44 protein-coding genes and 8 pseudogenes are annotated in these 47,853 nt (G+C 70.0%); 23 read left to right on the plus strand and 29 right to left on the minus strand.

Going from position 1 to position 47,853, the window contains the following annotated elements:
- Positions 1-474 precede the first annotated feature (474 nt).
- The 4 genes from ACFYWQ_RS42470 to ACFYWQ_RS42485 all read left to right on the plus strand — a co-directional run bounded on the left by ACFYWQ_RS42470 (position 475) and on the right by ACFYWQ_RS42485 (position 2,928).
- Positions 475-1,305, plus strand: a complete 831-nt coding sequence (locus ACFYWQ_RS42470; RefSeq protein WP_389525894.1) for a tyrosine-type recombinase/integrase — start codon at positions 475-477, stop codon at positions 1,303-1,305.
- Positions 1,302-2,000: a hypothetical protein gene (locus ACFYWQ_RS42475; RefSeq protein ID WP_389525897.1), complete on the plus strand. Its 699-nt coding sequence runs from the start codon at positions 1,302-1,304 to the stop codon at positions 1,998-2,000. Before ACFYWQ_RS42470 ends, ACFYWQ_RS42475 begins: the two co-directional genes overlap by 4 nt.
- A gap of 134 nt (positions 2,001-2,134) precedes the next feature.
- The gene (locus ACFYWQ_RS42480) at positions 2,135-2,518 is read left to right on the plus strand and encodes a hypothetical protein (RefSeq protein WP_389525900.1); all 384 of its coding nucleotides are present in this window, start codon (positions 2,135-2,137) and stop codon (positions 2,516-2,518) included.
- 56 nt (positions 2,519-2,574) lie between these two features.
- On the plus strand, positions 2,575-2,928 hold the full coding sequence (locus ACFYWQ_RS42485; protein WP_389525902.1) for a DUF6233 domain-containing protein: 354 nt from the start codon (positions 2,575-2,577) through the stop codon (positions 2,926-2,928).
- A 356-nt stretch (positions 2,929-3,284) separates the two neighbouring features.
- On the opposite strand, the gene ACFYWQ_RS42490 is transcribed toward ACFYWQ_RS42485, so the two are convergent.
- Positions 3,285-4,304: an aldo/keto reductase gene (locus ACFYWQ_RS42490; protein WP_389526007.1), complete on the minus strand. Its 1,020-nt coding sequence runs from the start codon at positions 4,302-4,304 to the stop codon at positions 3,285-3,287.
- Positions 4,305-4,333: 29 nt separating this feature from the next.
- Positions 4,334-5,230 carry a helix-turn-helix transcriptional regulator gene (locus ACFYWQ_RS42495; protein ID WP_389525905.1) on the minus strand — a complete coding sequence of 299 codons (897 nt, stop codon included), beginning with the start codon at positions 5,228-5,230 and terminating at the stop codon, positions 4,334-4,336.
- Between the two features lie 282 nt (positions 5,231-5,512).
- On the opposite strand from ACFYWQ_RS42495, the gene ACFYWQ_RS42500 reads away from it, so the two are divergent.
- The 5 genes from ACFYWQ_RS42500 to ACFYWQ_RS42520 are packed head-to-tail and all read left to right on the plus strand — an operon-like array spanning position 5,513 to position 10,873.
- Positions 5,513-7,030: an MFS transporter gene (locus ACFYWQ_RS42500; protein ID WP_389525908.1), complete on the plus strand. Its 1,518-nt coding sequence runs from the start codon at positions 5,513-5,515 to the stop codon at positions 7,028-7,030.
- The gene (locus tag ACFYWQ_RS42505; protein WP_389525911.1) at positions 7,030-7,914 is read left to right on the plus strand and encodes an aldo/keto reductase; all 885 of its coding nucleotides are present in this window, start codon (positions 7,030-7,032) and stop codon (positions 7,912-7,914) included. The genes ACFYWQ_RS42500 and ACFYWQ_RS42505 overlap by 1 nt, the downstream gene beginning before the upstream one ends.
- Before the next feature lie 36 nt (positions 7,915-7,950).
- Positions 7,951-9,018: an NAD(P)-dependent alcohol dehydrogenase gene (locus tag ACFYWQ_RS42510; RefSeq protein ID WP_389525913.1), complete on the plus strand. Its 1,068-nt coding sequence runs from the start codon at positions 7,951-7,953 to the stop codon at positions 9,016-9,018.
- A complete protein-coding gene (locus ACFYWQ_RS42515) occupies positions 9,015-9,830 on the plus strand; it encodes an SDR family oxidoreductase (RefSeq protein ID WP_389525916.1) in 816 nt (271 codons plus the stop codon). Before ACFYWQ_RS42510 ends, ACFYWQ_RS42515 begins: the two co-directional genes overlap by 4 nt.
- Positions 9,827-10,873, plus strand: a complete 1,047-nt coding sequence (locus ACFYWQ_RS42520; RefSeq protein ID WP_389525919.1) for a zinc-binding dehydrogenase — start codon at positions 9,827-9,829, stop codon at positions 10,871-10,873. The genes ACFYWQ_RS42515 and ACFYWQ_RS42520 overlap by 4 nt, the downstream gene beginning before the upstream one ends.
- A 331-nt stretch (positions 10,874-11,204) precedes the next feature.
- Here ACFYWQ_RS42520 and ACFYWQ_RS42525 read toward each other — a convergent pair.
- A pseudogene (locus ACFYWQ_RS42525) lies at positions 11,205-11,321 on the minus strand (Ku protein); the annotation flags it as partial.
- Between the two features lie 276 nt (positions 11,322-11,597).
- Between ACFYWQ_RS42525 and ACFYWQ_RS42530 the strand changes: the two are divergent.
- A complete protein-coding gene (locus ACFYWQ_RS42530; RefSeq protein WP_389525922.1) occupies positions 11,598-11,783 on the plus strand; it encodes a hypothetical protein in 186 nt (61 codons plus the stop codon).
- A 46-nt stretch (positions 11,784-11,829) separates the two neighbouring features.
- Here the strand turns inward: ACFYWQ_RS42530 and ACFYWQ_RS42535 are convergent.
- Positions 11,830-12,282, minus strand: a pseudogene (locus ACFYWQ_RS42535) (HNH endonuclease family protein); the annotation flags it as partial.
- Positions 12,283-12,927: 645 nt separating this feature from the next.
- Between ACFYWQ_RS42535 and ACFYWQ_RS42540 the strand changes: the two are divergent.
- Both ACFYWQ_RS42540 and ACFYWQ_RS42545 read left to right on the plus strand, forming a co-directional pair.
- Positions 12,928-13,644: a helix-turn-helix transcriptional regulator gene (locus ACFYWQ_RS42540; RefSeq protein WP_389525925.1), complete on the plus strand. Its 717-nt coding sequence runs from the start codon at positions 12,928-12,930 to the stop codon at positions 13,642-13,644.
- Positions 13,645-13,723: 79 nt separating this feature from the next.
- Entirely contained in the window at positions 13,724-14,182 is a 459-nt protein-coding gene (locus tag ACFYWQ_RS42545; RefSeq protein ID WP_389525927.1) for a hypothetical protein, read from the plus strand.
- Positions 14,183-14,210: 28 nt separating this feature from the next.
- Here ACFYWQ_RS42545 and ACFYWQ_RS42550 read toward each other — a convergent pair whose 3' ends face one another.
- Complete coding sequence (locus ACFYWQ_RS42550) at positions 14,211-14,459, minus strand: hypothetical protein (RefSeq protein ID WP_389525930.1); 249 nt, start codon at positions 14,457-14,459, stop codon at positions 14,211-14,213.
- Positions 14,460-14,838: 379 nt separating this feature from the next.
- Positions 14,839-15,576 (minus strand): dienelactone hydrolase family protein, encoded by a 738-nt coding sequence (locus tag ACFYWQ_RS42555; protein ID WP_389525933.1) that lies wholly within the window; start codon positions 15,574-15,576, stop codon positions 14,839-14,841.
- A gap of 245 nt (positions 15,577-15,821) precedes the next feature.
- On the opposite strand from ACFYWQ_RS42555, the pseudogene ACFYWQ_RS42560 reads away from it, so the two are divergent.
- Both ACFYWQ_RS42560 and ACFYWQ_RS42565 read left to right on the plus strand, forming a co-directional pair.
- Positions 15,822-16,227 (plus strand): annotated as a pseudogene (locus ACFYWQ_RS42560) (IS701 family transposase); the annotation flags it as partial.
- A gap of 90 nt (positions 16,228-16,317) precedes the next feature.
- Positions 16,318-16,569, plus strand: a complete 252-nt coding sequence (locus ACFYWQ_RS42565) for a hypothetical protein (RefSeq protein WP_389525936.1) — start codon at positions 16,318-16,320, stop codon at positions 16,567-16,569.
- 1,053 nt (positions 16,570-17,622) lie between these two features.
- On the opposite strand, the gene ACFYWQ_RS42570 is transcribed toward ACFYWQ_RS42565, so the two are convergent.
- Positions 17,623-18,282 carry a formylglycine-generating enzyme family protein gene (locus ACFYWQ_RS42570; protein ID WP_389525939.1) on the minus strand — a complete coding sequence of 220 codons (660 nt, stop codon included), beginning with the start codon at positions 18,280-18,282 and terminating at the stop codon, positions 17,623-17,625.
- A 1,098-nt stretch (positions 18,283-19,380) separates the two neighbouring features.
- Between ACFYWQ_RS42570 and ACFYWQ_RS42575 the strand changes: the two are divergent.
- Positions 19,381-19,473: pseudogene (locus ACFYWQ_RS42575) on the plus strand (3'(2'),5'-bisphosphate nucleotidase CysQ); the annotation flags it as partial.
- A gap of 96 nt (positions 19,474-19,569) precedes the next feature.
- Here the strand turns inward: ACFYWQ_RS42575 and ACFYWQ_RS42580 are convergent.
- Positions 19,570-19,665, minus strand: a pseudogene (locus ACFYWQ_RS42580) (DNA-binding response regulator); the annotation flags it as partial.
- Positions 19,666-19,676: 11 nt separating this feature from the next.
- Here ACFYWQ_RS42580 and ACFYWQ_RS42585 point away from each other — a divergent pair.
- Positions 19,677-19,751: pseudogene (locus tag ACFYWQ_RS42585) on the plus strand (DNA-binding response regulator); the annotation flags it as partial.
- Between the two features lie 153 nt (positions 19,752-19,904).
- A pseudogene (locus ACFYWQ_RS42590) lies at positions 19,905-20,404 on the plus strand (NAD(P)-binding domain-containing protein).
- A gap of 401 nt (positions 20,405-20,805) precedes the next feature.
- Here ACFYWQ_RS42590 and ACFYWQ_RS42595 read toward each other — a convergent pair.
- The 13 genes from ACFYWQ_RS42595 to ACFYWQ_RS42655 form a co-directional block, all read right to left on the minus strand.
- The gene (locus ACFYWQ_RS42595; RefSeq protein ID WP_350854399.1) at positions 20,806-21,198 is read right to left on the minus strand and encodes a DUF2267 domain-containing protein; all 393 of its coding nucleotides are present in this window, start codon (positions 21,196-21,198) and stop codon (positions 20,806-20,808) included.
- A gap of 543 nt (positions 21,199-21,741) precedes the next feature.
- On the minus strand, positions 21,742-22,242 hold the full coding sequence (locus tag ACFYWQ_RS42600; protein ID WP_389525942.1) for an Hsp20/alpha crystallin family protein: 501 nt from the start codon (positions 22,240-22,242) through the stop codon (positions 21,742-21,744).
- A gap of 48 nt (positions 22,243-22,290) precedes the next feature.
- On the minus strand, positions 22,291-24,105 hold the full coding sequence (locus tag ACFYWQ_RS42605; RefSeq protein ID WP_389525944.1) for an FAD-dependent oxidoreductase: 1,815 nt from the start codon (positions 24,103-24,105) through the stop codon (positions 22,291-22,293).
- A complete protein-coding gene (locus ACFYWQ_RS42610) occupies positions 24,105-24,368 on the minus strand; it encodes a UBP-type zinc finger domain-containing protein (RefSeq protein WP_389525947.1) in 264 nt (87 codons plus the stop codon). Before ACFYWQ_RS42610 ends, ACFYWQ_RS42605 begins: the two co-directional genes overlap by 1 nt.
- 5 nt (positions 24,369-24,373) lie before the next feature.
- Positions 24,374-24,820, minus strand: a complete 447-nt coding sequence (gene trxA / locus ACFYWQ_RS42615; protein WP_389525950.1) for a thioredoxin — start codon at positions 24,818-24,820, stop codon at positions 24,374-24,376.
- Complete coding sequence (clpB, locus tag ACFYWQ_RS42620; protein WP_389525952.1) at positions 24,817-27,456, minus strand: ATP-dependent chaperone ClpB; 2,640 nt, start codon at positions 27,454-27,456, stop codon at positions 24,817-24,819. The genes trxA and clpB overlap by 4 nt, the downstream gene beginning before the upstream one ends.
- A complete protein-coding gene (locus ACFYWQ_RS42625; protein ID WP_389525954.1) occupies positions 27,447-27,821 on the minus strand; it encodes a chaperone modulator CbpM in 375 nt (124 codons plus the stop codon). Before ACFYWQ_RS42625 ends, clpB begins: the two co-directional genes overlap by 10 nt.
- A complete protein-coding gene (locus tag ACFYWQ_RS42630) occupies positions 27,818-28,756 on the minus strand; it encodes a DnaJ C-terminal domain-containing protein (protein ID WP_389525957.1) in 939 nt (312 codons plus the stop codon). Before ACFYWQ_RS42630 ends, ACFYWQ_RS42625 begins: the two co-directional genes overlap by 4 nt.
- 6 nt (positions 28,757-28,762) lie before the next feature.
- On the minus strand, positions 28,763-29,347 hold the full coding sequence (locus tag ACFYWQ_RS42635; RefSeq protein WP_389525960.1) for a nucleotide exchange factor GrpE: 585 nt from the start codon (positions 29,345-29,347) through the stop codon (positions 28,763-28,765).
- Between the two features lie 10 nt (positions 29,348-29,357).
- Complete coding sequence (gene dnaK, locus ACFYWQ_RS42640) at positions 29,358-31,262, minus strand: molecular chaperone DnaK (RefSeq protein ID WP_389525962.1); 1,905 nt, start codon at positions 31,260-31,262, stop codon at positions 29,358-29,360.
- An 81-nt stretch (positions 31,263-31,343) separates the two neighbouring features.
- Positions 31,344-31,871 carry a general stress protein gene (locus tag ACFYWQ_RS42645; protein WP_389525965.1) on the minus strand — a complete coding sequence of 176 codons (528 nt, stop codon included), beginning with the start codon at positions 31,869-31,871 and terminating at the stop codon, positions 31,344-31,346.
- Positions 31,872-32,346: 475 nt separating this feature from the next.
- The gene (locus ACFYWQ_RS42650) at positions 32,347-32,913 is read right to left on the minus strand and encodes a type 1 glutamine amidotransferase domain-containing protein (protein WP_389525967.1); all 567 of its coding nucleotides are present in this window, start codon (positions 32,911-32,913) and stop codon (positions 32,347-32,349) included.
- Positions 32,914-33,141: 228 nt separating this feature from the next.
- Positions 33,142-33,591, minus strand: coding sequence for a DUF1931 family protein (locus tag ACFYWQ_RS42655; protein ID WP_389525970.1), 450 nt, complete (start codon positions 33,589-33,591; stop codon positions 33,142-33,144).
- Positions 33,592-34,273: 682 nt separating this feature from the next.
- On the opposite strand from ACFYWQ_RS42655, the gene ACFYWQ_RS42660 reads away from it, so the two are divergent.
- Complete coding sequence (locus ACFYWQ_RS42660) at positions 34,274-34,651, plus strand: DUF2267 domain-containing protein (protein ID WP_389525973.1); 378 nt, start codon at positions 34,274-34,276, stop codon at positions 34,649-34,651.
- Here ACFYWQ_RS42660 and ACFYWQ_RS42665 read toward each other — a convergent pair.
- The 4 genes from ACFYWQ_RS42665 to ACFYWQ_RS42680 form a co-directional block, all read right to left on the minus strand.
- Positions 34,599-34,889, minus strand: coding sequence for a glycogen debranching N-terminal domain-containing protein (locus ACFYWQ_RS42665; RefSeq protein ID WP_389525976.1), 291 nt, complete (start codon positions 34,887-34,889; stop codon positions 34,599-34,601). The genes ACFYWQ_RS42660 and ACFYWQ_RS42665 overlap by 53 nt on opposite strands.
- A 1,261-nt stretch (positions 34,890-36,150) precedes the next feature.
- Positions 36,151-36,531, minus strand: a complete 381-nt coding sequence (locus ACFYWQ_RS42670) for a DUF2267 domain-containing protein (RefSeq protein ID WP_389525979.1) — start codon at positions 36,529-36,531, stop codon at positions 36,151-36,153.
- 558 nt (positions 36,532-37,089) lie between these two features.
- On the minus strand, positions 37,090-37,227 hold the full coding sequence (locus ACFYWQ_RS42675; RefSeq protein ID WP_389525982.1) for a hypothetical protein: 138 nt from the start codon (positions 37,225-37,227) through the stop codon (positions 37,090-37,092).
- 165 nt (positions 37,228-37,392) lie between these two features.
- A complete protein-coding gene (locus tag ACFYWQ_RS42680) occupies positions 37,393-37,713 on the minus strand; it encodes a DUF2795 domain-containing protein (RefSeq protein ID WP_389525984.1) in 321 nt (106 codons plus the stop codon).
- A 121-nt stretch (positions 37,714-37,834) separates the two neighbouring features.
- On the opposite strand from ACFYWQ_RS42680, the gene ACFYWQ_RS42685 reads away from it, so the two are divergent.
- Both ACFYWQ_RS42685 and ACFYWQ_RS42690 read left to right on the plus strand, forming a co-directional pair.
- Positions 37,835-38,221 (plus strand): DUF2267 domain-containing protein, encoded by a 387-nt coding sequence (locus ACFYWQ_RS42685; RefSeq protein ID WP_389525987.1) that lies wholly within the window; start codon positions 37,835-37,837, stop codon positions 38,219-38,221.
- A 904-nt stretch (positions 38,222-39,125) separates the two neighbouring features.
- Positions 39,126-39,347: pseudogene (locus ACFYWQ_RS42690) on the plus strand (IS5/IS1182 family transposase); the annotation flags it as partial.
- Between the two features lie 76 nt (positions 39,348-39,423).
- On the opposite strand, the gene ACFYWQ_RS42695 reads toward ACFYWQ_RS42690, so the two are convergent.
- Both ACFYWQ_RS42695 and ACFYWQ_RS42700 read right to left on the minus strand, forming a co-directional pair.
- Complete coding sequence (locus ACFYWQ_RS42695) at positions 39,424-41,205, minus strand: PucR family transcriptional regulator (protein ID WP_389525989.1); 1,782 nt, start codon at positions 41,203-41,205, stop codon at positions 39,424-39,426.
- A 506-nt stretch (positions 41,206-41,711) separates the two neighbouring features.
- Positions 41,712-41,912, minus strand: coding sequence for a hypothetical protein (locus ACFYWQ_RS42700; RefSeq protein WP_389525991.1), 201 nt, complete (start codon positions 41,910-41,912; stop codon positions 41,712-41,714).
- A gap of 248 nt (positions 41,913-42,160) precedes the next feature.
- On the opposite strand from ACFYWQ_RS42700, the gene ACFYWQ_RS42705 reads away from it, so the two are divergent.
- Positions 42,161-42,358, plus strand: a complete 198-nt coding sequence (locus ACFYWQ_RS42705) for a hypothetical protein (protein ID WP_389525993.1) — start codon at positions 42,161-42,163, stop codon at positions 42,356-42,358.
- A gap of 56 nt (positions 42,359-42,414) precedes the next feature.
- Here the strand turns inward: ACFYWQ_RS42705 and ACFYWQ_RS42710 are convergent, their stop codons facing one another.
- Positions 42,415-43,242, minus strand: a complete 828-nt coding sequence (locus tag ACFYWQ_RS42710; RefSeq protein ID WP_389525996.1) for a helix-turn-helix domain-containing protein — start codon at positions 43,240-43,242, stop codon at positions 42,415-42,417.
- Between the two features lie 111 nt (positions 43,243-43,353).
- On the opposite strand from ACFYWQ_RS42710, the gene ACFYWQ_RS42715 reads away from it, so the two are divergent.
- Positions 43,354-44,166: an alpha/beta fold hydrolase gene (locus ACFYWQ_RS42715; RefSeq protein ID WP_389525998.1), complete on the plus strand. Its 813-nt coding sequence runs from the start codon at positions 43,354-43,356 to the stop codon at positions 44,164-44,166.
- A gap of 310 nt (positions 44,167-44,476) precedes the next feature.
- Here the strand turns inward: ACFYWQ_RS42715 and ACFYWQ_RS42720 are convergent, their stop codons facing one another.
- On the minus strand, positions 44,477-46,150 hold the full coding sequence (locus ACFYWQ_RS42720) for a subtype B tannase (RefSeq protein ID WP_389526001.1): 1,674 nt from the start codon (positions 46,148-46,150) through the stop codon (positions 44,477-44,479).
- A 108-nt stretch (positions 46,151-46,258) separates the two neighbouring features.
- Between ACFYWQ_RS42720 and ACFYWQ_RS42725 the strand changes: the two genes are divergently transcribed.
- Positions 46,259-47,479 (plus strand): ROK family protein, encoded by a 1,221-nt coding sequence (locus tag ACFYWQ_RS42725; RefSeq protein WP_389526004.1) that lies wholly within the window; start codon positions 46,259-46,261, stop codon positions 47,477-47,479.
- Positions 47,480-47,853: the final 374 nt, after the last annotated feature.

Below are 47,853 nucleotides of genomic sequence, written 5' to 3' on the forward strand. Positions count from 1 at the left end.
CTACGTCTTCCACGGGACGGTCACCGTCGCCCCGATCAGGCTCTGGCGGCGCCGGTGAGATCACCCGCTCCTGCTCCGGCAGGCGTTCGGCGTTTTCCGGGACCCATGGGAAAAGTACGCCGGGCCCCTGCCGCCCGGCCTGGAGCACCTGCACACCCTAAAAGTTACGTGGAATCTGTCGGGGTGATCACGTCTCCTCGGTGCAACCACGGACTTGGGAGATCGCTTGAGCGCCACGACGGTGCTGACGGAGAAGTGGCCGGTGCTCGGCCGACACGAGCAGGCAGCGGCCTGGCTGTCGGTCTGGACGGATTTGGGACGTGCGCCGCGCACGATCGACGCCTACGGCCGTGGACTGGCCGAGTACCTATTGATGTGCGAGCGGGAAGGCATCGACCCGGTCGCTGGAGCCGGGCGCATATCGCCGTCTATGTGCGGGAGTTGGCCTCGCGGCCTCACTACCGCGGTGCGAACGTGGTCTCGATCGACTCGGGAGCTGGGCTGGCCAACGCCACGATCCGGCAGCGCCTGGTACCAGTCCGCCTGTTCTACGACTTCCTGCTGGAGGAGGGCCTGCGGGAGTCCAACCCCGTCGGTCGGGGCCGTTACACCCCCGGCCGACGGGCCGGCGGTCAGCAGCGCGGCCTGGTGCCGCGGCTGACGAAGCTGCCGTGGATCCCTGGCGAACACGAGTGGCTGCGCATCCTGGAGGTGGCCCGGCAAGAGTCGATCCGCAACCGTGTGATGCTCGCTCTGGCCTATGACGCCGCGCTACGGCGCGAAGAATTGTGCTCGCTCCGGACCGATGATGTGGATCCAGCCCACCGCACGCTGCGGATACGGGCGGAGACGACGAAGAACCGGCTTGAGCGGGTGGTTCCCTGCTCGGCGTCGACCAGCGTGCTGCTGTCGGCCTACCTCGCTCACCGGGCCACCGTCAGCCGGGCGCGAGGGCCGCTGTTCCTGTCGGAGTCGCGGCGCAACTACGCACAGCCGCTGAGCCTGTGGACGTGGTCGACGGTGGTACGCCAGATTGCCCTGGCTTCCGGTGTCCCGCGCTTCTCCACACACACCACCCGGCACCTGTGCCTGACCGATCTGGCCCGGATGGGCTGGGAGTTGCACGCGATTGCATCTTTCGCCGGCCACCGTCACACCGACTCCACCCTCCAGTACATCCACCTGTCCGGCCGTGACCTTGCCGAGAAGTTGAAGACCGGGATGGATCACATTCACTCCTGGCGGGTCCAGATGCTCGCTGAGGCGGACATATCGAAGGCCGCGGCGGGAGGAGCTTCGCGATGACGACCGCTTCCCTGCCTGAACAAGCGAACAGGCGCTGGCACTCCTCGATCGGCCCGCGCCGCGGTCACCACTCACCGGTGCTGTCGGAGGCAGAGCGGTGGGCCATCCGCGAGCTGGGCCTGCGGAACCTGCGTCGACTGCGCTATCACAATCCCGATGCACCTCAGTGGGCTGTCATCAGCCGTCTCATCCAGCCTATGCAGGACGTCGACGCCAGCTTCGACACGCCGCCCACCATGCACATGACGCGAGCCATGAACGACGCCGTCGCCGTCGTGATTCTGCGGTGCGCGGACGTTGGCCGCGCGTACTGGGACTGGACCGATCAGGAATGGCTGGACCTCCTCGGCCACAGCCACAAAGCTTTTCGGGACCAGGTGCCCGACTGGGCCGAGGGGGCCGTGCGGCCGTTCTTGTGCGGGCACGCCTACCATCTGGGCGGTTTCGCCGGCTTCCATCAGCTCGGGCGGTTCGACCGGCTGACGCTGGCCTGCCGCATCTTCGGACGTCAGCTGGTCGAGGAAGAGATCGGACGGGTTCGTGCTGTGCTGACCGGCTGGGGTTACCAATACGGCAAGGAGCACGACAAGGGCGTGCCTTCGGTCATGAGCCAGCTCTTCCTGCTCAACCGCAGCCCCACAGCAGCGACCTCACCACATCATTCTTCGACCGCGTCCGGCGAGAGGAGCTTCTGACCGACGACGGGACGAGGGTCTTGTTCGCAGTACAGCGGGCCATTGCCGAACTTGGCTTCTGCGAGTCACCGATCTTGCGCTCAGCGTCTGAGAGGGTCGGCGATGTCGGGGTTCCACCAGGGTGGGCTGAGTGGGTGGAGCGGTGGACGTCTACGACAACCCTGACGCGCCGGCACCGCCTGAATACCCGAGCCGCGCTGCTGAAGGCCGGCCGGTGGATCGCCTCGGAACAGCCGGGGGCTGAAGATCCCGCCGCCTGGACCCGGCAGACGTGCGTGGCCTGGATCGCGGCCGTCGACCGCATGAAGATCGGCGACTATGTGGTGCGCGCCAGCGGCTACCAAGACCGCGTCGGTCAGCCCCTCCGAGCCGGATCGAAGGCTGGCCTCGTCCGTGCCGTAAGGGTCTTTTTCCGGGACATCCAGGAATGGGAGTGGCTGCCCCGCAGGTTTGACCCGCTTCGGGCTCTTGCCGTGCCACGCACGATCAACGACTTGATCGCCCGAGTCCCCGGGTGATCGCTGACGACGTCTGGGCCAAACTGCTGTGGGCCGGACTCAACTGATTCCACAGAATGCGCGTATGGCACACGATGTGGCTGACCCGCATCGACACCAAGATCGCCGCCGTGCAGCAGCGCCAGGCCGAAACCGACCACGGCCGGCGCAGCCGGCCCGAACCCCCGCAGTGGCTCGTCGAACTCGGCATCAGCACCGGCCGCCCGCCCGTCCAGGTCCACGCCGGCGACTGCCGCATGACCGGCAGCCGACGCCGCCCGGTCAGCCATGACGAAGCCCGCCGCCTCCCGGCCGGCGGACTGCGCGCCTGCACCCACTGCCGGCCCGAGACCCTCCTCGACATCATCGACTTATCCGACGGAGGTATCCCGCCCCCACCCGCATACCGCCCGAAGGACCCCCGCCGATGACACCGACTCCCCCGCCCCCGGTCACCGAACCCGACCCGTCCGCGCTGACCTGCCTGGGCAGCCAGGCCGGCCCGGCCCCTGCACCACCTGCCAGCGCAAAACACACACATACGGCCGCCGGCACCGAGCGGGCGGCCCTACCAGTACTGGTGCCATCACAGCCGTGCGGACGGGAGCAGCACAGAGTGGCGCCGGATTGGTCGTTCGTTGGAGCGGGGTGCTGCGAGCGTCTTAGGCGGCGTTCCATGCGGCTTGCGTCTGCACCAGGTGGTCGGTGTGACTGAGTGACTTACCTGGCACCGCTCGCCACTACGGCGCTCAGCTTTGGAACCGGCCTCCGGTCACAGTGGGACGCATCAGCGTCGCCGCTGGTCGGCACGGAGTTCGAAGTCTCCGTAGCTGTTGTCGACCGGGTTGACCGTGACGCCCGGTGCGACGATCTCGTCGATGGCGTCGAGGATGTCAGAGGAGAGGGTGAGGTCGGCCGCGGGCAGGAACGCCTCCAGCTGTTCCATGGTGCGCGGTCCGATGATCGCCGACGTGACGCCGGGGTGGTTGATGACGAAGGCGACGGCGAGCTCGATCAGGGAGATGCCTGCCTTATCCGCCAGGATGGCGAGCTGTTCGACGGCGTCGAGTTTGCGCTGGTTGGCGGGGGTGTTCATGTCGAAGCGAGCCTGGGGGCGGGCGGCCGAGGCGGGGCCTTCGGTGACGTTCTTGCGGTAGCGGCCCGAGAGCCAGCCACCCGAGAGCGGGCTGTAGGTGAGGGCGCCCATGCCGTGGCGGCGCACGGTGGGCAGCACGTCTTCCTCGATGCCGCGGACCAGGATCGAGTAGGGCGGCTGCTCGGTGACGAAGCGCTCCAGGTTTCGCTCGCGCGAGGTCCACTGGGCCTCGACGATCTGCGAGCCGGAGTAGGACGAGGAGCCGATGTAGCGGACCTTGCCCTGGCGGACGAGGTCGGTGAGGGCGCCGAGGGTCTCGGAGACGTCGGTGTCGGGGCTGGGCCGGTGGACCTGGTAGAGGTCGATGTGGTCGGTGCCGAGCCGCCGCAGGGAGTTCTCGACCGCGCGGATGGTCCAGCGGCGCGAACCGCCGCGCTGGTTGGGGTCGTTCTGGTCCATGGGCATGAAGAACTTGGTGGCCAGGAAGACGTCCTCGCGTCGGCCCTTCAGCGCCTTGCCGACGATCTCCTCCGAGACGCCGGCGGAGTAGACGTCCGCGGTGTCGACGAAGTTGACGCCCGCGTCGAGGGCGCGGTGGATGATCCGGATGGAGTCGGTCTCGTCCTCGTTGCCCCAGGGGCCGAACATCATCGCGCCCAGGCACAGCGGGCTGACCTGGACGCCGGTACGGCCCAGCGGCCGGTACTGCATGGAGTGGTTCTCCTCTTTCATGTGGGGGGTCAGTCGTTTGCGGAGGGTACGACCGTGCCGGTGGTCGTCCAGCTCGCGAGCAGGTTCAGGGCCTGCTGTTCGGGGGAGTCCGGCTCGGGTGTGTAGAAGTTGAGGCGCAAGCCGGGGTCGGACGGCAGGTCCATCGCTTCGTAGGGCAGGGCGAGGGTGCCGACCAGCGGGTGACGGAACCTCTTCACTCCGGACCGGTGGAACTTCACATCGTGGCGGGCCCAGCGGCGGGCGAACTCGTCGCTCTTGGCCGTCAGCTCTCCGATCAGGTCCGTCAGCGCCTTGTCGTGCGGCGCGCGGCCGGTTTCGGTGCGCAGGAAGGCGACCGCGTCGTCGGCTCCCTTGTCCCAGTCGACCCAGAAGTCTTGGGCTGCGGGATCCAGGAACAGGAAGCGGGCGCTGTTGACCGGCCCGCGCTGCGCGAACAGCGGTGAGTCGAAGAGCGGCGCGTACAGCGCCCGGCCCAGGGCGTTGGCGGCCACGGTGTCGAAGCGGGCGTTGCGCACGAAGGCGGGGACGCCGGTCATCGAGTCGAGCAGCCGCAGGATCGTGGGCCGTACCCGGGATGACGTCGCGGTGGGCCGCCGCCCGGCCGGAGTCGACGCGCGGGCGAGGTCGTAGAGGTGGGTGCGTTCGGCCTCGTTGAGCTGCAGGGCGTGCGCGAGGGCTTCGAGGACCGACTCCGAGGCGCCGGCGAGGTTGCCGCGCTCCAGACGGACGTAATAGTCCACGCTCATGCCTGCCAGCAGGGCGACCTCTTCGCGCCGCAGCCCGGCGACACGGCGGTTCCCGCCGTAGACCGGCAGCCCGGCCTGCTCGGGGGTGATCCTGGCCCGCCGGGTGCTGAGGAACTCCCGCACCTCGGCGGCCACGTCCTTCTTGGTGTGGTCGGTCATGCTCATTTCCTGGTGTGGGGGCCCGGCTCTGACCGGGCTGGTCGCGTCGGCCGCCGGGCCGGACCTGACTACGGGCAGAGGGGCACGGCGCACTCCTCCCGGTCGGTCTGCTCGGTGTGCCGGCTCCTCCACGGTAGGTCGGCCCGGAGGGGCCTGCGAGGTACTGCCAGTACCTGGAAGAGCAGTGACTCCCACTGCCCCCTCAAGGTGCCGTTACCTGGAAGACGCCACAGACGGGCGGCCCGGGATCGGGCCGCACTCCCGATCGACGCGAGGAAGACCGTGCGCTCAGCAGCCACCCACGACACCGGCGCCGCCCCCGCCGGGCCAGTCCCCGACTCGAGCCGTCCGGGCGGGCCGAGCGGCGGCAGGACCATCGCCCCGCGCCGCCAGCTGCGGGGTTCCTCCGGGGGACCGGCCCGTTCGACGCTGATCCTGGCGGTCATCTGCATCAGCTACTTCATGGTCATCCTGGACAACTCGATCGTGTTCACCGGGCTGCCGCAGATCCGCTCCGACATGGGCTTTTCCGAGACGGGCCTGTCGTGGATCACCAACGCCTACGTGCTGGTCTTCGGCGGGCTGCTGCTCCTGGGAGCACGCGCCGGTGATCTCTTCGGCCACCGCAAGGTCTTCCTGTACTCGCTGGTGGTCTTCTCGCTGGCCTCGCTGCTCGTGGGCGCCGCCCAGAGCGCCTGGTGGCTGATCGCGGCCCGGGCGCTGCAGGGCGTCGGCGCCGCCGTTCTTGCCCCGTCCGCGCTCTCCCTGCTCACGCGCAGCTTCGCGGAGGGCCAGGCCCGCAACCGGGCCATGGCCGCCTACAGCGCAGTGGCCGGCCTCGGCGCGGCGTTCGGGCTGGTCGTCGGAGGTCTGGTCGCGGACCTGATCTCGTGGCGGGCCGGGTTCTTCCTGAACGTCCCCATCGGCATCGTGATGATGGTGCTGGCGGTCCGCTTCCTGCCCGAGACCGAGCGTCACGGCGGCCGGTTCGACGTGGCCGGGGCGCTGCTGGCAACCGTGGGATCGACCGCGCTCGTACTGGGCATCGTCGACGCGGCCGACCACGGCTGGACGGCACCGGCCACCTGGCTCCCCCTCGCAGCGGGCGCGGTGCTGCTGGCCCTGTTCGTCGGGGTGGAGCGGCGGGCCGCGCAGCCGATCGTGCCGCTGCGGCTGTTCGCGAGCCGGGAGCGGTCCGGCGCCTACGTCACCCGGATGCTCTACATGGGCGCGATGATCGGGTTCTTCTTCTTCACCGCGCAGTTCGTGCAGAGCGTCTACCACTGGACGCCGCTGCAGGCCGGCCTGGCCTTCCTGCCGATGACGCTGGTCAACTTCGTCTTCGCCATCCGCGTGCCCCGGCTGCTGGAGAGGTTCGGCAGGCCCCGGGTACTCGCCGCGGGGGTCGTGCTGACGACCGTGGGCATGGCCTGGCTCAGCCGCCTGGACCTGCACACCCCCTACCTGACCGGAGTGGCCCTGCCGATGGTGGTCATCGGCGCCGGCCAGGGCCTGGCACTGGCCCCGATGACCTCCAGCGGCGTCGACGGCGTCGCACCTGAGGACGCGGGGGCCGGCTCGGGCCTGGTCAACACGGTGCACCAGATCGGCAGCGCACTGGCCCTGAGCATCCTCACCGCCGTGGCCGCCACCGTCTCCACCCATCACGCGGCCGCCGACATCGCGGCCCGCTCCGGCACCGCGCTGACGGGCTCCGCCGTCCTGCTCGCCCTGGCCGCCGTCGCCGTCCTCACCCTGATCGTGCCCGCACGGGCGTCCCGCAAGCAAAGGACTACGTGATGCAGACCCTCACTCTCAACAACGGCGTCGAGATGCCCGCCCTCGGTCTCGGCGTCTTCCAGACCCCGCCCGACGAGACGACCGCTGCGGTCACGGCCGCGCTGGAGCTGGGCTACCGGCACATCGACACCGCCGCCGCCTACGGCAACGAACGCGAGGTCGGCCAGGCCATCCGCGACTCCGCAGTGCCCCGCGACGAGATCTTCGTCGAAACCAAGATCTGGATCAGCGACTACGGCTACGAGGAGACCCTGCACGGCTTCGACAAGAGCGCCGCAAAGCTCGGCGTCGACCAGATCGACCTGCTGATCCTGCACCAGGCGCTGCCGTCCGAGTTCGACAAGACCCTCGACGCCTACCGCGCCCTGGAGAAGCTCCTGGCCGACGGCAAGGTCCGCGCGATCGGCGTCAGCAACTTCATGGTCTACCACCTGACCACGCTGCTCGATGCGACGTCCGTCGTGCCGGCGGTCAACCAGCTGGAGATCCACCCCTACTTCCAGCAGCGCGAGGTGCTCGACTTCGACGACCGGCACCACATCCTCAACCAGGCGTGGTCCCCCATCGGGGGCATCACCTTCTACCCCGGCTACGGCGAGGACCGCCGCAGCGTCCTTCAGGACCCGGCCGTCACTGCCATCGCCGAGACGCACGGCAAGAGCCCCGCGCAGGTGCTGCTGCGCTGGGGCTTGCAGCAGGGCCGCTCGGTCATCCCCAAGTCCACCAAGCGCCACCGGATCGCCGAGAACATCGACGTCTTCGACTTCGACCTCTCGGCAGACGAGCTGGCTGCGCTGGACGCGCCGGAGACCGGCCGGCGCGGCGGTCCCGAGCCCGAGAACGTCACCCTCGCCGCCTACGGCCGCGCCATCCCCGAAGCCTGACCTTCACCCCTGTACGACCTGCAAGAAGGAACCACCGTGCCCACCACCGTCAGCGCGTTCGGCGCCCACGAGGCCGGCCGGCCACTCGCCCCCGTCACCATCGAGCGCCGTGACGTCGGCCCCCACGACGTCCAGATCGACACTCTGTACTGCGGGATCTGCCATTCCGACATGAACTTCGTCGACGGCTCCTTCGGCCCGCTCCCGATCAGCCCGCTCGTCCCCGGGCACGAGATCGTCGGCCGCGTCACCGAAACCGGCTCGGCCGTCACCCGCCACCAGGTCGGCGACCTGGTCGACATCGGCTGCATGGCCAACTCCTGCCGCGCGTGCGCCAACTGCCGGGCCGGACAGGAGCAGTACTGCCTGGGCGGGCACACCCTCGTCTTCGGCAGCCCAGACCCCGCCGAGCCCGGCGCCCACACCCAGGGCGGCTGCTCCGAGGCGGTCGTCGCCCCCGAGGACTTCGTCGTCCGCGTGCCCGAGAACCTCGACCCGGCCGCCGCCGCGCCGCTGCTGTGCGCGGGCATCACTGTCTACGCGCCGCTCAAGCGGTTCGCCGCCGGTCCCGGCACCAAGGTCGCGGTCGTCGGCCTCGGCGGACTGGGCCACCTCGGCGTGAAGATGGCCAAGGCCATGGGTGCCGAGGTCACCGTGCTGTCCCGGTCGGACAGCAAGCGTCAAGCCGCCGCGGCCCTCGGCGCCGACCACTACGCCGCGACCGGTGACGGCACCGCCTTCACCGAGCTGGCCAACACCTTCGACCTCATCCTCAACACCGTCAGCGCGCCGATCTCACTGGCGGACTACCTCGGCCTTCTGCCTCTGCACGGCACCATGATCAGCGTGGGTGTCACCACACAGCCGATGCCACTGGACGTCTTCCCCCTGCTGCAGAACGGGCGCTCCTACGCCGGCTCCCTGTTCGGGGGTATCGCCGAGACGCAAGAGATGCTCGACTTCGCCGCCGAGCACAAGGTCACCGCCGACATCGAGCTGATCGGCGCCAAGGACATCAACACCGCCTACGAGCGGATCAACGCCTCCGACATCCGCTACCGGTTCGTGATCGACGGATCGACCTTCAAGGGGCTGACGGCATGACACAAGCAGCCCCTTCGGACATGAACCGCGTCCTGATCGTCGGGGGCACGGGCAGTATCGGACGCCTCGTCGCTTCCCGCCTGCTCGAGCTGGGTCGCCTGCCGCGCGTGCTCACCCGCGACCCCGCCCGCGCCCGGCGGTCGCTGCCCGCTGGTGTCGAGGTGGTGGCAGGCGAGCTGGCCGACCCGACGGCCGTGCGCGCCGCCGTCGCGGGCGTCGACGCCGTCGTGATGACCCACGGTGCGCCCCACGGGTCCGGCGACCACGCCGCGGTCGACTACGGCGCCGTCCCCGCGGTGCTCGACGCCCTGGACGGACATCGGCTGCCCGTGGTGCTGATGAGTTCGATCGGGGTCACGGCCAGCGGCGGGCAGTCGCGGGAGCTGCTGGAGTGGAAGCGGCGCGGTGAGCGCCTCCTGCGGGTCAGCGGCCTGCCGTACACGATCGTCCGGCCCGGCTGGTTCGACGCCCGCAGCAGCTCTCACCAGCAGGTGGACCTGCGCCAGGGCGACCTGACCGAGTACGGGCCCGTGCGCCGCGACCACGTCGCCGAGACGATCGTCCAGGCCCTGCTGACCGAGTCGGCGAGGGGCAGGACCGTGGAGGTCTTCTCGGCCGACGGCCCGGCCCTCACCGACTGGCCGGGCGCGTTCCTCGCAGCCGAACCCGACCGGCCGGGCGACCTCGACGGCGCCCTCGACCGGCCCGGACCACAACCGCAGGCAGAACCCGAGCGTGTCCGCGCCGACCTGCGACGTCACACCCACACCCCCCTGACAGCCGAACTCCGACATCTGAGGAGACCGTCATGAAGGCAGCCATCTTCCGAGGCGAGAAGCACATCGAGCTCGGCCAGCGCCCTGACCCCACCATCCAGGAGCCGTCCGACGCCGTCGTCCGCGTCGTGCGCGGCTGCGTCTGCGGCTCCGACCTCTGGTACTACCGCGGCATCAACCCCCACAAGGTGGGCAGCATCGGCCACGAGTACATCGGCGTCGTCGAAGCGGTCGGCGAGGATGTGAAGAACCTTGCGGTCGGCGACTTCGTCATCGCCCCCTTCACCTACAACGACGGCACCTGCCCTGCCTGCCGGGCCGGGTTCGAATCCGACTGCGAGCACGGAGGGGCCTTCGGCGACGGCGACAGTGACGGCGGCCAGGGTGAGAAGGTCCGCGCGCCCTACGCCGACGCGACCCTCGTGAAGGTCCCCGCGTCGGCCGACGGGTTCACCGACGCCCAGCTCGCCTCTTTCACCGCACTTTCCGACGTCATGTGCACCGGCTACCACGCCGCCGTGAGCGCGGGCGTGAAGCAGGGCGACACCGTCGCCGTCGTCGGGGACGGCGCAGTCGGCCTCTCGGCCGTGCTGGCCGCCAAGCTCCTCGGCGCCGGCCGGATCATCGCGCTCAGCCGTCACGCCGACCGGCAGGCCCTCGCGAAGGAGTTCGGCGCCACCGACATCGTCGCCGAACGCGGGGACGACGCCGTCACGGCCGTCCTCGGCCTCACCGACGGCGCCGGCGTCGACGCCGCGCTCGAATGCGTCGGCACCGACCAGTCCATCGAAACGGCCGCCGGGATCGTCCGCGCCGGAGGCATGATCGGCGCCGTCGGCGTCCCGCTCTACGAGAAGTTCGAGTACAAGACCCTCTTCTGGAAGAACATCGGCATCAAGGGCGGTGTCGCCCCCGCCCACCACTACATCCCCGAGCTGCTGCAACACGTCCTGGATGGAACGATCAATCCCGGACTCGTCTTCGACTACTCCACCGACCTCGACCACATCGCCGACGCCTACGCCGCCATGGACGAGCGCCGCGCGATCAAATCACTCCTCACGATCAGCCAGCCGTAACCCCCGGACCCCCTACACCGGTCCGAGGGTGCGACAAGCACAGCCGGTTCCCCCAGTCGCCGGGACAGGTCCTCACCACGGGGTTCGCCATGAACGGGCCGTCGAGACCGGGTCAGACCCGAGCCGGCGGCCGAGTTCACCAGGTGGTGGCGACGGTCCGCTGGGAGACCCATACGTCGTCATGACGGGCGTGAAGACTTCTTCCCGGTCGGCGACTGACCCTCCACTCAGACGCACCCGGTACTGGTGTCTCATCCGAACCGGTGATGGTGCCACACCTGTTGCACCGACCACGGTGATCCAAACCGGCGATGAGCTCCACGGAAACCGTATCGTCCAGATGGTACTGGTAGAAGTGGATCGAGTGGCCCTCGGTGCCGGACTGGACGTGGATAGGTGCCGTGACCAGGCCGAAGCTGATGGCTCCTGACCATATGGTTCGGGGCATGGGGGACCTCCGCGACAGCCCCGAGAGGTCCAGGCTATGACCCGGCGGCCCGGGCTGCACCTGACGTCCCCGCAGGCAGCCGCATGGCCTCCCGCGGGGAGGGGTAGGGAGGCGCGGCGGGTCCTGCCGCCCGGGGGAAGACGGCAGGACCCGGCAAGGGGCGCCACCCCGGGGGAAGGGGGGCCCGTGCGCACCACCATGCACCACAAACCAGCCACAGGAAAAGATCACGGCCGGAATCATTCGCTGTCAGTGCCGGCCGGGATGATGTCCCCTATGACGATCACGATGCAGAACTACGGACTCACCTGGACCAGGCCCGACGGCATACCGCGGGCCTCCGCCGTCGCCCACGACGAGCCCACCGCCGCACGGCGGCGGGCCGAACTCGAGAACGCCCGTTGCACCGACGTGGAGATCGTGCCGGTCCGCCCCGGCGTACTCCCCCGGCCGAGAACCTGAACACGAGCGCTCACCCCCCAGTCTGCCGCCCTGCGGCCGGCACCGGTCAGCGGGCCAGGGTGACCTCGACGGGCGTGTTGGGGCAGCCGTCCAGGACGGCGGCGAGCGCGCTGCGCTCGGTGGAGTCGACCGTGAGCCCCCACCGGGTCTTCACCGCGATCCAGTCGGTGGCGTAGGTGCAGCGGTAGCCGGCGGCCGGAGGCTGCCAGGTGGCCGGGTCCTGGTCGGCCTTCGACCGGTTGGACGCCGCCGACACCGCGATCAGGGCCCGCGGGTCGCCGAGGTCGTTGGCGTAGGCCTCCCGCTCCGCCGGGCTCCAGGCGGAGGCTCCGGAGTCCCACGATTCGGCGAGGGGCACGAGGTGGTCGATGTCCAGGGCGCGCGCGACCTCGAAGTAGGTGTCGTCGTAGGCGGAGTACCAGACGCCTCCGGTCAGCCGGCAGCGGGCGCCCTGCTCGGGGGCGGTCACCGCCTCCTCCAGAAGGACCTCGTTACGCGTTATCTGGACTGCTTCAGGAGGGCTGAGTCACATGTGCCACAGGTGCTCCTGCCTGCCATGCTTCACAGAAAGTGATGATTCTGTGAGGTACAAGAACGACCCAGGAGTATTCGATGTTGTGCATGGAGAGGGCCATCTCGCCAAGTACGGGGGCTGTGACCATGGTCCTCGTGGAGGACCAGACTTTCGAGATGCACCCAGAAGCTCGCGACTTTTCACTTCACCTGCGTGCACGAGGAAGGTCACCGCACACGCAGCGTAACTACCTGTTGCGGCTTGGGCGTTTCCTGAACTGGTGTGCCAGCGGGGGGCGCCGGCGTCGGGAGGAAGCGGAGGAGACCATCGCGTCGCTCCGGCTTGCTCTGCGCAAGGCGATGCGGGCTGTCCCGTGAGGAACTGTGACTTCCTCGTCTGGGCAGCCCGTCGAGGACACTGCACCCCGCTGACGGTCTAGCTGCGGGAGTCCGGCTTCAGCGAAGCTTGGGGAAGTCATTACGCGCGCCATTCCATCGGGCGCCATCCCGGCGAGCGTCGTTTCCGTATCACCTCATAGGAGGCGACACCTCCTGCACAACAGCATCAGCGCGAAGTTTCGCCAACATCCATGGTCGATATACTGACCTGGTGGGACTGGATCACGCCTCGTTGACCAGCTTGGCCGCCCTCGGCGACCCCACGCGCCGCTGCATGTTCGAGCTCATCCGGCAGGAGCGGCGGCCGGTGACGCGCGAGGAAGCGGCCCACAGCCTCGGCATCTCCCACAGGCTGGCGGCCTTCCACCTGGACAAGCTGGTGGAGGCCAGCCTGCTCCAGGCCCGCTACGAATCGCCCGCGGGTATCCGCAAGGTCGGCCGTAGGCCCAAGGTGTACGAGCCGGTGGACGAGGCCATCGCGGTGCACATCCCGAGCGTCGCTACGGCATGCTGGCCGACGTCCTCACCGAGGCCGTACTCACCGAGACGGACGAGGAATCGGCCCGCGACGCCGCGCTCCGCGTGGCGTACGCGCGAGGGGAAAGCCTGGGCGGTGCCGAACGCGAGCGGGGTGCGTCCCGGGCGCCTCGGCGCCGAGCGCGGACTGAGCGTAGCGGCTGAGACGCTTGAGAAGTTCGGCTTCGAGCCGGAGCGCGCTGCGCCCACCCTGCTGCGGCTGCGTAATTGCCCCTTCCACCCCATGGCGGCCAAGGCCCCGGAATTGGTCTGCGCCGTCAATCAGGCCTTCCTGGCCGGCTACCTGCACGGCCTGGGAAGCGACAAGACCACAGCGGTGCTCGCCCCGCAGCCCGGCTCCTGCTGCGTCGAACTGCGCGGCGACGGCGCGACGGGCCGCAGCTCGCAGACGGACACCGCCTGCGAGGCGTGAGCCGAGGCCGTACTCTCCGCTTGCAGCCGCCGGTTTCCCCGGCCCGTCTGCTCCGTGTACATGAACGGCTGGAGTGACCATGAACTCCATCTCTGCCACCGAAGTCACCCTGAGAGGACTGGGAGCGGGCTGTGCCGTCGGCAATGCGGTGCTGCATGCTCTCCTCGTTCCCGATCACCTTGAGGAGAAGTTCTACATCGGCGTCCTGTTCGCCCTGGGTACTGCCGTCATGCTCGTCGTGGCTGTGGCACTGGTGACCTTGAAACGCCCCATGGTCGCATGGCTGACCGGGTCCCTCGTCAGCCTCGGCATGATCGTCGGTTTTCTGCTGTCGCGCACTGTCGGCTTGCCGGACGGCTACTACGAACCCGGCTGGGAGCTGCCATACGGCCCCCTTTCCTTGATCGTAGAGGGGCTGTTCGTTTTTGCCTTTCTTACCTGGCTGGCAGCCAGGCCGACGATCGCCGCCGCCTCGGGACCGCCGTACAAGGCGGACAGCGAGCCGATCGTGTCCGGGCGAGGCGGTTGGAGGAAGTGACAGGTGAAGCTGTTCCGTCTCGGGTCACTCACGCCTGGTCCGGTACTCCGGGCCGAAGAGTGCAGATAATGCGCGTGCTGCACCCGTCGCCGTCGGCGTCGATCCAGTGCCGGAACTGGTCGCGGGTGCAGCCGGTACGGTCCTCCGCCTGCACCGGCAGGGCCTCCAGGGCGTCCCGGACGGGCAGCACGACCGTCTCCCCCGGCGCGCGCCCGGGCGGAGCGGCGGTCACCTCGGCGGAGCGCTCTTGTGAAACGTACAGGATGTACAGAATCACGATACGCCATGGCCCTGAGATTTGAGTGACGCCAGCCCGGTCCGAGCTTGCGGAGTTGGTCAACCGCGTCGTCCAAGCGGGGAACAGGTCGTTCTGGCCCGCCACTCCAAGCCGCTCGTCGCCCTCGTTCAGGCCGCTGACCTGGAGCGACTCGAATCCGCGGGATGGGAGCCGGAGAAGGTGATCGGCACGGTGTCCGTCATCCTGGACGCCCTGTCCCCTCGCAGCGAGCCGAACCAGTTCGGCCTGGTCGCCGAACACGGAAGCCCGCGCGAGACTTACCGGCCTCACCGAATGTGGTTCTGCCGTGCGGACTTGAGGGGAGGGGACTGTCAGTGCCCGACGCGTACCAGGCCTGGCGCCAGGCTGTTTGCCTGGATCATGCCCCCAGGCCCTCCGTCACGGGCAGGCACTCGGCGAGCAGGTCGACGACGTCGCGCCAGGCTCGCTGCGCGTGCTGTGGGTGGTAGCCGACGCCGGGGACCGTGGGATGTTCGACCGGCGGGTGGTGGAAGGCGTGCAAGGCGCCGCCGTAGACCGCGAGGCGCCAGTCGACGCCCGCGGCCTGCATCTCGGCGGTGAACGCGTTCCGTTGCGCGGGCGGCATGATCGGGTCTTCCGACCCCACCCCGGCCCACACCGGGCAGCGAATGCGCGCTGCCTCGCCCGGTCGCCCCGTGGTAGTCGCGTTGACTGTCCCGATCGCGCGCAGGTTGACGCCGTCGCGCCCGAGTTCCAGCGCGATGGCGCCCCCGGTGCCGTAGCCGACGGCGGCGATCCGGTCGGGGTCGGTCCGCGATTCGGTGCGCAACACGTCGAGCGCCGCATGACCGATGCCCCGCATCCGGTCGGGATCAGCGAGCAGTGGCATGCAACGAGCCAGCATCTCCTCGGGGTCGCTCAAATAGCGCCCGCCGTGGAGGTCGAAGGCCAGCGCTACATATCCCAGCTCGGCGAGAGCATCGGCCCGGCGGCGCTCGACGTCGCTGAGCCCCATGCCCTCTGGTCCGAGCAACACTGCGGGCCGGCGGTCGCTACCGGCCGGGAGCGCGAGGTGCCCGATCATCGTCAAACCGTCCGCCGGGTACTCGACCGTACGCGTCGTAATCGCCGTCATGAGACTGGACTGTAGTGATCGTCGAGCCTGGCCCGGCCGGTGTTCTGCCGCTGGCAGAACAGCGCGCGTGTCCCTCTGAGATGCGGGGGCCGAGCCCTCAGGGGCTTCAGATCATCTTGTTGCCCCCCCTTCGGCGCGTACCTCGGTCACACCCCTAACCCGTCGGCTACTCCGCCAGCGGGCGCCACGTCCCCCTCCGGTTCCCCGCCATTCCACCCCGAGGATCCGCGAACCCGTCGGCTTGGGAACGGGCGGACGTCTTCCACGTCATGGCCATCGCCTGGCACGACACCGCCGTCACCCGCTGGGCGATCGGCCATTCCGTCCACGACCTGTTCAACGGCCTCGCCTGACAGAAAAGGAAGCGCCGTTTCTGCGGCACCGGGGCTCGCAGCCCGCGGATCTACGAATGGACACTCGTCGAAGTCCGGCCCTGGCACCGACCCGACCGCCGCCACTGGGTGATCGCCCGCCGCAGCATCAGTCGGCCCGAGGAGATCTCCTACGGCATCGCCTACTGCCCCGCCCAGACCACGCTGCATGACCTGATCCGCGCCGCCGGGCAGCCGATGGGTCGTCGCGGGGGCCCGACGCGTCGTCCTACCAGTGGTCCCGGGCCGCTGTGGAGGCGCTCTCCGACGTCATCCGGGCCGCGATGCCCTCCCCGCCGATCGACGGCGGCGCGGCGGACCGGATCGCCGGTGAGCTCGGCATCCGCACGTGATCGGCGAGAAGGGACACGTGACCGCGTTCGTGGCGCGGTGGTTCGTCGACCGTGGTCTGCTGGTCGACCTGAGCGCGAACCCGGACGGAACGTTGCAACCATCCCGTGCGGCGACAGCCACCGGCCGGGCCTCGAAGAGGTGCGTACCGGGCGTGGTGCGGGCCGGGGCGGGCTGCAGCGTGACGAGCGGGGACCGCTGGCCCTTCTCCACAGCGCGCAGGTACTCCCAGTCGGCCTCCGGGTACGCGTCGACGGACGCCGTGGTGTAGCGCGACGTCAACGGCCCCGGCCCGGCTTGTACCGGACCCCGATCGACTGCGGTAAGCGGATTCAGCCGAGTCTCACCATATTCGGCACGGCGCACCCGGAGCCTGGCGGCGGCCTGCTCGGTTCCCAGCGGGGTGTCGGCAGCGACCAGGTCCGCCAGGTTCTCACGCTGGCAGACCTCGCGACCTGGCCGTTCAGGCCCCGTCCCGGAAAGTGCCCCGGGACGGACTGGCGGGATCTCCGGCCGGGCTGGGCAGGCGAGCCGAGAGGGGACGGTTCCGGGCAGTGATCTCCGTCGAGACGGGTCAGGTCGCGCTGCGCTCCAGGTGCGGCACGAACTGAGGCTGGCGTTCCCACTGGCATCGCGCCCCTCCCGGCCTCTCCCCCGCCGCCCTCCCAGCCTCACGTCACTGCCTCGGTTAAGCGCCGACCAGGCCATCCACCTGCGCGAGGCAACGATTCGGCTTCCACCTTCGGGGGACAAAACGCCTACCTCGCTGCTTTCGTGGGCATCGCTGGCGCTGACCGCACAAGCACCCGGCAGAAAGAGATCCCAGTGCCTGTCCGCTCCCTCACCGCAGCGCTCGGTGCCGCCTGCAGTGCCTCCGCTCTGCTCCTCGCCGTACCTGGATCCGCCTCCGCCGCCACCGGACAGTTCCGCTACACGTACACCACCGTCGACGATCCACGGCTTGGCCGGATCGAAAACCGCGGCCCGGCGCACCGGTTTCTTCCGCGGCGGAACCGCAGACAGCAGGGCCTGCCTCACCGTCCGGCGGTGCACTCCATACTTTTCCGCCAGAGCCCGCTGCGACAGTTCCGGATCAAGACGCTTGTCCCTCCGGATCGCAGCGAACAACTCCGTCCGCGACAAACCCATCCCGGCCTCCCGGCACGACCGTGATCAAGCACCACGGCCTCCGACATGACCGTGATCGACGCACAAACCCTGCCGTCGCGGGTCGGACGGACCAGTGCATTCAATCCAGAGAGGGCACGTCGGCCGACCTCGGACGCAGCCGCCCCGCTCAACTGATCGATTCGGAATGAGGCTGTTACGGCTGAGGCAGTGGTGTGGAGCGCACGATGCGAAATCCCACGTCGTCGATCCGGAAGGTCGGGTGGCTGCGCCGCCGCACCGACGCCCGGCAGCTCCAGTGCTCGTCGGCCCATCCACCACCACGGAGCACCCGGTAGGCCCCGTACACCTCGGCGTCGTAGACGTCCCAGCACCAGTCCCACACGTTGCCCAGCATGTCGTACAGGCCCAATGCGTTGGGCTGCTTGCCGCCGACGGAATGGATCCGCCCATCGGAATTGCCCTGGTACCAGGCGACCTCGTCGAGCTGTCCGTACCGCGGGCCAGTAGTGCCCGCACGGCAGGCGTGCTCCCATTCGGCCTCGGTCGGCAACCGGTAGCCGTCTGCGGAGGTGCCCCACTCGGCCGTCTCGGCGTCGACGCACAGGCGATACGCGGGCGTCAGCCCCTCCCGTTGGGATAAGGCGTTACAGAACTGGACCGCGTCCCACCACGAAACACTCTCAACCGGCAGCTGCTCACCCTGGGCGCTACTCGGCCGTCGGCCCGTGACTCGTGCGTACCAGGCCTGCGTGACCGAGAACGCCGACATCTGAAACGGCGCGACCTCGACCGGCCAACTGCTCTGCGTCCGCCTGTCCGACAGCGTCACCTGTCCCGACGGGACCGCAACCATCTTGTTTCCTGCCCCCGCGTCCACAACAGGCCACCCTACCGGCGTCTGCCCACGGCTCTACCGATCTTTCCGGTCGGCGGTGGAGCCAGATCAACTTCGTACACCGTGGAGCCACTTCTGGTCCGTACCGTGGTGCCCAAAGAAGTGCTTACAAACAGTCATCGGATGCCGGTCGCGCTGGCTGGCTGAGCAGGCACGTGTTCGGGAAGCGGAAGCCACCACGCGGTCTCCGTCACCTGCCGGTTCGCGCACACGAGCCCCTGTCATGGGTATCGATGAGTGTGGTGGCTGACCGCACAACAAAGGCTGGCACAGGAGGGGGAAGCGTTGAGCGAAAGGCTTGAAGGAAGCTCGCGGGTCGCCTTGCTCACTGTCCCGAGCGCCATGGGCCCCGCGGTTGAGGCTGACGGTCAGGTACAGGGCTCGCCGGCCCGCTCGCCCGGCTCGGCACGCCTGCCCGTGCGGCAGGGACGGCGGGGACCGTGCCGGTAGACGCGCTGGGTATCCCCGTGCCGGACCGGATTCACCCACGAGCAGATCGGATCGGGCACGGGCTGGAAGCATGGGCTGCCAGAACCGGCCTGGCGTCAACGGCGGCGCAGTGTGCGCGCTTGCGGGCGGCAGGTTTCCACCGGATGGCGGCCCGAATGATCCCCGACGGCCCTGCGGCGGACGTGGAACGGCTGGCCCGGTGGATCACCGTGCTGTTCCACCTCGATGACGCACAGGACGAAGGCGCGATGAGCCACACTCGCCGGGGGCGGTGCTCGATACGTACGCGGCGCTCACCACCATCCTCAAGGGCCGCCACCTGCCCGGCCTCCCGCCATCCTCGTCACCCGTCATCGCTGCGGTGGCCGGGCTGTGGCCTGCGCGACGAGGCGTTCGACACCGTGCCCGCACCGGACGGCGCCACCGCCCTGCGGCTGGCCACCGCGGGCATCTCCGCCGCCGTACTCGAGCCGCCATGAGCGTGGCCAGGAGGCGGAACTCGGTCGGCGTCAGATCGACACAGGAGCACCACATCGGTGTAGGCCGGGCCGTCGACCGCCGAACCTTCGAGGGCGAGGATCATCCGCGGACCTCCTTCGCCTTCGCGCTCCGGCGCGAGCGGACCTGCTTCCCGGGGCGCTGCTGGTGGACGAGGCCGGCAGGCAGATATCCGACGTCGAGGGCCGCCCCTGGGTCCCGGCCGCCGGAAGGCGTCGATCCGGCCAGCGGCCAGGTAGGCGGTCACGGCCGGTTGTGACCGGTGGCGGAGACCGCTCATGTCAGGCGGTGGCCGATCCCTCCGGCCGAGAACCCGGACAGCCGGTCGGCCAGCCGGTGATGGGCGGTGAGGAAGATGACGGGGGAGAGGAATCCGTTCGCGCGCATCGCCGCCCTTCTCGTGCAGACGTGCCTGGCCCGAAGGCGCCCAGGTCCACGACAACACCCTCGACCAGTACCTCACCCGACTGCGCCGCAAGCCGCAGCGCTGCCAGGGCGCCCACCAGGACCCCTCGCCAGGGCCCCCACCGCCGCGGCGACCAGGAGCGCTCCGGCGGAATCGTGCGCCGCCGCGAACTGGTCCGGGCGGTGACTCCCACGAGAACCACAAGCACCGGAAGGACCACGTCAGCATGACCACGATCGCCGTTCTCGGAAACGGCCGCGTCGGCGGCTGCCTCGCCGTAGCCCTCACCCGGGCCGGGCACGAGGTGACCGTGGCGGACCGCTCACCAGGCTCTGCCGCCGACGCCACCCGGACAGCGACGTGGCGCGTTCGGCGTACTGGGCGTGGGTATGGTGCTGTTCGCCGAGACCGGTCTGTTGATCGGTTTCTTCCTCCCGGGCGACTTGCGCGGCCGGTGGGCGACGGACCACGAGAGAAGTGCTCTACTCGGTGATCACCGTGCCCGCCGCGCTCACCCGGACACCCACAGCCTTCCTCTCCGGCAAGGACCCGGAGGCCAAGCAGGTCGTACGCGAGCTTCTCGCCGACCTCAGCCGGCAGCAGGAGTGGATCACGGACCTCGACGGGATCGAGACCGCACGCGCCGCCGAGGCCGCGATCCTGTTCGTCCCGCACGTGATCCGATCCAGCGGATTCGCGCCCTCCGCAATCTCGATCACCCGCTGAAAGCCCGACGCAACACTCCCTGAGGATGACCGCAAGACGTGAAGAGCCGGAGTGCCCGAACGGCTGTCAGGGCGGTGGGTGTGTCAACCCAGCGGCCCCGTCTCACGGCTGATGCCGCCGCAGCTGATCGCCCCGCTGATCGCGGAGGGGGTGGCCAGGAGCGGCGGCCGTGACGTCACCCTCCTGCTCCAGGACTACGCGCAGGAGCTGCTGGTGCCATTGCCGGGCAGGAATCTGAGCGTCGGCCAGCCCGAGCCAGTGGCCAGCTCACCCGCTGGCCGTGCCTTCCTGAGCGCGGACGTGATCGAGGTGTCGCAAGCCCACGGCAGCAGAACCACGAAAATCCATCCCATAGAACTGTCAGACGATCATCACGCCAGCAACCACCGCGCCTCACGGGCTCAGTCCGCGAGGTCGGCCTTGCCGAACAGGACGGCGTAACTGGAGGGGAGCTGGCTGATGATCTGATTCAGCTCTCCGCCAGTGACAGCGTCGGCGACGGTGGTCAGGACCGCGCTGGCGTCCCACTGCGCCGTACGCGGCCGGGCATGGGTGCGCTCGGCGACCCGGCGGTAGAACTCTTCGATCCCAAAGCTTCGCGCCTGCTGCGGCGTGGCATGGTCCAGGACTTGTCCCAGCGGGCCGGGCAGCTGGGATGCGAGGTCCTTGACCTCTCCCGGGCTGATCCGTTGGGCCAGCACTTCCAGCACCGCGTTGGTGACGTCCGCGGCTTCGTCCTGGTCGTTGTACTCGCCTCGCTCGCGCACACGGGCGAGGAATCCGTCGTATTTCATCGCTGACTTCCTTCTGCCTTGGTCACCGCTGGTCATGGGGGTCGCCCGGTGCGCCGCCGGGTCGGCCGGGTCCGTCCGCCGGCGCGTAGCTGCCGTTCGCAAGGCCGTTGGCCCGAGACTCCCGCAGGGCACGGCGGAAGCGCCGGGGCCCCAGGAACGGCCGCCCACCGCCTGTTCGAGTCGGTCGCCGCTCGTCGGGTCGGCTTCTTGGAGCGCGTGGGTCATCTGTTCTCGTCGTCGAGGCGCTGTTCGGCCATGGCGGACGTAGGACCTGCCGTGCCCGCGGTGCCGGCCATCCTCGGCGAGTACAGGGTGCTGCCCGGTCCGGCGCCCGGGCGGTACGGCGGGCTCCGGCGCGCTCCTACTCCCGGCGGCGGGCGGTGCGGTCGGCGATTCTCAGGACCTCGCTCACCGTCAGACAGGCCGAGTTCGCTCCCGCGTACGCCACGAAGAAGGTCAGCGAGACCAGCAGGAAGAACCACCAAAGCCTCGCCGGCCCGGCCGCAGTGCCGGACAGGCGCCCGGAACCGCGGCGCTCGCGTCTCAGCCGCCGCTCTCGGTACGTTCACTCGTCTCGGTGATCTCGACGTGTCGCGGCTTTGCAACGTCGGCCTTGGGGACGGTGATGCTGAGCACTCCGTCCTGCATCTCAGCCTTGATCTTGTGGGTGTCCAGTTCTCCGGGCAGCCGCAAACGGTACTCGAAGGCTCCGACGCGGCGGGTGCTGCGGCGCAGGACACCCTTGCGCTCCCGCTCCTTGATCTCTCCGGTGACCACGAGTTCGGGACCGTTGGCCTCTACGTCGATGTCCTTGCTCTTCACTCCGGGGAGTTCGATCTCTATGTGGAACGCGTCCTCGGACTCCGACACGTCCGCGAGAGGCGTCCACGCAACCGCGGGTGCCGCGCCCACCGTCGACTCCAGCAGGCCGCTCATCTGGTTGAGCAGTTCGTCGAACTCGACCAGGGGATTGACAGGGGTGGGTGCCCAGACGGGCCTTTCCTGCAGGGCGCCACCGCGGTGGCGCCGGACGGGCGTGGCCATCGCAATCGCCTCCTTCTTCCTTCTCGTGATCTCATCGTCCGCCATTCGTCATGCGAGCCATGCGGACTCCTTGTGACGTATGCGTGGGGAGACGTCCGAGTGGCCCGCGACAGCTGACGTGCCCGTGGTGCCGGGTACGGCCGAGTGTCCCAGGTGCCGGTGCACGAAGTGGATGGCCATCGCGCCCTCACCGGCCGCGGAGGCCACGCGCTTCACCGAGCCGCTACGGACGTCCCCTACCGCGAAGACACCGGGCAGGCTGGCCTCCAGGGTCATGCACGAGCGCCCGCGGCCGTGCCACACCTCGGGGTAGGCGCAGGCTTCCTGGGCCTCCGGCCCGGTGAGGACGAAGCCGCGGGAGCCGAGGGCGATGACGCCGGCGAGCCACTCGGTGTGAGGTTCGGCGCCGGTGAAGACGAACAGGCTCCGTACCGCGAGCCGGCGGTGCCCACCCGTGCGGTTGTCGACCACGTCGAGCTCCTCCAGCACTTCCTGGCCGATGACCTCGGTGACCTCGGTGTGCAGCATGACCTCCACCCGCGGATGGCGCTCGACCTGGTCGACCAGGTAGCGGGACATGTTGGCCTCAAGGCCGGCTCCTCGGACCAGCAGGTGCACCTTCGGCACGTACCCGGCGAGGAACAGCACCGCTTGGCCCGCCGAGTTGCCTCCGCCGACGACGGCCACCGGGTCGGTGCGGCACTGCTGGGCCTCGTAGACGGTCGCCGAGTAGTGCACGCTCGTTCCCTCCAGGCGTTCGATGCCGGGCACCCGGAGCCGGCGGTAGCGGGCACCCATGGCCAGGACGACCGCGCGGGCGGTGATTTCGCTGCCGTCGGCGAACGCCACGACGTAGTGGTCGTCGTCCTTGGGATGGAGACCGGTCGCCTCCAGCGGAAGGCTGATCCTGGCGCCGAACTTGTCGGCCTGGAGTACGGCGCGTTCGGTGAGTTCGGCGCCGGAGATGCCGGATGGGAATCCGAGTAGATTCTCGATGCGGGACGACGTGCCGGCCTGGCCGCCGGTGGCCATCGCCTCCACCACTGTGGTGCTCAGACCCTCGGAGGCGGCGTAGACCGCGGCAGCGAGGCCGGCGGGTCCGGAGCCTACGATGAGGACGTCGCCGTGACGGTTTCCGGCGGGTAGGGACGGCAGGCCGATGAGCCGGGCCAGTTCCGCGTTGCTGGGGTTGCGCAACAGGGTGGTGTCCCGCCAGATGACGAGTGGTGTCTCCGCCGGGCCGACGCCGAAGCGGCGCAGCAGCTCCTCGGCCTCCTCGTCGGTCTCCAGGTCGATCCAGCGGTGCGGCAGCCGGTTGCGGACGGCGAACTCGCGCAGCCGTCTGGTGTCGGGCGAGTAGCGCGAGCCGATGATGCGGAAGCCGGCGCCCTGTCCGACGAGCAGCGCGCGACGGCACAGACAGGCGCGCAGCACGATGTCCCCGATGGTGGAATCCTGGGACACCAGGTGGCGCAACTGGTCCAAGGAGACGACAAGGACTTCGCCCGGCTCCCTGGCGACAGCGGTGTAGAAGGCCACTTGTCCGTACAGCAGGCCGAGTTCGCCGATGAAGCGACCTGGGCCGTGCACGCGCAGCACGTGCTCCTCAGGAGTGCCGTGGTCCTCGACGACGGCGACGGTACCGCTGAGGACGACGAAGAACGTCTCGCAGCGCTCGCCCTCCCGGATCAGAACGTCGTTCGGAGCCATGTTCCGGCGTTGCCCGTGCTCCGCCAGACGTGCTGTCTGGTCCTCCGTGAGACGCGGATACGCGCCGTAGATGTCCGGGGTCTCCCAGAAGGCGGCCTCGTCCGCTTTCTCCGGCACCGGTTCTTCGCCCGGCAGCGACTGGTCGCCGGACATCAGACGAACGCCTCGTGAACGTAGCACCAGCGCCATTCCTCGCCGGGCTGGAACGACTGCACGATCGGATGGTCGACGGCAGCTGCGTGCTTGCGCGCGTGCTTGTTCGGCGAGGAGTCGCAGCAGCCGACGTGGCCGCAGGTCAGGCAGAGCCTCAGGTGGACCCACGGGGAGCCGAGCATCAGACACTCCTGACACCCTCCTGGGGTCAGCGGCTGGACCGGCCGGACAAGCGCGAGGTGGGGGTCGGCATGCAGGGTCATCCGGATCACCCTTTCCTGGTGGTGATCGACTGTTCCACCCACTGGCGCAGAGCGGGGGCGGGCGCCGCCCCCGCCTGCCGGGCGACCGTCTCGCCCCGGTCGAGGACCAGCAGTGTCGGTACGGCCTGGACCTCGAAACGCTGCGACAGTCGCGGGTTCCTGTCGACGTCGACCTTGACGAGTTTGATTCGGCCGGCGAGATCGGTGGCGACTTTCTCCAGTGCGGGGCTGACCATGCGGCAGGGTCCGCACCAGGTGGCCCACAGGTCGACCACGACGGGGACGTCGGCCCGCTCGGCGACCTCGGTGAAGTCGTCGTCGCCCGCGTCCACCATCCACGGTAGGGGCTGCTTGCAGTGGCCACACCTGGGGCGGCCCTCCGCGGCCACGGGCACCCGGTTGGCGCGCCCGCAGTTGGGACATCTGACGGTCGTCGCCTGCATCGTGCTCATGCCGCCCGCGCTCCCTCCACGTCCTCGGGCCGGTCGTAGGTGACCACCAGTTCCCCCGCCTCGGCGTCGACGCGGACCGTCGCGCCGTCCTGGACGTCACCGCGCAGCAGGGCGCGCCCGACCATCGTCTCGACCTCATGGGAGATGTAACGCCGCAGCGGCCGGGCCCCGTACACCGGGTCGTAACCCTGGTGGGCGATCAACTCCCGTGCCGCGTCGGTGAGTTCGACGGTGATGCGGCGTTCGGCGAGGCGACGGCGCAGCTCGTCGAACTGCAGCTCCACGATCCGCTCGATCTGGCGCTCGCCGAGCGGCTTGAACAGCACGATGTCGTCGACGCGGTTGAGGAACTCCGGGCGGAAGTGCCCGCGCAGCTCGCCCATCACCAGGGCGCGGGCGTCCGGCTTGATCTCACCCTCGGCGGTGGCGCCGTCGAGGAGATGCTCGGAGCCGATGTTCGACGTCATGATGATCACAGTGTTGCGGAAGTCGACGGTGCGGCCCTGGGAGTCGGTGATGCGGCCGTCGTCGAGGACCTGCAGCAGGGTGTTGAAGACGTCGGTGTGCGCCTTCTCGATCTCGTCGAACAGCACGACCGAGTACGGCTTGCGGCGTACGGCCTCGGTGAGCTGGCCGCCTTCCTCGTAGCCGACGTATCCGGGTGGTGCGCCCATGAGCCGGCTGACGGTGTGCCGCTCCTGGTACTCACTCATGTCGAGGCGGACCATGTTCTCCTCGGAGTCGAACAGCGCCGCCGCGAGGGTCTTGGCCAGCTCGGTCTTCCCGACGCCGGTGGGGCCGAGGAAGATGAACGAGCCGATGGGGCGGCGCGGGTCGCGGATGCCGGAGCGGGCGCGGATGATGGCGTCGGCGACGAGTTTGACGGCCTCGTCCTGGCCGATGACGCGCTCGCGCAGGATCTCGTCGAGGCGCAGCAGCTTCTCGCGTTCGCCCTCCTGGAGGCGGGCGACGGGGATGCCGGTCCAGGCTGCGACGATCTCGGCGATCTCCTCCTCGGTGACGACCTCGCGCAGCAGCCGGTTCTGCCCTTGTTTGGCGGCCAGCTGCTCCTCCTCGGCCTTCAGCCGGCGCTCCAGGTCCTGGAGGCGGCCGTAGCGGAGTTCGGCGGCGCGGTTGAGGTCGTAGGCGCGTTCTGCCTCCTCCGCCTCGTGGCGGACCTGCTCCAGTTCCTGGCGCAGTTCCTGCACGCGGCGGATGGCCTGCCGCTCGGCCTCCCACTGGGCGCGTTTGGCGTCGGCCTCGGCGCGCAGGTCGGCCAGTTCTCTGCGCAGCTCCTCCAGGCGGGCCTTGCTGGCGGGGTCGGTCTCCTTGGACAGGGCGGCTTCCTCGATCTCCAGGCGGGTGACGCGGCGGGTGATCCCGTCGAGTTCGGCGGGCATCGAGTCGATCTCGGTGCGCAGCCGGGCGCACGCCTCGTCGACGAGGTCGATGGCCTTGTCGGGCAGGAACCGGTCGGTGATGTAGCGGTGGGAGAGCGTCGCCGCCGCGACCAGCGAGGTGTCCTGGATCTTCACGCCGTGGAAGACCTCCAGGCGTTCGCGCAGTCCGCGCAGGATGGAGATGGTGTCCTCCACGCTCGGTTCGTCGACCAGGACCTGCTGGAAGCGGCGTTCGAGGGCGGCGTCCTTCTCGATGTGCTTGCGGTACTCATCGAGGGTGGTGGCGCCGATCATGTGGAGTTCACCGCGGGCGAGCATCGGCTTGAGCATGTTGCCCGCGTCCATGGCCCCTTCGGCGGCGCCCGCTCCTACGACGGTGTGGAGTTCGTCGACGAAGAGCAGGATGCGCCCCTGGGCGGCCTTCACCTCGCTCAGCACGGCCTTGAGGCGTTCCTCGAACTCGCCGCGGTACTTGGCGCCCGCCACGAGCGAGCCCATGTCGAGGGCGAACACCGTCTTGTCCCGCAGTCCTTCGGGCACGTCACCGCGCACGATGCGCTGGGCCAGACCCTCCACGATGGCGGTCTTGCCGACGCCGGGGTCGCCGATCAGGACGGGGTTGTTCTTGGTTTTGCGGCTGAGGATCTGGGTGACGCGGCGGATCTCCGCGTCACGGCCGATGACGGGGTCCAGCCGCCCGGAGCGGGCCTCGAGGACCAGGTCGCGGCCGTACTTCTCCAGAGCCTCGTAGGCCACCTCGGGGTTGGCGGAGGTGACCCGCTGGTTGCCGCGGATCTGGGTGAGCGCGCCGAGGAACGACTCCCGGGTCACGCCGTGCTCCTTGAGCAGGCGCCCGGCGGCGGTCGCCGAGCCCTCCTCGGCCAGGGCCAGCAGCAGGTGCTCCACGGACACGTACTCGTCCTTGAGGCGTTTGGCCTCCCGCTCGGCCGCGTCGAGCAGGCGGGACAGGCGCTGGGTGACGAAGACCTGCCCCGGCGCCGCGCCCGGGCCGGTCACCTTCGGGCGGCGGGAGAGCTCCTCGCGCACGGCAGCGCGCAGCTCCTTCGGCTCGGTGCCGGCCTGCTGCAGCAACCGTGGGATCAGACCGTCCTCCTGATCGAGAAGCGCGAGCAGCAGGTGTTCCCCGTCGACCTCGGTCTGCCCCATGCCGACGGCCGTGCTCTGGGCCTCCTGGAGGGCTTCCTGGGACTTCTGGGTGAGACGGTTCATGTCCATGGGGGTGTTTCACTCCTCATACCGGCGCGACGCAGTGCGGTTTCGAGCAGGCTGATGCGGTCCAGCAGGTCGAGCACCAGACCGAGGGATGCGTAGTTGAGGCACAGCCCGGTGCGCAACCGCTGGACGCGGGCCAGGGCGGCCGGGGCCGTGGGGGCGAACACCAGCCCTCCGGAGGCGTCGCGCTCGGCCTCGACCAGGCCCAGAGCGACGAACCGGCGGACGAGGTCGGGGTGGACGCCGGAGCGGTGGGCCACGGCCTGCAGAGAGAGCCTGGGCACCGGCACGATGGCGTACCGGACTCGTGCCGGCGCGGGAGCTGTCAGCCGAGACGCCTGGCGCTCCCCGGCGCGTGGGTCACTCATCGTGTCCTCCTGGGGTCGAACGAGGAGACGGCGGCAAGCTCCTCGAAGAGTGCGCGCTCCCGGTCGCCGAGCCTGGACGGCACCATGATCCGGAGCTCGGCGTAGAGGTTGCCGTTCGTACCGCGCGGGTTCGGCATGCCCTCACCGCGCAGCCGCAGCCGTCGGCCGCTGGACGAGCCCGCGGGCACGCTCACCTTCGCCGCCGCCCCGCTCGGCGTGGGCACCGAAACTGTCGCGCCCAGCGCGGCCTCCCATGGTGTGACCGGAAGCTGCACGTACACGTCCCGGCCGTCGAGGCGGAACTGGGGGTGCGGCTGGATCCGCACCCGCAGGTACAGGTCCCCCGCGGGGGCGTCACCGTTGCCCCGGCCGCCCTCGCCCGCCAGCCGGATACGCTGCCCGTCGGTGACACCCGGTGGCACGTCGACCTCGTACCGCCGCGGCTGCCCTGTGGGACCGGCGAGCGTGACGGTGCGGCGGCCTCCCCGGTAGGCCTCCTCGACGGTGAGCGGCAGTTCGGCCTCCTGGTCGGCTCCGGGGACACGCACCCGTCCGGCGCCCCCGAAGAGGGAGCCGAACAGGTCGTCGACGTCGACGCCCTCCGCGCCGAAGCCGCTGGTGGCGTACCGGACCCGGGGGCCGTCCCCGGTGGACCAGCGGAAGCCGCCGCCGGGTCCCGCGCCGGCACCGACCCGCTCCTCCCAGTCCTCGGGAACCTTCCGGAAGTCCTCGCCGAAGCGGTCGTAACGGGCCCGCTGGTCGGGTTCGGACAGGACACTGAAGGCCTCATTGATCTCCTTGAACCGCTCCTCCGCCGCGGGGTCCTTGTTGACGTCCGGGTGGTACCTGCGGGCCAGCTTGCGATACGCCCGCTGGATCTCGTCCTTGTCGGCGTCTCGCGGGACCCCGAGAACCTCGTAGAAGTCGCGTGCCATGGCCGCTCACTCCCGCTTGGCGACGGTCACGGCGGCCGGCCTCAGCTGCCGCTCGGCCTCGCCGTAGCCGGGGCGCAGCACCTGCGCCACGGTGTTCGGTTCGGCGTCGGGGTCCTGGACCACGCCGACGACCTCGTGCCGGGAGGGGTCGAACGGGACGCCGGTCTCGGCGTGACGCTCGTAACCAAGGCGTTCAAGGATGGACACGGCCTGGTCGCGCACGGCGCGAACCCCCTCGACGATCGCCCCGGGGTCGGAGCCCGCGTGGTTCAGGGCCAGTTCGAGGTTGTCGATGACGGGAAGGAAGGCCGCGGCCGTGCGGGCGCGTTCGATCGCGCGCTCCCGGTCCAGTTCCCTGGCGTGTCGCTTGCGCAGGTTGTCCAGATCGGCGAGAGCACGCCGCCAGCGGTCCTCGACCTCTTTCAGCGCGGCCGTGTACTCGTCCTCGGCCCCGGCCGGACCGGTGGCCGCGTCGGGCCCCGGTTCGGCCTGCGTGGTCGGCGGCGCGGGCTCGGGCAGGTGGCCCTGCGGCGGTGGTGCGGCGCCTTCGGGCGGCAGGTCGGACGATCGGTCCTGGGGGGGTATCGGCATGGCGGGTACCTCAGCCCTTGTCGAACTCGGCGTCGATCACGTCTTCGTCGGCGCCGGCACCGCCCTGCCCGGAGCTGTCCGGCCCGGTGGTGTCCGACGGACCGCTCGCCGCCGCGGCTTCGGCCTGGTGGGCGGCGAGCCCGGCGTAGACCTGCTGGAGTTCGGAGCTCAGCGGCCTGACCTTGTTCACTCCGGCCTCGTTCTTGACCGCGTCGCGGGCCTCTGCCACCAGCATCTCGGCTCGCGCCTTTTCGTGCGCGGGCGCGGCGTCGGCCAGTTCGTTCAGACGCTTTTCGACCTGGTAGGCGATCGCGTCGAGTTCGTTGCGGGCGTCGACGGCCTCGCGGAGTGCCTGGTCCTGGCCCCGGTTGCTCTCGGCTTCCTGGACCATGCGTTCGACCTCGCTGCGGTCGAGGTTGGAGCTCTCGCTGATGGTGATGCCCTGTTCCTTGCCGGTGTCCTTGTCGCGTGCGCTGACGTTGAGGATGCCGTTGGCGTCGATGTCGAAGGTGACCTCGATCTGCGGTTCGCCCCGCGGCGCCGGCCGGATGTCGGTGAGCTGGAAGCGGCCGAGGACCCGGTTGTCGGCGGCCCGCTCGCGCTCGCCCTGGAGGACGACGATGTCGACGGCGGGCTGGTTGTCCTCGGCGGTGGAGAAGGTCTCGCTGCGGCGCACCGGGATGGTGGTGTTCCGCTCGATGATCTTCGTCATCACTCCGCCGCGCGTCTCCACGCCCAGCGACAGGGGGGTGACGTCGAGCAGCAGGACGTCCTTGACCTCGCCCTTGAGCACCCCGGCCTGGATCGCGGCGCCCAGGGCCACGACCTCGTCGGGGTTCACGCTCATGTTGGGTTCCTTGCCGCCGGTCAGCCGGCGCACCAGTGCCTGGACGGCGGGGATGCGGGTGGAACCGCCGACGAGGATGACCTCGTCGATGTCGCTCTCGCCGACCTTGGCGTCGGCCATGGCCTGCTGGACCGGACCGAGGCAACGCTCCACCAGGTCACCGGTGATCTGCTCGAACGTGGACCGCATGATCGAGTCGGTGAGATGCTTGGGCCCGGAGGCGTCGGCGGTGACGAACGGCAGGCTGACCTGGGTCTGGGTGACGGAGCTGAGCTCGGTCTTGGCCTTCTCCGCCGCCTCGAACAGGCGTTGCAGCGCCTGCGGGTCCTTGCGCAGGTCGATGCCGTTCTCCTTCTGGAAGTCGTCCGCGAGGTAGTCGACCAGACGCCGGTCGAAGTCGTCGCCGCCCAGATGGCTGTCACCCGCCGTGGAACGCACCTCGACCACGCCGTCGCCGACATCGAGGATGCTCACGTCGAAGGTGCCGCCGCCCAGGTCGAAGACGAGGACGGTCTCGTGCTGCTTCTTGTCCATGCCGTACGCGAGGGCGGCCGCCGTCGGCTCGTTGATGATCCGCAGCACTTCCAGTCCCGCGATCCGTCCGGCATCACGGGTCGCGGTGCGCTGGGCGTCGTTGAAGTAGGCGGGCACCGTGATGACCGCCTCCGTCACCCGCTCCCCCAGCTGCTTGGAGGCGTCGTCGGCGAGTTTGCGCAGCACCAGGGCGCTGATCTCCTCAGGCGCGTACAGCTTGTCACGCACCTTGAAGCGGGCCTCGCCGTTGTCTCCCGGCACGACGTCGTAGGCGACGGCCTTGGCCTCGTCGGGGATCTCGTCGAAGTGCCGGCCGATGAACCGCTTGGCCGAGTAGATGGTGCCCTTGGGGTTGAGGATCGCCTGGCGCCGGGCCAGCTGGCCCACCAGACGTTCCCCGGTGTCGGTGAAGGCCACCACGGACGGTGTCGTTCGGTTGCCCTCGCTGTTGGGCACGACGGACGGCTCGCCGCCCTCCCACACGGCGATCACCGAGTTGGTGGTGCCCAGGTCGATGCCCACTGCCTTGGCCATGAGGAACTCCTTCCGCGGCGGTCGACGTCCGTCGGCGACCGTTCATCCTCCGGGCCCTGTCCGCCCGGCTTCGAAACTCGTTCAGCTGGGGGCGGGGTCGTCGCGCGGGCGCCGGCCCCTGGAGGAGGCGCTCTCCGTGTTCGCGCCGGCCCTGCTGTCCAGCCCGGCGACCAGCCGGACGGCCTCATCGGCGACGTCCTCGTCCACCACGACGTCATACCGGCTGGGCTCCATCGAGCGGACCGAGGCGAAGTCCCGGCGGCCGCCCTGGGCCGCGTACAACAGCACGCCGAGCAGCGCACCGACGACCGCTCCGAAAATCAGCCCGTACAGCGCGAGGAGCAGACCGGAGACGACCGGATTCAGCCAGTTCAGCAGCCCGAAGATCCAGCCGATGAGCACGCCGGGCAGCGCTCCGGTGGCCGCGCCGTGGAGGGCGGCCGCACCATACCCCACTCGACCGATCACCTGTTCGACCAGGCGCACGTCCTGCCCGATGATCGCCACCTTCTGGACCGGAAAGCCCTGGTCGGCGAGGTGATCGACGGCACGTTCGGCTTCCTGGTACGTCGCGTACGAGGCAACGGTCCTGCGGGCCTGCTCGGTCATGGTCACTCCTTCCGCCGGCGGACCGCCGAGCGGCCCCTGCAGGCCCCAGGGTGGCTCCGCACCCGGTCACCCCGCCTGCGCCCAGCGGGTCGAAAAGTGGCACCGGCGCTCGGTCTACGAGGGCAGGGAGCGGGACGACGATTCCGGTGGGCGGCTCGTGGCAGGGTCCTCAGGGGGATTGATCCCAGGGCCGACCGTCCGGCACAAGGAACTGTCTCCACCGACGCTCAGGAGGCGGACGGCTGTCCCTGGTTCCCACCCGGGACGCAGGACCGCTTCCTCCCTGCCACGCCGGCACGGCGCACCGCGGCGATCCCGTCCCGGGCGTGGCGGTCGACGCGGCTGCGAGAGGCTACGGACCGGCGGCCGTACGGAGCGACGCCACGGCCGACTGGCCCTTGGGGGGGAGGGCGGGCCCAGCAGGCCCACCCCGCCGTGCACCGCCTGCTCTCGCCGCAGCGACCAGGCCCCTGGTTCAGCCGGGCATGGGGTGGTGCGCCCGGGCGAACTGCTCCACGACGGCGGCGCAGAAGGCGGGCAGGTCGGCCGGGCCGCGACTGGTGACCAGCTGCCCGTCGACGACCACCTCCTGGTCGGCGACGACCTCCGCGCCGGCGTTGCGCAGGTCGGTGCGGATGCTGGGCCAGGACGTCAGGCGGCGGCCGCGCACGGCGTCGGCTTCCACCAGGGTCCACGGGCCGTGGCAGATCGATGCGACCGGTTTCCCACTGGCCATGAAGTCCCTGACGAACTGCACCGCGTCGCGGTCCATGCGCAGTTGGTCAGGGTTCATGGTGCCACCGGGCAGGAGCAGGGCGTGGTAGTCGTCGACGGAGGCGTCGGCGACCAGGCGGTCCACGGGGAAGGTTCCCGCCGGGTTGAGGTCGAACTGGCGGGCCTGGATCTCGCCGTGATGGAGCGAGAGGATCTCGGTCTTCGCCCCTGCGCCCTGCAACGCACCGCGCGGCTGGTCGAGTTCCACGCGTTCGACGCCGTCGGCGGCCAGGATTCCCACCCGCATCCCCCGGAGTTCCTGTGTCACGATACGGCTCCCTTCACGAGTCGCTGGTTGTACGAGGCGTGCGGCAGGGACACCCGGCAGGGCCCGTCCGCATCCCTGTTTCCGGTTTCCGGACCGGGGACCGCAAGGCCCGGTCGAGGGTGTCCCGAGCGCGTATGTGCGCGCGACCAGCCGGAACTGCCGTCCCGGTGGAGGACATCCTTGGTCCGGCCGTCGTCGCGAGCGACGGCATGCACCGGGGCGCGACTGCTACAGCAGCCGGTCGAACACCGCGGTCACGCCTTCCCACTGGCCGGTCTGCGGGTTCTTGTCATCCGGATACATGATCTTGAACGTCTCGGCGAGGGCGACGCTGAGACCGCCGATGATCTCGGGGTAGCGCTCTTCGGTCTCCCGGGTGGGTGTCCTGTCGAGGGGAGGATGCGCGGCGAGCCGTTCCAGGATCGGCTTGAGCTCGACCTCCTCGTCGAGCCGCCGGAACCGGTGGATGCTCTCCTGGAGGCCCTTGGTGATCGGCAGGTCCCACGGTTCGACGGTGTCCCGGCCGTTGGCCTTGGCCGACGCCTGGCCGACGACCAGGAGGTCGTAGAGCTTGGCGTCGACGAAGTCGCCGTACCGCTTCAGGTCGTTCTTGTCCACATCGAGACCTGCGGCGGCGCGGAAGAACCTCTCGAACTTCGACACACCCATCACGGTCATGCCTCTCGCCTCCTCGCCAGGAACCGGACGGCGTCGTTCGCTCACGCCCGCGCCGCCCTCGGCTGTTACCCGGTCGAGATTCGCAGAGCCCCCTGCTGAGCGCCTCCGCACCCGAGGCCGAAAAAGAACGCTGCCTCCTACCCTGGCAGAGCAGCATGAAATGCGCAGGCATCCTCCGGCCAGCCGTACGGCCGTCCGAGGTCATGCCCATCTCTCGGGTGCGGGTGAGAGCCGCGCCGGCCGCGCCCTCACGGTCTCCATCGAACTGGAAGTGCGGCTGACGGGCATCGCCCGACAGCTCGCCCGCAGCAGGCTCTCGACGGCGAACGGGCCAGCCGGAACGCGACGGGGGAAAGCCGACCGCGCCCACGGGCACAGCGCCCTGACGCAGATTTGACAGACCGGCGCCGGGCGTCCCCGAGGACCGCGGCTCTGCCGTGGTGGCGGCCGTCTGCACTTGTGCTCGGAGGTGTACCGAGCCGACTGCTTTTCCTCCCGCACGGAGCAGGCAGAGTGCGGCCCGCATCTGGAGCATAGAGATGTCCGATGTCACTCGACCTCTGCTGAGGCGCACGCACCCTGACACGCATCAGCCCACCACCCCCACACGCACGCTGCACCCTTCGGTGGCCGTCTCAGGACCCACCCCGGACAGCTGCAAGCTTCAGAAGAAGGACCACTCATGGACTACGACACCTTCATCGACACCATCGCCCGGCGCGCCCCTGTCCCCCCGGAAAAGGCGGAGCCCCTCACCCGCGCCACCCTGGAAACACTGGCCGAGCGGCTCACCAGGGGTGAGGCGGAGGACCTCGCGTCCGAACTGCCCAAGCCGCTGAAGGAACCGCTGGTCTCCCCCACTCCGGAGGCCGAGCCCTTCGGACTCGACGAGTTCGTCAGTCGGGTGAGCAGGCGAGCAGGGGTGAGCCCGGACGAGGCCCGCGAGGGCGTACGGGCCGAGCTGAGCACCCTGAGGGACGCAGTCAGTGACGGCGAGTTCCGCCAGGTCATGTCCCAGCTGCCCCGGGACTTCGAGGCTCTCGTCGGCGCCCCGGGCTAGAGGAGCCGCAGAGCAGCACGAATCCCAGACCCTCGCCGGTGTGCTGATCTTGCCCACCACGCGTACGCGGCCCCTCCTTGACCGCGAACAGATCGGCGAAGTCGGCACCCACGCGCAGTGAGACCGGCACCGTCATCGGACGCGTGCTGAGGTTGCGCAACCGGAGGTCCTCGCGCATTCCCTCGCCAACGTGGCGCCGACGTTCCAACATGAGTTCGCTCTGCGCGCGAGAGCACACCGCGCGTCACCGACATCGGTGATCCGGGACTGCACAGGACGCTGCGGCGGAGCCTGGAGGACCTGGGCGCGCTGCGCGTCTTCGACCCGCGGCACCCCGAGCACACGGCGGTCGCCGCGGGTGCCCCCTGGTTCACCTCGACCGGGACAAACGCCCGCTCGACGCCCTGGCCTCCAACATGGGCCACTGCCTCTGGACCGGGATCGCCCACCGCGACAAGGCCGAGCAGGTGGCGGAGCGGCTGCTGTCACCGGAGATGTTCACCGGCTGGGGTGTGCGCACGCCGGCGTCCACAATGGGCGCGTACAACCCCATGAGCTACCACAACGGTTCGGTGCGGCCACACGACAACGCCCTCGTGACCACAGGCCTGATGCGGTACGGCTTCGTAGAGCAGGCCCAGCAGGTGGCCACCGGCATCCTCGACGCCGCGGAGGCCTTCGGCGGCCGGCTGCCCGAGCTGTTCTGCGGCTTCGACCGCAGCGATTACGACGCGCCGCTGCCGTATCCCACCTCGTGCTCACCGCAGGCCTGGGCCGCTGCCGGCCCGGTTCAACTGGTGCGCGCCGCTGCGGATCGACCCCTGGATGTCGCACGGTCAGGTACGGGTCGACCCGGCCTGGCCGGCCCGCTACGGACGTCTGCGCATCCACAACATCTCGCTGGCCGGCCGGAGTTGCCGAACTGGAGGTGGACGGCGAGTCGACCCGCTTCACAGGGTTGCCCAACGACATCGAGATCGTGCACCGGCCCCGTCGGCCCCTGTGCGCGGCACCGAACCACCGACACCACCAAACTCCTGACCAGCTGCCGACAGAGGAGTGAAGGCCATGCCGGGCGCTCTATCACTTGCTGGCCTGCCACCGGACCCAGCCGGCGACAGCCGCCCCAGGGCGCCGACTACACCACTGACCTGTACGAGTCCGTGCGGCAGCTGATCGAGTCGGTGAACGACACCCTCGTGTCGACCTGCCGTCCGACCCGAGCACGGACTGCCCGGCGGAGATGGTCGGGCAACCGGGGGGCGAGAGCCCGGGCGATCTCCGACGGCAGACCGGGGTCGGCCAACAGCACGACGCGCACGGATCTGCCGGAGGAGGTCTTGGGCACGTCAGCCGTCATGACCACACCTTCGTGCGCCTCGCGCCATGCGCCCGCGAGGGACCGGCGATCCGCGGGTGTCACCCACCGCACCCCGGCGCACACGCAGAGTCCGGACCGCTGGCGCCGTGACACGGGCGCCGTGCCGAAGGCCCTGAGGTCACCCGGCGGATTCAAGGGCCTGGGAGAAGTCCGTTCCGAGCTGCGACATCAGGTCGTTGAACTCCTTATCGCTGATCGCGTCGCGGAGCACGGCCAGTACGGTCCGCACACCCCGGTCGGCTTCCTCCTCCTTGAGCATGGTGCGTTCGGCCACGCGCCGCACGCTGTCGTGGTGGCCGAAGCGCTCGATGCGGTCCGTGGTTCCCCGGCGCACCGCATCCGCGAGGCCCTCGGGGAGTTCGGTGATCAGGTCCCTGGCCTCCCCCGGGCTCAGCCTGTGGGCCAGCGTCTCAAGCGTGGCCCAGGTCAGGTCCGCCGCCTCCTGCCGGCTCAGTCCGGTGCGCTCGGCGACGGTACGGACGAATTCCTGCTCATCCATGCGTCGTCCTCCTTCGCTGCTGTGTTGCGACGAACGGGGCGGATCCCATGCAAGCCTGCCACGCCGACCCGGCCCGCGCCCGCCCACGGACGGCGGTGACTACCCACAGCTTGACGCCTCCGTGCAGCGTGGTGTGCAGGGCCTGGCCGGCCAGGTTGAGCTCGTCGTATCGCACACAGGCGAAAAGCCACACCATGACGGCGCCGGTGGTAGCCGAACTCGGGCGGCGACTCTGCGCATTCGACGTGAACCACAGAGGACCCGGGTGCCCCAGCTTGCCGTGGCATGGGACGAATCAGCACGTGTGATCGGGTCCGGGCGTGGAAAACCGAGGGGCCCCGACTCCAGGGAGGCGTCATGGACGCCCATGTCACTGCCCAGGGAAGCCCCATCGCCACGGTCAACCCGTACACCGGTGAAAGGGTCCGTGAGTTCCCGGCGCTGAGCGCGGAGGACGTAGGGCGCGCGATCGACGCGGCGCACTGTAGCTTTCCCAACTGGTACGGCGGGCGGATGCCCCACCGCCCCGGGCCCGCGACGGTGTCGGCCCTGTCCGGATCACGGGCGGGCAGTGGGGGCACGCAGGGTGTACGACGCCGAGAAGGTCGGCGCCCGCATCGTGGACGGCCTGGAGCGGCGCCGCACCGCCGTGTGCGCGCCCGCCTGGCTGCGGCTGGTCCAGTCCGTGCGGGCCATGCTGCCACCACTGGTGCTGCGCGTGGCTCGCCGGCAGGCTGCCCCGCCTGGACGTCGAGGAGAACCTCGCCCCGGCCGGGCCACTCGGCACCGACGGCGACGCCGACCGGGTGGCGAGGCGGCACGCCCGCTGAGGGGCGTGGCTGGCACCGAGCGGCCCGGCCGTCAGCTGTCCAGCTCCTCCTCGACTGGCGGTTTCGGCACATCGCGCAGATGCTGGGACTGCCCCGGCCTGCCGCCCTCGCGGGCCTGCTCGGCACGCTGCGCCGGGCTCAGCCCAAGGTCGGAGGCGGGATCCACGCGCACCGACCGCGCCACCTCCTCACGGTTGGCATACTGCTCGGCCGGGATGCCGCGCAGCGCCTTCACGACATCCGGCGCGGCGCCCGACCGGCTCGCCGCTTCGATCAGCCTGTCCTTGCCCGCGGGGAAGTCGACATCCTTGATGGCCTCCACCACGTCCCGGGCGCTCGTACTGTGGGTCATGGCCTTCTTCTCCCTTTATCGGAATCCGGAATCCTGCGCCACCCGGGTAACCGGCAGGGGCCGCTCACTCACCTCCTTCACCCGCCGGATTTCCCCCGGTTTGCCCCCGTTTGGAGGCGCCATGGGCAGCGACGAGTTCATCCAGCTCGTCAGCCGGCGGGCCCAAGTGCCCGAGGAGCAGGCCAGGGAGCTGACCCGGGCCACGATGCTGACGCTGGCCGAGCGGGTCACCGGCGGCGAGGTCAGGCACTTGGCCGGCGTCCTGCCCGCCGAGATCGCCCCGCCCCTGGTCCCACCGGAGGATGGCGGGCAGAAAATCGGGGTCGACGAGTTCGTCCGGCGAGTGAGTGAGCGGGCGGGCGTCGATGAGACCGTGGCGCGCAGGAGTGTTGCGGCGGTTTTCATGACTCTGGGAGAGGCCGTCCCCGGCACGGAGTTCCAGGACGTCATGTCGCAACTGCCGAACGACGTCATGTCGCAACTGCCGAACGCGTTCCAAAACGTCTAGCGCCGGGTATCCCGGCGCGCGGAACACGGCTGCGCGCACGCCATGAGAATCGCTCGCAAGCGCTTGTTTGACATCCAGGCCGGTGGGAGGCCGGCAGAAGCGGTGGCGCGGCATGTGCGGCCTTTCCCCGCAAGGTCGTGGCCATCAGCAGCGTGAGCAACGGTGCTGAGGACGGCGCTGAGGTCCCAGGCCGCGCGGTCTGCTCGGTGGCCCGATCCAAGCTGTCGTCGCCCGCACGAGCCTCTCCTGCGGCAGCGGCTCGGCGCTGCGCAGGGGTTCAGCAGGATCGATGCGAAGTACTCCGGCAGGGCACGCCGCCGGACGGGCGCGCACCTCGCCGACCAGGATTCGTGGCCTTCGACCTGGTCCACCGAGGCGACGACCTGACCGTGGCCGTACGCGCGGCATCGGGCGGCGCCGGAGGCCTCGGTCGCGGACCGCGGCCTGGCGGCACCGTTCACGTTGACGCGGGACTGGCTGGCGTGGACGGCGGCCGGGGTGGACGGGCTGTGCTTCAAGCGGCCGAGTGCGCACCAGTAGCGCGCCACCGTGGGCACCTGGTGCGCCGCGCGACAGTCGGTCCACACCACAGCCGTGCAGTGCGCACCGATGCGGTGCGCATCGATGGTGGATACGCGGAATCCCCGGTGCAGATACGGCGAATCGTCGGTGCTCGCCGAACGCCTCACGGGCACGCAACGGGACTCTGGCCAAGGCCGGTTGGCTCGCGCCCTGGTCGTCCCGCTGTCCGCTGGGAGCGGCGCACCGAACTCCACGACGCCTTCATCACCGTCGCCTGCAGCCTGTCTGCTGGAGACGCATCAAGAAGGCCAACACATGAGCCCGGTTCTTGCAGCCCGGGGCTTCGAGCACCGCGGCCACGCCTGGACCTCCGAGCACGGACTTGAAGACCTCCACCAGCGTTCCCTCCGCCAGCCAGAGCGCGGACGCGGGTAAGAAGATCGCGGGCCGCAGGCGACGCGTCGTAACCGAACCTAGACGCGTCGTAACCGAACCTATCGGCCTCCTCCTGGCGGTGCTGGTCACCGCGGCCGGTATGCAGGACTCCGCAGCCGGCACCCGGCTGCTCGACCAGGTCGCCGCCGGCCGTCCCGGCATCCGCAGGGCGGCCAAGATGCCGCCGCCCGGCCCACCCACTGCAGCGCTGCTGTCACCACTCCCGCAGGAGTTCCAGCGAGGCGTCAGCCGGGTCCGCCCAGCACGATCTTCCACACTCGGGTCGCCACCTGGAGGTTCAGCCGGTCCTCGACGTTCGCGAGGTCGTGGCCGCTGATGTCGCGGATGCGCTGGAGCCGATAGCGCAGCGTGCTGCGGTGTATCGCGAGGGATTCTGCGGTCTCGTCGTAGTTGCCGCCCCAGTCGAAGTACCGGGACAGGGTCTCCACCAAGGTCGCGTGATGCCGGGAGTCGTAGTCGATGAGCTGCCCGAGCCACTCCTGGACGAACGTCTCCAGTTCCCGGTAATCGTTGCCGGGTCCCAGGATGCGATAGAGGCCGAGCTCGTCGAAGAACGACGTGCCGTAGCGCTCGCGGGAGTGGCGGCGCACGTCCAGGGCGCGTTGCGCCTCCTGGTAGTGCTGGGGGATGTCGTTCAGGGAGTCGGAAGGGGCGCTCACCCCGATCGTCCCGGACCGTGTTCCGGTCTCCTGGGCGAGCGCGTCGTACAGTGCGCGGGGGTGCGGCCTGTCGTCGGCGACCAGGACGACGTGGTCGGAGCGTCGGCTCAGCAGCGAGCGCATGCCCACGGCAGAAGCCGCCCGCCCCACGGTCTGTGTGAAGGAGTCGTCGGCGGTGCGGTTCGACCACTGCACCACGACGACGTAGTGGCTGCGGTGCAGGTCGTGTCCGGCTGCCTCGGACCGGGCGTAGGCGCTCGCCTCGTCCGTCCCCGCCAGGAGGTCGTCTACCAGCTCGCGGTGCAGCCTCAGCTCCACTTCGGCCAGATCGCGCAGGTGCGTCAGCTCCAGGGCGAGTGACGCGGCAGCGCGTTCCAGCGCGAGCACGGTGTGCTCGTCGGCCTCGTCCCGGACATCGACCAGGGCCAGCACGCCCAGGATCTCGCCGTGCGATCGGATCAGGGTGATCAGCCGGTCCCTTATCCGCACCGGCCCGGCCTGACGGGCGACGGCGTGCAGCATGTCGTCCTGGCGCACTGGGTCCGGTTCGGGATAGGGGACGGGGCGGCTGGGGCCGGTCCAGGACCTCAGCCGACCGAAGCGGTCCTCGACCAGCGCAGGAAGTCCGGTGAGCCCGTGCAGTGCGCGGGTGACAGCTTCCGCGCCGCCACCCGAGGCAGCGACGTCGGCCATGAGCGCGTGAACGGCAAGCTCGTAGCCCAGCTCAGCCACCACAGAGATCAGCTGCCGCTGGAGGGCTGTGCGTTCGTCCCTCAGTCGGTGCAGCTCCAGCGCGTCCTCGCGTCGGCGGCGATGTGCGGAAGCGACTGACAGTGCAGCAGCGGTGTGCCGGACGAGCGTGGCGAGCAGAGATCGCTCGGCCTCGGTGGGCCGGGAGCGGGACGTCACCACGAGGTAGCCGTGGAGTCCCTCAAGTCCGCGTAGCCCCAGCGCCCGGCCCCAGGGCCTGCCGGGTACGGTCACGTTGCCGTCCTGCCCGGCCAGCTCCCGCACCCTCCGGCTCACGGCCACGGCAGGCATCTGCCCGTCCCTTGGACTGGGGACCATGTCGCCGCCCACATTGAGGTATCCGGCCTCGGCACTGTATGGCCCCGCGGCGGCTATGTGGTCCATGGCCAGGCGCAGGATCTCGACTTCGTCCGGAGTGCCGAACAGGGTGCGGGAGAGCGCGACCAGTTCGTCGAGGGCATGGTCGGCTGGGGTGCGAGCGGGCGGGCGGGGCCCTCCGCGCGCGGCCGTCGGGTGCCGCCCGGCGCTGCCCCGCGGAAGGCTGCCCTTCCGGTGGGAGCAGCGGTGGTACAGGCTGTGCGCCCGACTGCCGGCCATGGGACCACTCCGTCCCTCGAAGTTCTCAGAGAACCGAGCGGCATGTCGCGTACCCGCTCACGGGCCGGCTACCCGAGATGTGTGGATCCTTTCTCTCAACGACACGCTCGCGGACCTGCCCCCGCACCACGCCCGCGTCATCCGCCCGTTCGCCGAGTGGGGCGTCCTGCGCGACGCCCGACGCCGGGCGGACAAGGGCCGCTACACCGCTGGCGCCGCCGCGAACGACCGGGTGGACATCCGGACCGCGATCAAGTTCATGACCTGGCTCGACGACAACTCGATCACACTCGCCGACCTCAGCCAAGAAGTGCTCGACCTCTGGCGGCTTCGAGGTATTCCGGCCAGCTGTTCTGGGCGTATTGGGACCAGGCGTAGGCGGTGTAGGGGTGGATGCCGAAGAGGTCACTGACGACGATGGGCGGGAGAAGGACGGGGTGCCGGTCGATCGTGAGGTAGGCGTCGGCTCCCAGATCCAGGTCCACTGGGGCCGACGGCTGATCAGATCAGGAGGGGCCTTCCCGCCCGTCGGCCGCCTGTGTAGCGATCCGGCGGGCTGCGGCCGCTGTGATCTCCTCGGGGGTGAAGTCGGTGAGGCGGTCCAGGAGCCAGGTGATGGCGGAGCGGAGGATGCCGGAGACGGCACCGGAGAGGGCTGCCCCGGCCAGGGCAAGGCGTTCGCGGCGGGTCAGACGCGTGCGGGACATGAAATCCTCCACACAAAGTGTGGTGGGCGGATGGGGGTAGCCGGCTGGCTCGCTGTCCACGCTGAGACCCCCGAGGAGATCGACTCCAAGGCGCGACGTGCCCTGAACGGACCCTCGTATGTCCGCTGTTCATGCCCTGGCGGCGGGGGTGCGATCGGAGACGGTGGTGCGATGAATGGCGATGTTGGGGCGGGCGGCCAGACCCGAAGAAGAGTCCGAAGCGGCAGCGGCCGCTGAAGCGGGCGCGCGTGGGATGGCCGGCGGCGCTGCGACAGCTCAAGGATCTGCTGTACGAGATGTACCTGGCAGCGAGCGCCCCCAGCCTGGACGAGATCACCGGGGGCATCGCCGACGACGACAACCTGGGAATCGCCGGGCCGGGACACGGTCGACCGCGTCATCACCAACGGGTGAACGGCCGGAGCAGCAGGCCGATGTGGTGGTGATCATAGGGTTGTGACGCCACGTGATCACGGATGTGAGTGTTCTTGTGAGCGCCTCCTCACTCGGCGGCCACCGTCGCCTGCCACGCGCCCGGGCGTTTGCCTGTGGCCTTGTGGAAGAACACCGAGAAGTTGGATGCGTCGGGGAAGCCGAGTACGTCGGCGCAGCGGGCGGCGGTGAGGCGGTCGTGTGCGAGGAGCCGTTTGGCTTCCAGGGTGATCCGTTCGACGATGTACGCCTTCGCGGTGCGGCCGGTGGCCCGCTGCACCGCTCGTGAGAGGGTGCGGGGCGCGTATCCCAGCGCACGGGCGTAGTAGCCGGCGTCGTGGTGTTGCCGGAAGTGCGCTTCGACGCCGGAGCGGAACGACCGGAACACCGGATGTGTGAGGCGTGCTTCGGCGTGCGGTGGGTGCAGCCGGGTGATGAGCGCGGAGAGCAGGATGTCGGGCAGTTCCGTCGAGGCGTGGCCGGGTGGGGCGGATGCTTCGAGGAGGAGATGGCTGCGCGCCGTGTCGACGAAGGGCCAGTCGGCGTCGGGGATGCTCCAGTGGGCAGCCAGGTCCGGGGAGGCGACGAGTTCTCGGGTGGAGTGGGTGACCGGCGCGGTCGGCACGAACAGCACGAGGTGCCCTGCCGCTTCGGCGATGTCGTCCCACCGGTGCACCGCGCCGGGTGGGATCCACACCGCGGACCGGTCTCGGAGCGGGTGGCGGTGGAAATCGACCGTGACCGAGCCGGGTCCGGCGTCGATGACGGCCAGGACGTGGAAGTCGGCGCGCTGCGTGCCGCCGTTGTTCAGCTCGCGCAGGCGGTCGAACGTCATCGTCTCGACCGAGGCTGCGAGGCGTCCTGCGGGCTGGTAGGTCATCTGCCGGATCACGTTCACGTGTCCAGTTTTCACCATCGGGTGACCAGTCACGCCGATGCCCTGTCCGGGTGCGGAAGTTTCAATGAATGCACAGGGAAATCGCCTGGAGCATCGACCGGAAGAGCCATCATGAACACGACGCAGCAGACGCTTCTGCCCGTTTACGACCATCGGCCGGGGACCGGGCCGACTCTGGTGTTCCTGCACTATTGGGGTGGTTCTGCCCGCACCTGGGACCTCGTCGTCGACCGCCTGGCGGGCCGTGACGTGCTCACGGTCGACTTCCGCGGGTGGAGCCGGTCGAGCGCTCTGCCCGGTCCCTATACGCTCGGTCAGCTCGCCGACGACACGCTCGCCGTGCTCGCGGATGCGGGGGTCAGCGACTACGTCCTGGTGGGGCATTCGATGGGGGGCAAGGTCGCACAGCTGGTCGCGGCCACCCGGCCCGCCGGCCTGCGCGGCATCGTCCTCGTCGGCTCCGGCCCGGCGAAGCCCGCCGCACAGGTCACCCCCGAGTACCAGGAAGCCCTGTCGCACGCCTACGACTCCGCCGAGTCCGTGGCCGGGGCCCGGGACCACGTCCTCACCGCGACCGAGCTGCCCGCTCCGGTCAAGGCGCAGATCGTGACCGATTCGCGGACCGTCACCGACGCCGCCCGCACCGAGTGGCCGCTGCGCGGCATCGCGCAGGACATCACCGAGCACACGCGCATGGTCAGCGTGCCCGCTCTCGTCGTCGCCGGAGAACACGACCAGGTGGAGCCCGTCGGCGTGCTCCGCGACAACCTGGTGCCCTACCTCTCCCGAGCCGACTTCGTGGTACTCCCCCACACCGGTCACCTGATCCCGCTGGAAGCCCCGGCCGGCCTCGCCGACGCCATCACCGCATTCGCGCCGGCAGCCCGACCGTCCCCGCGGCCCGACGACGGGCTGCGCCCCTGAATACCCGCCCACGGAGCCGGGACAGGCTCTGCCGCGTTGCACCGCACCCGACAGAGCTGCCGGTACGCCCGCCGCACAGCGGCCGGCACCTCGTCGTGGACGAGGTGTTCCCCGAGCCGGCCGCCCGGGGTTCCGGGGCAACCTCAAGGGTGCCCTGAGCGGTGGTGCCCCGGGGGCGCGCCTTCGGCGCCTCCGTTGCCACGGCGGCGGCGCAGCCGGCTTCGAGCCTCGCCCGGAGCAGGGTGGCGGTGCGGCCCTGCTCCGGCCTCGGGTGTCGCGCGAACCGGCCGGGCCTGTTCGCGCGACACGGCTACTTCTTGTATCCGGTCACCTGTGCGACCCACTTGAGGAAGTCACCGGGGTCCTCGTTCGTGGCATGCCCCTTGTCCCAGTAGTAGGCGTGGTCGACGTCGTCACCGAGGCCGTCGGCCGCTGACGCGAGGTTGGCCGAGACGGTCAGGGCGGTGTCGGTGTCGCTGGTGCCCAGACGGATCCACCAGTGCTTCGAGCGGTTCGGGTTGCGCTGCTCCAGAAGGTGGTACATCGGGTTCATCAGCTTGAGCAGGTCGGGGATGTCGCTCGCGACCCGCTTGGCGGACAGACCGGTGGTGTCGTTCTTCGCGCTGTACTCCGTGAAGTGGCGGGCCTTGGTGGTGCCCGTGCCGAACTCGTTGTTCTCCCCTGCCGACAGGTCGAAGGCGTCGAAGGCCGGCGAGGTCTTCTTGCGGGCGCCCACATGCGCGAGGTAGCCCTCCCAGGTGAACGTGGCCTTGCCGTTCGCCCAGGTGATGAAGGTGTTCTCGGCCAGGTAGGCGGTGCGGTCCGTGTCCGAGAGCGCCGCCAGGTACTTCGTGGCCGAGGGCTGGAGGTACGTCTTCAGCAGGTAGTCGTCGTAGTTGCGGGCGGTGAGGGTGCCGAAGCCCGACCCCTTCAGGCCGCGCAGCTTGAGGGAGGCCTGGTACTCGGCGAACTGCGACTGGAGTTCCTTGGCCACGGCCTGGTCGACGACCTTGCCGGTGGTCTGGGTGACGTTGGTGCCCCAGTTCCACTCGTACGCGCCGTCGGCGTGCTCGAGGTCGGTGATGGGGCACCAGGCGCCGGTGGCGAAGACCGCGTCGGAGGCATCGGCCGCGCCGGCCTCCTTGAGGTACTCGTCGTAGAGGGGGCTGTCGCCGGAGGCGCCGAGCAGCGCCGAGGAGGCGCCGCCCGCGCTGGTACCGGTGGAGACGATCCGGTCGACGTCGCCGGGGATGCGGCCCTTGTTGGCCCGGATATAGCGCACCGCCGCCTTCAGGTCGACGATGACCGCCGGGGCGGTGCCGTAGTAGGTGCCGTCGGAGTCGGTCAGGCTGCGCCCCCTGGTGCCGGGCTCCACGGCGACGTAGCCCGCCACCAGGGCCAGCTTCGCGAGGTTGACCATGCCGTTGACGGCCCCGGTGCCTCCGGTCATGCCCCCGGTGGACGGGGACGCCTGGCCCGTCGGCATCCCGCCGCCCGTGCCGCCGATGCCGGTCATCTCCAGGGCCGCCTGGCCGACGCCGGTCGCCTTCGCGACAGTCGTCGGCATGTAGGCGCCGACCGCGTTGGCGAGGACGATGGGCGCGCGGCTCGCGTCGACCGCCTTGCCGTCGATCTTCACGGGCACGCTGACCACGAGGCTCTGATGGGTGTCGTCGCTGGGATTCGTGACGTAGTCGCGAGGCTTGTAGAAGTGGTACGTCACCGAGTGGTTGGTGCCGTCGGCGTCGGCGATGGTCTCGGTCAGTTCGGTGTAGTCGTCCCGGTCGAAGACCAGCGCGCCCGAGGCCGCCTCCCCGCCGGAGCCGGTGTTCTCCGCCTGCGCGGTCAGGGCGATCCCGCCGACCGCCGCGACGCCCGCGGTCGCTCCGATCCCGATCACTACTGTCCTGCGGTTCACTGCGCGGTGCTTCACGGTGCTCTCCTCGTCGGCGACGCCCTGCCGCCCGGTCCGGGCGACGGCCATTAATTTCAACCATCGAAAAATAAGAGGACCCTGTCCTCCGGCTATGCGCCACACACAGGCAGCTGTCCTGTCGGACCGGTCGAACGGCGGACCGGCACAATCGAAGGCGTGAACGCCCCCGCCGACTCAGCCGCCGTCCGCCGCGGCAACCTCTCCCTGGTGCTGCGGCACATCGCCGCGCACGCCCCGTGCGCCCGGACGGAGATCGCCGCAGCCACCGGCCTCGTGCACGCCTCCGTCACCGCGCTCGTGGCCGACCTCATGGCGCGCGGCCTGGTACGGGAGGACGGGGCGGCCAGCGGGGGCGGCCGTGGCCGGCCGCGCCGTCTCCTGCGGCTCATGCCCGAACGGGTGCGGATCATCGCGGCCCATGTGACATGGGACCGGATCGACGTGGTGACATCCGGTCTCGCGGGGGATCCGGTGGAGGTCGTACGGCGCCCGGGGCCGAGCCCCTTCGATCCTCGCGAACGCCTGGCCGACGCCGTCCGCGACGCCGTCACCGAGGCTGCGCCCCCCGCCCCGGGCGTCCACCCGGGCGGCCTGGTCATCGCCCTCGCCGCACCGGTGCCCTCCGCCGGAATCACGCTCACCGGGGTGGATGACGCAGGGCCCCCGCTCGCCGCGCTCGTGGCCGAACGACTGCCCGGTCTCGGCTGTCCCGTCGATGTGGTCAACGACGCCGACATGGCGGCGCTCGCCGAGTACCACCTTCTGGCTGCCGCCCGGCCGGGAGCCGCCGCCGGCACCGTCGCCTTCGTCAAGTCCGATTCGGGGGTCGCCGGCGCGCTCCTCGTCGACGGCCGGGTCCATCCCGGCAGTCACGGTCTGGCCGGGGAACTGGGTCACCTTCCCGTCGCGTTCGACGGGCCGCGCTGCCGGTGCGGCGCGTACGGCTGTCTGTCCCTCTACATCGGCGCGGGCGCGGTGTGCGATGCCGCCGGGCTCTCGGAACCCGGCGGCGGGCCGCCCGGGCGGGCCCGTGCGGTGACCGAACTCGGGCGGCGCCTGCGGGCCGGCGAGCCGGCCGCCCTCGCGGCACTGGACCGCGCCGGGCACGCGCTCGGCGCGGCGATCCAGTCGATCGTCGGCGTCACCGACGCGGGCGAGATCATCCTCGGCGGACACCTCGCCGACTGGGCACCGTGGCTCACCCCGGGAATCGACGCCCGGCTCGCACCCCGCCGCACCGCCTTCCCCGACGCCCGGATCACCGTCACCCCCGGCACCCTGGGCCGCCCTGCCGCGCTCCACGGAGCGGTGCGGACCGCCCGCGACCGTGTCCTCGCGGACCCCACGACCGTGGGCCAGGCACAGCCGGGGCGGTAACCGCCCCCGGACAGGAGCGGATCGCCTCACGAGGCGCGCGAGGTCCGCGCCATTCGGACGCTGTCGTCGATGCCCGCACCGATACGGCCGCGCGGGACCGACACGGACGCGTCGCCGCCGGCCTGGCCGCCGCCGTAGGGAACGCGAAAGCAAGCTCCGCGTCGGTCCAGTTCCGGCTCGGCAGCCGCGGAGGAAGAGGCAGCAGGCCGCCGGCCGAGGACCGCGTAGTCCTCAGTCGGGTTTCAGCCGCCCGCCCGGGCGTGTGGCGGGCCCTGGCGAAGTGCCAGGGTGAGCAGCGGGCCGACTGCCAGCAGCACGGCGAGGGCCGCGTAGCCGGTGGTGAGCGTCGAGACGGTGGCCACGCCGGCGACGAG

The organism is Streptomyces sp. NPDC003247, from assembly GCF_042888135.1.
In the GTDB taxonomy this organism is placed as follows: Bacteria; Actinomycetota; Actinomycetes; order Streptomycetales; family Streptomycetaceae; genus Streptomyces.

What these genes read in the sequence shown, in the direction of transcription:
- ACFYWQ_RS42655 (WP_389525970.1), bottom strand. Translation starts at nt 33,591, where the DNA reads ATGACCGTGATGGGTGTGTCGAAGTTCGAGAGGTTCTTCCGCGCCGCC.
- ACFYWQ_RS42495 (WP_389525905.1), bottom strand. Translation starts at nt 5,230, where the DNA reads ATGACCGACCACACCAAGAAGGACGTGGCCGCCGAGGTGCGGGAGTTC.
- ACFYWQ_RS42545 (WP_389525927.1), top strand. Translation starts at nt 13,724, where the DNA reads ATGAACTCCATCTCTGCCACCGAAGTCACCCTGAGAGGACTGGGAGCG.
- ACFYWQ_RS42625 (WP_389525954.1), bottom strand. Translation starts at nt 27,821, where the DNA reads ATGAGTGACCCACGCGCCGGGGAGCGCCAGGCGTCTCGGCTGACAGCT.
- ACFYWQ_RS42490 (WP_389526007.1), bottom strand. Translation starts at nt 4,304, where the DNA reads ATGCAGTACCGGCCGCTGGGCCGTACCGGCGTCCAGGTCAGCCCGCTG.
- ACFYWQ_RS42570 (WP_389525939.1), bottom strand. Translation starts at nt 18,282, where the DNA reads ATGGTTGCGGTCCCGTCGGGACAGGTGACGCTGTCGGACAGGCGGACG.
- ACFYWQ_RS42600 (WP_389525942.1), bottom strand. Translation starts at nt 22,242, where the DNA reads ATGGCCACGCCCGTCCGGCGCCACCGCGGTGGCGCCCTGCAGGAAAGG.
- ACFYWQ_RS42610 (WP_389525947.1), bottom strand. Translation starts at nt 24,368, where the DNA reads ATGACCCTGCATGCCGACCCCCACCTCGCGCTTGTCCGGCCGGTCCAG.
- ACFYWQ_RS42670 (WP_389525979.1), bottom strand. Translation starts at nt 36,531, where the DNA reads ATGGATGAGCAGGAATTCGTCCGTACCGTCGCCGAGCGCACCGGACTG.
- ACFYWQ_RS42515 (WP_389525916.1), top strand. Translation starts at nt 9,015, where the DNA reads ATGACACAAGCAGCCCCTTCGGACATGAACCGCGTCCTGATCGTCGGG.
- ACFYWQ_RS42520 (WP_389525919.1), top strand. Translation starts at nt 9,827, where the DNA reads ATGAAGGCAGCCATCTTCCGAGGCGAGAAGCACATCGAGCTCGGCCAG.
- ACFYWQ_RS42530 (WP_389525922.1), top strand. Translation starts at nt 11,598, where the DNA reads ATGACGATCACGATGCAGAACTACGGACTCACCTGGACCAGGCCCGAC.
- ACFYWQ_RS42475 (WP_389525897.1), top strand. Translation starts at nt 1,302, where the DNA reads ATGACGACCGCTTCCCTGCCTGAACAAGCGAACAGGCGCTGGCACTCC.
- ACFYWQ_RS42505 (WP_389525911.1), top strand. Translation starts at nt 7,030, where the DNA reads ATGCAGACCCTCACTCTCAACAACGGCGTCGAGATGCCCGCCCTCGGT.
- ACFYWQ_RS42680 (WP_389525984.1), bottom strand. Translation starts at nt 37,713, where the DNA reads ATGACCCACAGTACGAGCGCCCGGGACGTGGTGGAGGCCATCAAGGAT.
- ACFYWQ_RS42685 (WP_389525987.1), top strand. Translation starts at nt 37,835, where the DNA reads ATGGGCAGCGACGAGTTCATCCAGCTCGTCAGCCGGCGGGCCCAAGTG.
- trxA (WP_389525950.1), bottom strand. Translation starts at nt 24,820, where the DNA reads ATGAGCACGATGCAGGCGACGACCGTCAGATGTCCCAACTGCGGGCGC.
- ACFYWQ_RS42675 (WP_389525982.1), bottom strand. Translation starts at nt 37,227, where the DNA reads ATGGCCCGCACGGACTGGACCAGCCGCAGCCAGGCGGGCGCGCACACG.
- ACFYWQ_RS42485 (WP_389525902.1), top strand. Translation starts at nt 2,575, where the DNA reads ATGCGCGTATGGCACACGATGTGGCTGACCCGCATCGACACCAAGATC.
- dnaK (WP_389525962.1), bottom strand. Translation starts at nt 31,262, where the DNA reads ATGGCCAAGGCAGTGGGCATCGACCTGGGCACCACCAACTCGGTGATC.
- ACFYWQ_RS42720 (WP_389526001.1), bottom strand. Translation starts at nt 46,150, where the DNA reads ATGGCCGTCGCCCGGACCGGGCGGCAGGGCGTCGCCGACGAGGAGAGC.
- ACFYWQ_RS42715 (WP_389525998.1), top strand. Translation starts at nt 43,354, where the DNA reads ATGAACACGACGCAGCAGACGCTTCTGCCCGTTTACGACCATCGGCCG.
- clpB (WP_389525952.1), bottom strand. Translation starts at nt 27,456, where the DNA reads ATGGACATGAACCGTCTCACCCAGAAGTCCCAGGAAGCCCTCCAGGAG.
- ACFYWQ_RS42660 (WP_389525973.1), top strand. Translation starts at nt 34,274, where the DNA reads ATGGACTACGACACCTTCATCGACACCATCGCCCGGCGCGCCCCTGTC.
- ACFYWQ_RS42635 (WP_389525960.1), bottom strand. Translation starts at nt 29,347, where the DNA reads ATGCCGATACCCCCCCAGGACCGATCGTCCGACCTGCCGCCCGAAGGC.
- ACFYWQ_RS42555 (WP_389525933.1), bottom strand. Translation starts at nt 15,576, where the DNA reads ATGACGGCGATTACGACGCGTACGGTCGAGTACCCGGCGGACGGTTTG.
- ACFYWQ_RS42630 (WP_389525957.1), bottom strand. Translation starts at nt 28,756, where the DNA reads ATGGCACGCGACTTCTACGAGGTTCTCGGGGTCCCGCGAGACGCCGAC.
- ACFYWQ_RS42695 (WP_389525989.1), bottom strand. Translation starts at nt 41,205, where the DNA reads ATGGCCGGCAGTCGGGCGCACAGCCTGTACCACCGCTGCTCCCACCGG.
- ACFYWQ_RS42645 (WP_389525965.1), bottom strand. Translation starts at nt 31,871, where the DNA reads ATGACCGAGCAGGCCCGCAGGACCGTTGCCTCGTACGCGACGTACCAG.
- ACFYWQ_RS42595 (WP_350854399.1), bottom strand. Translation starts at nt 21,198, where the DNA reads ATGAAATACGACGGATTCCTCGCCCGTGTGCGCGAGCGAGGCGAGTAC.
- ACFYWQ_RS42605 (WP_389525944.1), bottom strand. Translation starts at nt 24,105, where the DNA reads ATGTCCGGCGACCAGTCGCTGCCGGGCGAAGAACCGGTGCCGGAGAAA.
- ACFYWQ_RS42700 (WP_389525991.1), bottom strand. Translation starts at nt 41,912, where the DNA reads ATGTCCCGCACGCGTCTGACCCGCCGCGAACGCCTTGCCCTGGCCGGG.